A 45,386-nucleotide genomic window follows, 5' to 3' on the forward strand; every position below is an offset into this window, starting at 1 on the left:
CCGGGGCGTAGGCCTGGATCCAGCGGTAGAGCGTCGTGTGATCGACCGCCACGCCGCGGTCGGCCAGCATCCGTTCCAGATCGCGGTAGCTGATCGGGAACTGCAAGTACCAGCGCACCGCCCACAGGATCACCTCAGCCGTGAACTGTCGGCCCTTGAACGGGCTCTTCCCGCTGCGCATCACCGTGTCACCCCGGCCACCGAAAGAGCTGGGTTTTACCCGATCTCCGCCCGCCGGCAAACTTTGCAACGGAACCCGATGGACACGCTGGAGTCCCGAGCGATGCGGGTGGACGTGGAAAAGGCCCTGGCCATCGCCTTCGACAACCAGCCGGAGCATCTGGCCCAAATCCTTGCCATTGAACGGAGCAAAATCGCCCTGGCGGTCGCGCGGAACCAGCGCCAATGGGACCTCGCGGCCGTCGGGGGGCCAGTCTGGAACGGACACGCGCTCCGCTGGGCCGGGCGCGGGACAGCGGCGTCTATGGCGGGCTGCAATTCGTCGTGCCGCCGGGCGACCTGTCGCTGGAGCAGGCGGAGGTCGGGGCCAACGTGGCATGGTGCGAGGCCGAACTGCGGTTGGAGGCGCTTCGCCATCGGATCGAGAAGGAGGTCCGGGACGCCGTCCGCAACGCCCAGACCCGCTGGCGGCAGCTCGAACTGGCGCGCCGGTCCCGTGATCTGGCGCGCCGGAAGATCGACGTGGAGAATCAGAAACTGAAGGTGGGCCGTTTGTCGAACTTCCAGATGCTGAGCTTCGAAGCGGACCTCAGAAATGCCGAGAACGCCCTGCTGTCCGCGGTGATCGCTTACGCTGGTGCGCTGACGGCTGGACGTGCGGGCAATCGTGGGGGAACGCGGCGGCGTGTCGACTGGAGATGGTGTGTGGACGAGACCTACCCGAAGGTCGGCGAACGGTGGTGTTGGCCGTACCGGGGCATCGACAGTGATGGTGCCCAGGTCGACGTCCCTATCAGCGAACACCGCGACCGGCCACCGATGACGAAAACAATCCGTCGCTAACAATCCGTCGCTCATGGGAACACCGCCCAGGCTGCGAGGAACGTCGGTGCGGTAGCGGTAAGAGCCGGCCCGGGAGCCGGCTCAGCGGGCGGTGGCCGGCAGCGATCGTCCCGCCCCGTGCAGGAACAAGGCCCAGGCCTGATCGAAAAACCGGTCCCGGGCCTCTGAGGACGTGTAGGTCATGCGGCCCAGCATGGCATCGTTCGACGGTCCGAACACGATGGAGTGCAGCAGGTGGGCGGCAATCATGCGGGGGTCGTCGCCGCCCAGCCTGCCGTCCCACTGCGCGGCGGCGACCAAGGCGACCAACCGGTCGGTGATCGGGTCGCTTTCCCACTGGTCGCGCTGGTCTTCGCCGAGGAGGGGCGCCTCGCTCAAGGCGATCCGGTTCAGCGCGATCATGTCCGGTTCCAGGTTGACGTCGAGAAACCAGCGGGCAATGCGCTTCAACCGCGACAGCGCATCGCCGCCGCTGCCGCCGGCGGCGTCGATCTCGGCTTGGAGGCCGTTCAAGGTCCGCGTGCGCATCCGCTCAACCACCGCGGCGAAGAGCGCGGCCTTCGACGGAAAGCGCCGACAGATCGTGTCCTTCCCCGCACCGCAGGCGGACGCGACCTGCTCGATCACGGTCGCCGCGAAGCCCTGGGCCGTGAAAAGCTGCGCCGCGACGTCGATGATCCGGTTGGAGGTTTCGTCGGAGGTTTCGGCGTCCTCCTCCTCGGCTGGGCGGCCGACGCGTGCCCTGGTGGGCGACGATTCCTTCATCATTCCTCTGCCTGCACCAGCCAGCCATGGACAGGCCGCACATCAACGCAAGAAAGACGTCGGTTTTTCATGAGGTTGCCAGCGGACACGCGCTCCTCGCCCTTGGTATTCCCGTCACGCGCGACCGGCGGCCGCGCCCCCCTTCCTAGCAGACGGGCGGCGCACCGCCCACACCTAAAACGGGCAGGGCGAGCCGCCGCCGCGCAGCATGGGTCGCTGCACGACCCCCGCATGATAACTAACCGGGACCATCGCCCCGCATCCGCGCCTTCAGACGGACGAACGGGAGAGGCACAGACGCCTGATGTGCAAAAATCAGACGCTAGGGTAAATCGCGATACTCCACGGTAAAGGGTTTCCCCGCCAAACCTTCTAGGCTTCCCGCAATAGGAGGTCGGGAATGACGGCGATGCGAACTGTTGAAAGTGGGGCTGGCGGTCGGGCGGCGGTCGACCATCGGCCGGGCGTGGCGGTAACGGACGCTGAGCCCGCGGCGCAGCCTTTCGTCGGCCGTCCCATGCCGCGGGTGGAGGATGCCGCCCTGTTGACCGGCGTGGCCCGCTACGCCGACGATCTGCCGGCCAAGCCCGGCACGCTTCATGCGGCGATCCTCCGCTCCCCCCACGCCCACGCCGAGATCCTCGGGATCGACACCGCCGCTGCCCTGGCGACCTCCGGCGTGGCCGCGGTGGTGACCGGGGCCGACGCCAAACGCGTCGCCAGCCCGTTTCTCGTCGGCGTGCGGGCGCCGATGGAGCATTGGTGCCTGGCCGTCGACCGTGTCCGTCATGTCGGGGAACCCATCGCGGTGGTGCTGGCGGACAGCCGCTACCACGCGGAGGACGCGCTCGACCGCATCGAGGTGCGATACCGTCCTTTGCCGCCGGTCACGTCGATCGGACAGGCGCTGGACCCGGCGTCGACTCCGCTGCATCCGGGGCTCGCCTCCAACCTCGTCAACAGCCGCAGCTTCCGCTATGGCGACCCGGAAGGCGCCTTCGCGCGCGCCGCGCGCACGGTGTCCATCGAGGTGGAGTTCCCGCGCAATTCCTGCACGCCGATGGAGTGCTTCGTCGTGCTGGCCGAACACGACGCGGCCGAGGACGCCTACGAGATCCTGTCGAACTTCTCCGGCCCCTTCGCGGTCCATCCGGTGATGGCCAAGGCGCTGAACGTCCCGGGATCGCGCCTGCGGCTGAAGACGCCGCCCCATTCCGGCGGCAGCTTCGGCAACAAGCAGGCGGTCTTTCCCTACATCGTGCTGATGGGGCTGTGCGCCCGCGTCTCCGGCCGGCCGGTGAAATGGGTGGAGGACCGGCTGGAGCATCTGATGGCCGCCACCTCGGCCACGGCGCGGCGAATGCGCATCGATGCGGCGGTGGAGCCGGACGGCAAGGTCCTGGCGCTCCGCATGGAGCAGACGGAGGATTGTGGCGCCTATCTGCGCGCGCCGGAGCCGGCCTCCCTCTACCGCAACCACGGCAACCTGACCGGCGCCTACGACATCCCGCACCTTGCGGTGACCAACCGCATCGTCGTCACCAGCAAGACGCCAACCGGCCTCAACCGGGGCTTCGGCGGCGGGCAGCTCTATTACGGGCTGGAGCGGCTGATGAACCGCGTCGCGGCGGAGCTTGGGCTCGACCCGCTCGACGTGATCCGCCGCAATCTCGTGGCGGCCGACGCCATGCCCTACCGCACGGCGTCGGGCGGGTCGCTGGACTCCGGCGACTATCATGCCACGCTGGATGAGGCGGTGCGCGACGGCGCGCTGGACGCGCTGAAGGCCCGGCGCGACGCGCTGCGCGCCCAGGGGCGGCTCTACGGCATCGGCTACGCCGCGGTGGTCGAGCCGTCCATCTCCAATATGGGCTACATCACCACCGTCCTGACCGCCGAGGAACGGCGCAAGGCCGGGCCGAAGAACGGCGCGCAGGCGACGGCCAGCGTCGCGGTGGACCCCACCGGCGGCGTCTCGGTTCACGTCTCCTCCGCGCCGCAGGGGCAGGGACACCGCACAGTGCTGGCCCAGGTGGTGGCCGACGTGTTCGGCCTGGGCGTCGAGGACATCCGTGTCAACACCGACCTCGATACCGGCAAGGACGCCTGGTCGATCGCGTCGGGCAACTACTCCAGCCGCTTCGCCGGGGCGGTGGCCGGGGCGGCGCAGGTGGCCGCGACGCGGTTGCGCGACCGCATGGCGGCGCTGGTCGCCGGATCGCTCAACAGCCGGCCGGAGGAGGTGCGCTTCGCCGGGGGCAAGGTCTTCGCGGCGGGGAACCCGGACAACGCCCTGTCCTTCTCCCGCGTCGCCGCCGCCGGCCATTGGGCGCCGGGCACGCTGCCGGACGGGCGGGAGGCGGCGCTGCGCGAAACCGCCTTCTGGACGCCGGAGCCGCTGAAGGCGCCGACCGACGCCGACCACATCAACAGCTCGGCCTGCTACGGCTTCATCGTCGACTTCTGCGGGGTGGAGATCGACCGCGACACCGGGGCGGTGCGGATCGACCGCTACGTCACCATGCACGACGCCGGCCGGCTGCTGAATCCGCTGCTGGTGGAGGGCCAGATCCTGGGGGGCTTCGCCCACGCGGTGGGGGCGGCGCTCTACGAGGAATACGCCTACGGCGACGACGGTCGCTTCCTGTCGGGCACCTTCGCCGACTATCTGGTGCCGACCGCCTGCGAGGTGCCGGTGCCGGTCATCCTCCACCGCGAGAGCCCGTCGCCGGTCACGCCGCTGGGCGCCAAGGGGGTGGGGGAGGGCAATTGCATGAGCACGCCCGCCTGCCTCGCCAACGCCGTGGCCGACGCGCTCGGCGGGCCGGTGCCGTCGCTGCCCCTGACCCCGGCCAAGATCGCCGCGCTGATCCATCCGCCGGAGCCGCCGCGCCCGGCGGCGGCAGGGGCGGCAGGGGCAGTGGGCGCACCGGCGCCGTCGGCCTCCGGCGGGCGCGGCTTGACCGGGGAGGGCAGCCGCGAGGTTCCGGCGCCGCCGGAACAGGTCTGGGCGATCCTGCTCGATCCCAAGGAGCTGGCCGCCCTGCTGCCGGGCTGCGAGGCGCTGGACCACGCCGGTCCAGACGCCTATCGGGCGGAGGTGGTGGTCGGCATCGGGCCGGTGCGCGGTCGCTACACTGCGGAGGTCGCCCTGTCCGACCTCGACCCGCCCCGCTCGCTGACCCTGACCGGCAGCGGGGCGAGCGCGCTCGGCACCGGGCGGGGCACCGGCCACGTCACGCTGGAGCGCACGGCCGGGGGCACCCGCGTCACCTACCGCTATTCCGCCGAGGTCGGCGGCAAGGTCGCGGCGGTCGGCGGGCGCATGCTCGACAGCGCATCGCGCCTGCTGATCGGCCAGTTCTTCGAGAAGCTGGTTGCCCGCGCCGGGGGGGCGCCCGCGCCGGCCGAACGGCCGGGCCTTCTCACCCGCCTGCTGCGCTTTCTGGGGCTGAACCGATGAAACCCGCGTCCTTCGATTACCTGCGGCCGGCCACGGTCGCCGACGCCCTGGCGGCGCTGGCCGCGGGGGGCGACGACGCCCGCGTGATCGCCGGCGGCCAGTCGCTGATGCCGATGCTGAACATGCGGCTGGTGCAGCCGCGCCTGCTGATCGACCTCAGCCGCCTGGAGGAGCTGCGCACGCTCAAGGCCGACTCCGGCTGGCTGAGCGTGGGGGCGGCGGTGACCCAGACGGAGCTTCTGTCCCGCCCGACCCTGCGGGACGAGGTTCCGCTGCTGGCATCCGCGCTTCCCTGGGTCGGTCATTTCCAGACCCGCAACCGCGGCACCGTCTGCGGCTCCGTCGCCCACGCCGACCCCAGCGCCGAGGCGCCGCTCTGCCTCGTCGCCACTGGAGGCGAGGTGGTGCTGCGCAACGTCCGGCGCCGCCGCACCGTGAAGGCCGCGGACTTCTTCCTCGGCCCGCTGACCACGGTGAAGGCGGCGGACGAGATCGTCGAGAGCGTGCGCTTCCCGCTCGCCGCCGCCGGCAGCGGCCACGCCTTCCGCGAGGTCTCCATGCGGCACGGCGACTTCGCCATCGCCGCCTGCGCCGCGACGGTGGACGGGACGCAGGCGAGCCTCGCCGTCGGCGGTGTGGCCGACCGGCCGACGCTGCGCTCCTGGCCGCTCGCCGGCGGCGCGCTGCCGCCGGACCTCGATGCGGCGCTGAACGCCTTCGCCTGGGACCTCGGGGGCGACGACGACCAGCACGCCACCGCCCGCTACCGCCGCGACCTCGTGCGTCGCATCGGCCGCACCGTCCTCGAGGAGGCCCTGTCATGCCGCCGCTGAAGAGCGCTGTCACCTTAGCCGCCGACGCGCGCCACACCGTCACCATCGTCCTGAACGGCGCCCCCCGCACCGGCCAGGCCCATCCCCGCCTGCTGCTCAGCGACTTCCTGCGCCACGAGCTGGGCGCCCACGGCACCCGCGTCGGCTGCGAGCACGGGGTGTGCGGCGCCTGCACGGTGCGCATCGACGGCGTGGCGCAGCGCGCCTGCCTGACCCTGGCCGTGCAGGCCGACGGGCGGCGCATCGACACGGTCGAGGGGCTGTCCCAATCCAACGAGGGGCCCAACCAGGGGCCCAACGAGGGGCGCATGACCGCGCTCCAGGAGGCCTTCCGCCGGCACCACGCCCTGCAATGCGGCTTCTGCACGGCCGGCATCCTGATGTCGCTGTCCGATTACCTGGGCCGCAACCCGAAACCCACCGAGGAGGAGCTACGCGACATGTTGAGCGGCCATCTTTGCCGCTGCACCGGCTATGCCGGGATCGTCCGCGCCGTGATGGACGTGACCGGACAGACCCCGGAGCCGGGGGCCATGGGCGAGGCCGCCCATGTTTGACCTCGGCCGCAGCATTCTGGCCAGCGCGGAGCGCAGCCCCCGCGCCCTGGCCATCGTCGACGGCGATCTGCGCCTGACCTACGCGGAATGGCTGGACCGCATCCGCCGGCTGGTCGGCGCCTTCGACCGCTTCGGCCTGTGCCCCGGCGACCGCATCGCCACCGCCCTGCAGAACAGCTGGGAGATGGCAACCATCCACTGGGCCTGCCAACTGGCGGGCATCGCCGTGGTGCCGCTGAACTGGCGGGTGAAGGCGGACGAGCTGGATTACTGCCTGCCCAACGCCGAGGTGCGCGTCCTGTTCTTCCAGGATGTCTCGGCGGAGGCCACGGCCCAATCCGCCGTCGCGCAAGCGCTGCCGCGGATCGCCGTCGGTTCGGACGTTGACGGCGGCACCCACCGCTTCGCCGCGCTGCTCGACGCTGATCCGGTGGCGGCGGTTCCGTGCGCCTCGCCGGAACACGTCTCGCTGTTCCTCTATACCTCCGGCACCACCGGCAAGCCGAAGGGCGTGCCGCGCCGGCACCGGGCGGAGCGCGCCGCCGCCGTGGCCCATGTCGCCCAGAACTGCTACCGCCGCGGCGAGCGCACGCTGGGCGTCATGCCGCTCTACCACACCATGGGCGTGCGCTCCCTGCTGGCGATGGCGCTGGTGGATGGGACCTTCGTCTGCCTGCCCCGCTTCGACACCGCCCGCGCGCTGGAACTGATCGCGGCGGAGCGGCTGACCTGCCTCTACCTCGTGCCGACGCTCTATCACGACCTGCTGGCCGACCCGGGCTTTCCCGCCACCGACGTGTCGTCGGTGCGCAAGCTGGGCTTCGCCGGCGCGTCGATGACCGACGGCTTGCTGAAGCGGCTGGACGCCGCCTTCCGGCCGGAGCTGTTCGTGAACCACTATGGTTCGTCGGAGATTTACACCTTCACGCTCGACCAGAACGCGCCGGCCAAGCCCGGTTCCGCCGGCAAGGCGGCGCTGAACCAGCGCATCCGCGTCGTGACGCTCGGCTCCTACGACCCCGACGACGTGGCTCCGGCGGGCGAGGAGGGGCAGATCATCGCCGACCTGTCGGGTGACGAGGCCTTTGAAGGCTATTGGAAGCGCCCCGACGCCGACGCCAAGGCGCTGCACGCCGGCTGGTACTTCACCGGCGACATCGGCTTCTTCGACGCGGACGGCGACCTGTTCGTCACCGGGCGGGTGGACGACATGATCATCACCGGCGGCGAGAACGTCTCGCCCGTGGAGATCGAAAGCGTGCTGTCCCTGCACGACGGCGTGCTGGAGGTCGCCATTGCCGGCCTGCCCGACGAGCGCTGGGGCCAGCGCGTGGTCGCCTTCATCAGGCGAGTGCCCGGAGTGGAGGCCGCCGACCTGGACGCGCATTGCCGCACCTCCGGCCTCGCCAACTTCAAGCGCCCGCGCGAGTACGTCTTCCTGGACGAAATCCCCAAGTCGCCGGTCGGCAAGATCCTGCGGCGCAAGCTCCAGGCTGGCGAATACCAGCTCGAACACAGCCCCACCACGCTCTGAACACCCGACTTTTCTGGAGAGAACCCGTGAAGCCCTATTCGTTCGACAGCAGCAACCGCCTCCTTGCCGATCTCGACGGCTTCCGCGTCGAGATCGACGAAGCCAAGGAGCGCGCCGACATCGTCCTGCACCGCCCACCCTTCAACATCATCAGCATGCTCCAGCGTGACCAGTTCGGCGCGGTCTTCGCGGCGCTCGACCGCGATCCGAAGGTACGCGTCATCGTCCTGCGGGCGGAGGGCGAGAACTTCTCCTCCGGCGGCAAGATCGCCGGCTTCCTGGAACAGACCCCGGAGCATGTGTCCGAGCTGGCGATCAACGTCGCCGCCCCGGAACGCTGCCGCAAGCCGGTGATCGCCCAGGTCCGCGGCTATTGTTTCGGTGTCGGCTTCGAGCTGTCGCTGGCCTGCGATTTCCGCATCGCGTCGGAGACCGCGCAGTTCGCCCTGCCGGAAATGCGCATCGGCATGATCCCCGGTTCGGGCGGCTCGGCCCGCCTGCTGCACATGATCGGCATCGCCCGCACCAAGGACATGGTGATGCGCGCCAAGCGCGTTCCGGGGCGTCAGGCCGCCGACTGGGGTTTCGTCACCGAATGCGTCGCCGACGCCGAGCTGGAGGCGACCGTCGCCGCGCTGGTGGACGAGCTGCGCGGCTTCTCCCCGCTGGCCCAGCGCACCATCAAGGGCGTGCTGAACAGCGGTAACAACGTGTCGGTCAACGGCGCCATCGAGATCGAGGGCCAAGCCTACGGTCGCCTGCGCGGCTCCGAGGACTTCGCGGAAGGCGTCGCCTCCTTCCACGAGAAGCGCAAGCCGGTCTTCAAGGGCCTCTGAACGCCGGCGGCCGCAGACCGCCGGTCGGGCATCCTCACCTTCCTCCGGCTCCGCCGGGGGAGGGTGAGACCCGTAGCGGGCGGCGTTGGACCAGGGTGGTTTTTTCAACCCGTACAGCGTGGCGCGAAGCCCGTGTCGAGGAGCGTTGGATGAGAATCCGGGCGGTTTTCCTGTCGTGCGTCCTGGCCATGGCGACGGTGGCCGGGGCGGTGTCGGTCACCTTCGTGGCCGGTGAATGGGGCAACTACCGCCGCGCCGTTGACGCCCGCCTGCTTTCCAAGGCGATGGGCGCGGTGCTGCGTGTCACCGAGACGATCGTGTTGAGCCGCGGTGTGCAGAACGGCGCCCTGCTGGCGGACGCCCCGGCCGGTGAGGAGGCGCGCGCCAAGATCGCCGCCGCCCGGCGCGACATCGCCGATGCGCTGGTCGAGGCCGAACGCAAGGTGCAGGCCGCCCGCTACGCCGGCCAGCCGGCGGCTCTCGAGACGCTCGGCGCGCTCGGGCAGACCCTGGAGACTCTCCACGCCGAGGTCGATGCGGCCATCGCCCGGCCCAAGCCAGAGCGGGACCAAGCCTTCATCAAGGGTTTCGGTGAGCGCATCGTGGCCCGTGTCAAGGATCTGGGCGGCGTCGCCAACGGGCTTGAGCGCGCCGTGGCGCTCGCTGACCCCAACGTCGCCCGGCTCGCCGGCATCGCCCGCCTGTCCTGGGACATGCGCGAAGCCGGCGGACGCCGTGTCGCCATCTTCACCACCGTGGTCGGCGCCAAGCGCCCGCTGACCGTCGGCGAGATCGAACTGGCCGCCTTCCTGGCCGGCGAGACGCGTCACGCCTGGGCGCGCCTGCAGGCAACCGCTGCCCAACTCGGCGACGCCCCGGCCCTCGCTGCGGCGCTGCGCGGCACCGAGGCGACCTTCTTCGGCGCCACCGACGCCCTCATCGCCGAGCTGACCATCAGGGGACGCGCCGGCGGTGACTACGCGATCTCCTTCCAGGACGCCTGGTCCCGTCTGGTCGGCGGCGTGCAGTCGGCGCTCGCGGTGCGCGACGCCGCCGTCGCCGAGGCACTGACTCAGGCCGATGTGGCCCGCGGCGCGGCCTTCCTCCGCCTGATGCTCGCCGTCGGCGCGCTGGCGCTCGTGACGCTCACCGTGGTCGGCGTGGCCATGCTGATCGGCCGGCGCATCGTCGATCCGCTGGTTGGCATGACGGCGGTGCTGACCGAGCTGGCGCGCGGCGAGCGCGACGTGGCGGTGCCGGCGCGCGGGCGCGCCGACGAGATCGGCGAGATCGCCGCCGCGGTCGAGGCGCTGCGCGTCACCGCCAAGGAGGCTGACCGGCTGGCCGCCGAACAGGCCGCCGGGCACGTCCGGCGCCAGGAGCGCGCCCGCGTGGTGGAGGCTGCGGTCGCCGGCTTCGACCGTTCGATCACCCGCATCCTGTCCACGGTCAACGGCGCCGCGGGCGAGCTTGACGGTACGGCGCGCGGCATGACGGCGGTCGCCGGCGAGGCGAGCCGGCAGGCGACCACGACGGCCGCGGCCGCCGAGGAGACGGCGGTGACGGTGCAGACGATCGCCGCGGCGACCGAGGAGATGACCAGTTCGATCCAGGAGATCGGCCGGCAGGTCGCCAGCTCCAACGCGGTCGCCGCCCAGGCCCAGGCGCAGGCCCGGGACACCACCGGCTCGGTGTCCCACCTCACCGGGGCGGCGATGCGGATCGGCGAGGTGGTGAAGCTGATCCAGGACATCGCCAGCCAGACCAACCTGCTGGCGTTGAACGCCACCATCGAGGCGGCGCGGGCCGGCGAGGCCGGCAAGGGCTTCGCCGTGGTCGCCAGCGAGGTCAAGCAGCTGGCCACCCAGACCGCCAAGGCCACCGAGGACATCGCCGCGCAGATCGCCGCAGTGCAGGAGGCGACTCAGGGCACCAGCGCCGCCATCGACGGGATCGGCCGGACGATCGCCAGCATCAACGAGATCAGCGCGGCGATCGCCGCGGCGGTGGAGGAGCAGAGCGCCACCACCGGCGAGATCACCCGCAACGTCCAGCAGGCGGCCCACAGCACCACCGAGGTCAGCCGCAGCATCGCCGGCATGAACCAGACGGTCGCGCGCACCAGCAGCGCGGCCGCCGAGGTGAGCGGGGCGTCGAGCGCGCTGGCCGGTCAGGCCACGGAGCTGCGCCGGGAGATCGAAAGCTTCCTCGCCGGCATCCGCGCCGCCTGACGCCCCGCCGTCCCTGTTGCCGTCCCTGTGCCGTCCTCGCCGTCGCGCGGCGGGTCACGCCCCCGCGGCGGCGGGCTGGTTGTAAAGGGTGACGACGCGGCGGTACTCGGTCGGCGTCACGCCCTGGTGGCTCCGGAAGAAGCGGCTGAAATGGCTGGGGGCCGCGAAGCCGAGCCGGGCGGCGATCTCCGTGGCGCTCTCCCGCCCGGCGGCCATGGCGCCGATGGCCGCCTCCATCCGCAGCACGTTGAAATACATTGCGGGGGTGATCGACAAAGCTTGCCGGAACAGCCGGAACATGTGTGCCCGCGACAGGCCGGCGGCCGCGGCGACGCGCGCGGCGTCGAACTCCTCCCCCAGATTGCCGCTCATGAAGCGGACGGCCTGCCGGACGCGGAAGTCCGGAGCGGCCGTGGCGGCCGGCAGGGCGGTCCCGCGCAGGCTCCGCCAATCGGAGAAGCGGTCGACGATGGCGACCATCAGGTCGAACAGCGCCTCCTCCATCCGCTCGGCCGAGGGATCGCCGTACAGCAGCTCCGCGGTCATGCGGTCGGCGAGGAGCCGGATGTGCGGCGTCAGCGCACCACAGGGATGAGCGAAGAAGCCGGGGTTGCCGCTGGCCGTAAACTCCCGCTGCATGGCTCCGAGCCAGCCGGGTTCGATGTAGAGCGCCAGGATCACGGTGCCCGGCGCTCCCGGCTGGTGGGCGTAGGAATGCGCCTCCCAGCTGTTGACCAGGACGGCCGTGTCGTCGCGCAAGGGGTGGCATCGCTCGCGCACCGCGAACTGCGTGTCGGCGCCCGACGCCTTGATCAGCACATGGCAATGGGGGTGCGCGTGGTGGATCAGCGCGTGGTCCATGTCCAGCAGCGCGACGCGACCGAAGGCGCCCTGGTGAATCCGCATGGCCTTCGACATGATGCGCGATCCTCGTTCTGTTCGTCCCCCATGGTGCGGGAACGTCTGCCGATGGAAACAGTGTGACGGGCGGGGGCCCGGCAAAAAAAGCGGCCGATCCGGCCTTCTGGGACTCCGGATCGGCACGAGTTGGGACGTGACTCGGTGTGGCCGGCCGGAGCTAGCCGATCGCGGTGCGCCAGGACGCGCCGGGATCGACCAGCCGGTCCAGATCCACGCTGTCCTCGCCGGGCACGCGGATGCGCTTGAACTTCATCTCCGGCGCGTCGACCGGGATGGTCGCGTCGATGCCCCATTTGGCGCCCAGCCCGTCCGCCGTGGACGGGTCGAGCTTGGAGCACTGGCTGTCGCCGATGACCACGAGGTCCCGGTCGGCCTGGAAGCGCGTGGCAACGGCCCATTCGACTTCGCGCGTGTTGTGGATGTCCACGTCGGTGTCGACGACGACCACATGCTTGATGTCGTAATGGGCGGCGAAGGCGCCGAGCAGCACGTTTTTGGCTTCGCCGTCCTGCGTTTTCCTCAGCTTCACCACCAGATGGTAGCGTCCGACGCCGCCCAGCGACAGGTGCACGTCCTGCACGCCGGGGAAGTTGCGCTGGAGGGAGGCGAGGATGGTCGCCTCGCGCGGGATGGCGCCCAGCAGAAGATGCTCCAGCCCGCCGCCGACGATGGTGTGGAAGATCGGACGAACCCGGTGGGTCACCGCGTCCACCTGGATCACATGGCGGTCGGCACGCTCGCCGTAATACTGCGGAAACTCGCCGAACGGCCCCTCGGCCTCGCGGACGCGGGGCAGCAGGCGGCCCTCGATCACGATCTCCGCCTGGGCCGGCACGCGAACTCCGTTGGTCAGGCAGCGCACGACCTCCAGCGGCTCGCCGCGCAGCGCGCCGGCGATCTCCAGCTCGTCCTGGCCGACCGGCACGATCGCCTGGGAGGCCAGCAGCGTGGCCGGATCGACGCCGATGACCAGCGCGATCTCCAACGCCTCCCCCTTGGCCTCGGCCTTGCGGTAGAAATGGTCGGTGTGGCGCGGCAGCAGCAGGATGCCGATGCGGTCCGGCCCGTTGATCTGACAGCGGTGGATCGAGACGTTCTGGACGCCGGTCTCCGGATCGCGTGCGATGGTCAGGCCGGCGGAGATGTAGGGGCCGCTGTCGTGCTCGTTGTGGGTCGGGATGGGCAGCAGCCGGGTCAGGTCGATGGGGCCGCGATGGACGACCTCCTGCGCCGGGGCGTTCGTGATCTCGCGCCAGGGGAGCGGCGCGTCGGCGGCCTTGCGGACGTGGGCGATCAGCGCGTCCCCGGAGACGCCCAGTGCCTCGGCCATCCAGGCGCGGTCGGACACGAGGCCGGACACGACCGCCCCCGGATGACCGTCCGGATGGGGGAACATGGTGGCGGTGGAGCCGTCCAGGCGTTTGGCGGCGGCGGCCAGCTCATGGACCAGCCCGACACCGGGGCGCATCACCGTCAGGCGGTTGGTCTCCGCCAGCCGGTCGAGCCAGCCGCGCAGGCCGAAGGCCTTGCTGCGCGGCTCCTGGGAATGGATGCGTTCGATGATGTGCGCGCTCATGGCGTTTGTGCCCTGCTGGAAGAGTTTCAAGGACGCGGCGGGGCCACGCGGGGGGCCGGGGACCGTATGTTTTCCCCGGCCCGCACCGTCAGGCGGTGTCCCGCATGGCCCGGCCCGAGGTCATCAGGCGCGGCAGGTGGCTGATGCTCATCACGATCAGCGGGATGACCAGTGCGATGTAGGCGTTGTCGATGCCGTAGGGATCACCGGCCATGTACCAGCCGATGGTCAGGAACAGCGACAGCACGATGCTGGTCACCGCTCCCTTGGGGCTGCCGAAGGTCGGCGCGTAGAAGATGAAGAGGACCAGCACCGCCAGGGTCAGGCGCAGCGACTTGGCCAGGAAGGTCACCTTCAGGACGTCCGGCGCGAAGATGGCCAGCGGGATCGGCAGCAGGCCCACGACGATCGCGGCGATCCGAACGAACCGCAGGGACTGGCTGTCGCCCGTGTCCTTGCCGGTGATCGGCAGGTAGAAGTCCTTGTAGAGCAGCGTCGCCGTGCCGATGCTGATTGCGGAGATCGTGCCGAACAGCGAGGCGGCGAGGCCGGCGACGACGATCGCCGCCATCATGCTGTCCATCTGCGACACGATCATCGGGAAGGCTTGCAGCGAGTTGATCTTCGGGAACAGCACGGCCGCGCACATGCCGCAGATGGCCGCGGCGATGCCGAAGGGGATAAGCAGGATCGAGGTGTAGAAGCTGGCCCTCTGGGCCTTGCCGGAATCGCCGACCGTGCTGATCGCCTGGAGGACGTACTGGGTGGAGAAGACGGCGCCCGTTCCGGCCAGGACCCAGGCCAGGATCTGCGGCCAGCCGGCGTTGTCCACGGTGAACATGGCCGGCGGCAACTGGGCCCGAAGCTCCGACCAGCCGCCGACCTGGTTCAGCGCGAAGGCGGTGGCGACGATGATGCCGATGTACTTCACGACCGCGTGCATCACGTTCGTGTAGATGACCGAGCGCATCCCGCCCATGCCGACATAGAGCGCGGCGAACATACCGGTGAAGACGATGGCCAGCGACCGGTCGATCTTCAGCAGCCCGGCGAGTACCGCGCCGCCGCTGGCGTAGACCGACACGGCCACGATCTGCAGCGCGAAGATCATGATGATGCTGGTGGCGATCTTGGTGGGCGCGCCGTAGGTCCGGGACAGCGCGCCGGAGATAGTGTTCTCCCCCAGGTCCTTGAACTTCCGGGCGAACAGGAAGGCGTAGAGCACGAAGCCGATGCCCAGTGCCACGAGGTTCCACGCCGCCGAGATCCCCCATTTGTAGCTGGCCTGCGCGGTGCCGACGCTGGCGGTGGTCCCGATGAATTCCGACATCAGCAGGAATCCCACCAGGATGGCGGGATAGGTGGTGCCGCCGGACGTGAAGTTCTGGGCAGTGTTGGAGAAGCGGCGCGCGGCGTAGCTGACCACGCCCATCGCCACGATGTAGACGACAGCCAGGGACATGGCCGTCCAATTGGCTTCCATGCGGATACCCTCCCGGAGTTTGATGACGCCAGGCCCGTTGGTGAGGCTCTTGTTCAGGGCGTCGGTTGGTTATGGGTGATGATGGGGTGCGGCCGGTCCCCCGGCGGCGCCCGGAGCAGCGTCCAAGGCAGCGGCGCCCAGGGTGACACCCAGTGCGGCGCCGCCGCTCTGGGCGAGCGCCACCCGCAGTTCCTCGGTGAAGAGGCGCACGACATGGTCGACGCCATCCTCCCCGGCCGCGGCGTAGGCCATCAGGAAGGCGCGTCCCGCGAAGGCGGAGACGGCGCCCCGGCCAAGGACGCGCAGCAGGTCGAGGCCCGAGGAGATGGAGCCGTCGACGAGAACCGTGGCCCGTCCGCCGACCCGCTCGACGATCGCGGGCAAGGCGCTGGCGGTGGCCGGGGCGGCGTCGAACTGGCGTCCGCCATGGTTCGACACCAGGATTCCGTCGACGCCCAGCGCGACGGCCGTCTCGGCGTCGTCGGGATGCAGGATGCCCTTGACGATCAGCGGGCCGCTCCAGGCGTCGCGGAAGCGGGCCACCGACTCCCAGGTCAGCGGGCCGGTCATCTTCTGGAAGACGAAGCTCGCCAGATCGGCGGTGCTCGCGTCCGGCCCCAGATAGGCTTCGAAGTTGCGGAAGCGCGGCTGGCCCTTCCGCAGCATCGCCAGCGCCCAGCCGGGCGCCCGCGCCACGTCCCACGCGGTGCGCAGGGTGGGGCGGAAGGGCACGACCAGGCCGTTGCGCACGTCGCGCACCCGCTTGGAGCGCACCGGCACGTCCATGGTCAGGACCAGCGCGTGGGCGCCCGCGGCCTGGGCGCGCCGGATCAGGTCCAGCGACACCGCGTGGTCGTTCTCCGGCACGTTGTAGAGCTGGTACCAGAAGACGTCCGGAGCGATCGCCGCGATGCGCTCGATGGAGGTGTTGGCGACCGTGGACATCACGTAGGGGATGCGCGCCCGCTGCGCCGCCCGCGCGATGGACTCGTCGGCGTCCGGCCACAGCAGGCCGGCCAGCCCCATCGGGGCCACCCCGACCGGCAGCGCGTAGCTGCGGCCGAACAGCGCCGTTTCCGTCGTCACCGGGCGGACGTCCAGCCCGTAGCGCGGCACGATCTCGATGGCGTCCAGCGCCCGGCGGTTGCGCGCCAGCCCGAGGTCGTCGTTCACCCCGCCGGCCACGAAATCATAGGCGAAGCGCGGCGTCCGCCGCCGGGCCTGCGCCGCGAGGTCGGCGACCGTCGGGAAGCGGCGGCGCAGGCGCGCGGCCTCCGTCGACAGCCCGCCGGTCCCCCAGCCGCCCGCCGGCTTCGCGGCGCCTGCCGGGGTTGCGGGGCTTGCCGGGGCGGCGGCGACCATAGCCTGGTCCCGGGCCGACATCAGTAGTCGCACAGAACGTTGACCAGCGCCTGGCGACGCTCGCCGGTCACCACCGCGACCGCGCGGCGCAGCGTCTCGCGCAGGTCCTCCGGCCGCTCGACGCGGAAGCCGGCGCCGCCGCTCGCCTCCACCAGCTTTTCGTAGGCGGGCGCCGGGCTGAGGTCTGCCAGCATGCGGCCGCCGTTGCGCGCGGCGACGCCGGTCTTGTACATCGCCATGGTGGCGTTGCGCACCGCGCCGTAGAGCTGGTTGTTGAAGATGATGGTCAGGACCGGCAGGTCGTGCGCCTCCGCGACCCAGTGGGAGGCGGTGGGATTGGCGAACATGTAGGCACCGTCGCCGAGCGTCGCGACGACCAGCCGGTCCGGGTTCGCGAGCTTCGCGCCCAACGCCGCCCCCAGGCCCCAGCCGAGGCCGCCGGCGGCACTCAGCCCGAAATAGCTGCCGCTCATGGTCTGCGGGCAATGCTCCAGTCGCAGGGGGTATTCGTTGACGATCAGCGCGCCGGGACCGACCGCCTCGGCGATGCAGGCGCTCAGCCATTCCGGGCCGATGGCGGAGCCCGGCGGAACGGCGTCCGGCGTCAGACGCTTGGCGGCCAGAGCGCGCGACTGGGTACGCAGGACGGCCCCGCGGGCGGCGATCCGCCCCTCGTCGAGGGCGTCATGGCCGGTCAGGCGCCGTTCGACCGCGTCGAGGACCGTTGCGGCGTCGCCGGTGATGCCGAGATCCGTCGGGAAGCTGCGCATCGGGTAGCGGGTGAAGGACGGGTCTTCGCCGATCTGCACGATGCGGCAGCCGTCCGGCGGCGATTCGAGGTTCGGTATCCAGGGAACGTCGGCCTCCAGTGCGATGACGAGATCGGCCCTGGCGAGCAGTTCGCCCGGCTGGAAGCCAAGGTTCATCGGGTGGTCGGCCGCGATGTTCAGGAAGCGCGGATGGAAGGACACCACCGGGATCGCGAAGCGCTCCGCCACGCGGGCCAGCGCGTCGAAGCCCGCCTTGGTGCGCCCGGCGCCCTGGGTGATGATGAGCGGGCGTTCGGCCGTGGCGATCCAGTCGGCCAGTCGGCGGATGTCGTCCGGCTGCGGGTGGGGCACCGCCGGCGCCGGCCGGCGGCCGCTGTCAGGACGGGAGACGCGGATGGGGTCGGCCAGCACATCGCGCGGCAGGGTGGCGTAGACGGGGCCGCGCGGCGAGGTCATCGCCACCTGATAGGCCCGCGCGACCAGATCGGCGGCCTGCTCCGGCAGATGCAGCTCGTAATCCCACTTCACCGCTTCGCGCAGCATGCCGCCCTGGTCGAACATCTCCTGCGCCCAGTGGATGTAGCGGGTGCGCGTGCCGTGCCGGCCGGTCTCGCTGTAGGGGGAGCGGCCGGCGAACAGCAGGACCGGCGTCTCGTCGCGGCTGGCGTTGAGCACCGCGTTGACCGTGTTGGCCGTCCCGACATTCACGTGCACCATCACCGCCTGCGGCCGGCCTGTCGTCATGTAGACGCCGTGGGCCATTGAAACGGCGACGTTCTCGTGCGGGATCACCATGGGGCGGGGAACCTCCGCGCCGTGCTCCGCCGCGCGGGCAAAGGCCTCGGCGATCGGCGGAAAATCGGTTCCGCCATTCGCGAAAAAGTAGTCGACCCCACAGGCGGACAGTTGACGCAGGAATAGGTCCGAAGCGGACTCGTCATGACGTTCTTGTGCTTCGGTCGTCTGCTTCTGTTCGATCAACGTCGTCACTCCCTCGACTGCCGTGGTTCATCGACCGGCTTGGCTTAGTTCGTTCATAAAACGCTTGGTGGCGCCAATTAATCAAATAACTTCGAGTCATCGGAACGATCATGGAAATTGATGGAAGAGCCTTGGGATGCGCATGCCAGCCTCATGACCGGTCCGCCCACCGGCCGCCCGGTGTGAAGATCAGTTATGGAGGTGAAGCCAGCCATCAGTGATGGTGATTGCGGGCATTAGCAATCACTATTAGTGATCATTGCGCGGAGCTTCCATAATGGGTCTACGAGTGGTTTGCGTCGTGAGGAAAGTGACTGATGGATAGGGCTCCGAACGCCTCCGCCTGGAGGGAAGCCGGTGATGGGGACAGCGAGCGGCGGGCCGCCGCTCGGCAACGTCTGATCGTCGGAATTTCCGGCGCTTCGGGCGTGATCTACGGAATACGCATGCTGCAGACCCTACGGCTGCTGGAAGTGGAGACCCATCTCGTGATGTCGCGGTCGGCGGAGATCACCGCGGCGATGGAGACGGGCTGGAAGATCGCCGACATCCGGGCGCTGGCGTCCGTCGCCCACCCGATCGACGACATCGCGGCGTCGATCTCCTCGGGGTCTTTCCGCACCATGGGCATGGTGGTGGCTCCCTGCTCCATGCGCAGCATGTCGGAAATCGCTTGCGGCACCACGACGAGCCTGCTGAGCCGGGCCGCCGACGTCGTGCTGAAGGAACGGCGGCGGCTGGTCCTGATGGTGCGTGAGACGCCGCTGCATCTGGGACATCTGCGCACAATGACCACCCTGTCCGAGATGGGGGCGATCCTGGCCCCGCCGGTCCCGGCCTTCTACGCCAAGCCGGCGGATCTGGACGACATGATCGACCACACGGTCGGCCGGGTGCTGGACCTCTTCGACTTGGACAGCGGGAAGGTTCGCCGCTGGGGCGAAACGGCCCGGCGCTCCGGCCGCTCCCCCTCTGATCGCTCGCCGGAGCGGGCCCCCGAGCCGTCCGACAATTCCATGGTAGAAACCTGACGGAATCACGGCGCGGTGCCGCCTCGGCGCCCTTCGACCTTGCGAGATCGCCATGGACCTGCGGCAACTCCAGTATTTCGTCTGCCTGTTCGAGGAGGGGAACGTGACGCGCGCCGCCCGGCGATTGAACGTGGTGCAGCCGGCGCTCAGCATGCAAATCGCCAAGCTGGAGGCGGAGCTGAGCGAAAAGCTGTTCGAACGCAGTTCGCAGGGCATGATCCCGACCGCCGCCGGGCGGACCATGTACCGCCTGTTCCTGCCGATCCTGCGAGACATCGCCGCGGCGAAGCAGGAGATCAGCAACCTTTCGGGCCGGATTTCCGGTCAGGTCGCCATCGGGCTGATCGCGTCGGTCACCCAGTCGGCGCTGTCGCAGACGGTCGAGCGGTTCACAAGCCAGTACCCCAGCGTAGAGCTGAACGTGACCGAAGGCTACACCGCCAACTTCGTGGAGCAGGTCACCACCGGGCAGTTGGACATCGCGCTGATCAACCGTTCCCGCAAGAAGCTGGCGCTCGTCACCGAGGACATCCTGAACGAGGAGATGGTGCTGGTCAGCGGCACCGCCCAGGGCCCACCGATCGTCGAGCCGGTGCGGCTGGCCGACCTGTCCCGCTACCGCCTCGTGATCCCGTCCAAGCGCCACGGCCTGCGTGCCGTGCTGGAGCAGGAGATGGAAGCCCAGGGCATCGATCTGAAGCCGAAGCTGGAGATCGATTCGCTGATTTCCATCGCCGAACTGGTCGCGCGCACGGACTGGGTGACCGTTCTGCCCAGCATCGGCGTCCATCGCGGCTTGGCTGACGGCACCCTGCGGGCGCACCGGATCGTCGACCCGGCCATCGCGCGCACGCTCGCCTGGATACACAATCCGCGGCGCCCGCTCAGCCTCGCCGCCGTTCGCTTCATGGAGATCATGAATGAGCGGCTTCTGGAGGCCGCGCGATCGACCTCATCGGTGACGGCGGACCATCACGCCAAATGATCCCTTTGATTAGAATAGACTATTTGCCTGCCTGACCAGCCCCGGGATTAGCTGGCGGCCACGCCCGCCCGGTGCCGCGCCACGGCCGCCCAACGACAATGGAGGAAACAGACATGACCATTCCCGACAGCCATCGATCGACCGGCCGCCTCGTGACCGGACAATGGATCGGCGGCGTGTGGATTCCCGGCCAGCGGCAGGCGGCCAGCCTCAATCCCATGGACGGCAGCGCCGTCGGGACCTTCGCCGACGGTGGACGGGACGAGGCGGACGCCGCCATCGCCGCGGCCAGCACCGCCTTCGAGCGGACGGAGTGGGCGCAGAGTCCGCGCCTGCGCCAGACCGTCCTGCTGGACTGGGCGCGCAATCTGGAGGCGCAGGCCGAGGGTCTCGCCCGCCTGCTGACCCTGGAGAACGGCAAGGTCCTGGCCCAGTCGCGCGGCGAGATCGCCGGGGCCATTTCGGAGATCCGCTACTACGGCGGCCTCGCCCGGCACATCCCCGGCCATGTGCTGGAGGTCGAGCCCGGCGTGTTCTCCACCATGCTGCGCGAACCCGCCGGCGTGGCCGCGCTGATCATTCCCTGGAACGCGCCGGCCGTCCTGCTCGCCCGCGCCATCGGGCCGGCGCTCGCCTGCGGCTGCACCGTCGTGGTCAAGCCGGCGGCGCAAACGACGCTGTTGACCGCCGCCTTCCTGCGCGCCCTGTCCGAGGTGCCGGGGCTGCCGCCCGGCGTGTGCAACATGGTCAGCGAAACCGGCCATGCCGCGTCCGCCCGGCTGGTCGAGTCTCCCCTGGTGGACGTGCTGAGCTTCACCGGATCGACCGCGACCGGCAAGCGGATCATGGCCACCGCCGCCGAGACCATGAAGAAGCTGTCGCTGGAGTTGGGCGGAAAGAGCTGCTGCGTGGTCTTCCCCGACGCCGACATCGCCGACACGGCGGGGCGCATCGCCGCCGCCGCCACCATCATCTCCGGCCAGCAATGCACCGCCGCGCGCCGGGTGCTGGTCCACGGCTCCATCCATGACGCCATGAAGGAGCGGCTGCGCGCAGCGCTGGCCGCCATCGCCGTCGGCGACGGCATGAACCCGGCCATCGGCATGGGTCCGCTGATCGACACAGCGGCGCGCGCCCAGGTTCAGGGACAGGCGGAGCGCGCCTTCGACCTGTGCGACGAGGTGATCCTGCGCGGCGGAGTCCCGGACGACCTGCCGGCGGCGGGCGCCTTCTTCACCCCATCGCTGGTCGCGCATGGCGACGCCTCCGCCTTCTTCTGCCAGGAGGAAATCTTCGGCCCGTTCCTGGTGCTGGAACGTTTCGAGTCCGAGGCTGAGGCGGTGGCGAAGGCGAACCACACGGTGTTCGGGCTGTCGGCCAGCGTCTGGACGAGGGATGGCGCCCGCGCGTTGCGCATCGCCCGCGCGCTGCGCAACGGCACCGTCTGGATCAATGACCACAATCGGCTGTTCGCCGAAGCGGAGACCGGCGGCTACCGCCAGAGCGGACTGGGGCGGCTGCATGGCTATGACGCTTTTTCCGATTTCACCGAACTCAAGCACATTTGCCAGACCACCGGCCGTGTGGCGTAATGAACTGAGCAGATAGTCCCTGTTCTCACGACGCCATGTCCCCTTGATCGGTTCACCGCCCCTCCCATATACCATCTCACTGGATGGTAATGGGATGGCGCAGGGATGTCCAACAACGCACTCGATCCGAAGCCGAAGTCCGGCGACAGCGAAAAGATCACAATCAACCTGGGCTACATCGACCTCGGTCACATCGATCTGCTGGTGCAGGAAGGATTCTACGCGAATCGCACGGACCTCATCCGCACCGCCATCCGCAACCAGATCGACCGCCATGGAGACGCCTTGCGGCAGGCGGTGACGCGCAAGAGCGTTGACCTCGGCCTGCGTCACTACACCCGCGACGACCTTGAAGCGGCTCGGGAGGCCGGGCAGATGCTCGATATCCGCGTCCTCGGGCTGGCCACCATCGCCCAGGACGTCACCCCCGAACTCGCCCGCGCCACCATCGCCTCGGTCGCCGTGCTGGGGGCGCTGCATGCCAGCAGCGCCGTCAAGGCGGCTCTCGCGGACCGCATGCGCTAAGGGCGCATTCCTGAAAGACGACGGACCGGGCTTTTCTGCATGCCCTGTCCGAACCCAGAAAGCTCCCGACATGAACAACCGTGTCCCCGCCGGAATGGCCGAGGCGTTGCGCCTCACCCAGGCCGGCGACCTCACCGGGGCGACCGCTCACATCCAACGCCTCCTGCGGGGTGCCGCGCCGGTGCCGCCCGGCGCCGACCCAACCATCATCGATGTCGAGCCGGTCACGGTGAACGCCGCACCGGACACGCCGGACCCGGCGCCGGCGCACCGTAGCACGGCGTTCAAACCCGCCGGCGCGTTTGTCGGCCGCTTCCATCCCGGACCGCGGGCGGGCCTGGGCGAGACCCTGCGCGGCCTTGCCGCCCGTGCCATGCCGGCTGGCACCGGTTTTGGGGTGAACAGGGCCGCCCGTCCCGCCGCCGACCCATTGCCGGACGGCGCTGCGTTCACGACGGCGTCCTTCAGGAACAAGGCCGGCACGCGCTCCTACAAGCTCTATGTTCCCGCCAGCCACCATGATGGCCAGCCGCGTCCCCTGCTGGTAATGCTGCACGGCTGCACCCAGTCGCCGGACGATTTTGCCGCCGGCACCCGCATGAACGCGCTGGCGGAGGAGCATGGCTGTCTGGTCGTCTACCCGGCACAGCCTTCCTCGGCCAACGCCCAGAAGTGCTGGAACTGGTTCAACCCGGTCGACCAGCGGCGCGGCGAGGGAGAGCCCTCGCTGATCGCGGGAATCACCCGGCAGGTCATGCGCGACCACGCTGTCGACGCGGACCGCGTCTTTGTCGCGGGCCTCTCGGCCGGCGGGGCGGCGGCGGCCATCATGGGGGCCGCGTATCCCGATCTCTACGCCGCCGTCGGGGTGCATTCCGGCCTTCCCCGAGGTGCAGCCTCTGACCTTCCCTCCGCATTCATCGCCATGCGCCAGGGCGGGGGACCGGTGGAAGCGCAATCCGGCCCGGCCGTGCCGACGATCGTCTTTCACGGCGACCGGGATACCACGGTTCACCCACGCAACGGCGATGACGTCGCCGCGCAATCCAAGATGGGAGCGGTGGGCCTGCGGGCGGCGGTGGAAGACGGCCAAGTGCCAGGCGGGCACGGTTACAGCCGCCGCATCCACATTGATGCCTCCGGTCATGTGCTGTGCGAGCAGTGGACGATCCAAGGCGCAGGGCACGCCTGGGCGGGAGGCAGCCCAGCCGGTTCCTATACCGACCCGCGGGGGCCGGACGCCTCACGGGAGATGCTGCGCTTCTTCCTCGCCAACCCGCGGCGTCCTCGGTCCGCGCTGTAACGGCCGCCGGCAAAAACCTTCTATGGCATGCCGGGCTGCGGCAGGCGGTCGACCTGCTCGCGGAGACCGGCATCGAGCACGTGGCGGACCGGGTCCTCGACAAGCAGCCGGTGCCCATCCGCACCCGCTCCGGTCCGCTGGTCTCGATCCCCTACACGGTGGAGATCAACGACGTGGTCACGAGCGCCGTCCCGCAGCAACCGCCACTTCGTGCTGGCGGTGTTCCTGGTCGGCTTCGCGGTGGTCTGGCGCGGTGCATTCGCCCTTCGGCCAGGTGCTGAAGGCGATCCGCGAGAACGAGCCGCGCGCCGTGTCGCTCGGCTACCGGACGGAGCGCTACAAGCTGCTGGCCTTCGTGCTGTCGGCGAGCCTCGCCGGTCTGGACGGCGGGACCAAGGCGCTGGTCTTCCAACTCGCTTCGCTGACCGAGGTGACGTGGCAAATGTCCGGCGAGGTGGTGCTGATGACCCTGCTCGGCGGCATGGGCACGCTGCTCGGCCCGGTGGTGGGAGCGGCGCTGGTGGTGACGCTGGAAAGCCACCTCGCCTCGACCAGCCTGCCGGTGCCGGTGGTGAACGGTGCGATCTTCGTGGTCTGCGTGCTCGTCTTCCGTCGCGGCATCGTGGGGGAACTGCTGCACCGCCTGCCGGGGAAGGGGGAACGCTGATGTTCCGCCACAACTGACGGCAATTGCCGCCGTACCCACCAGATGCCTGACGCGCTGTTGGGTGCGGTGGCGTCGGCGGCTTCGGATAGACCCTCAGCCGGCGGCGTCGATCCGCTCCGCCAGCAGCGCGAGGTGTCCGACCACGGCCTCCTGAAAACGCAGGGATTCGGTCAGGACCAGCTCGTCGGTCGCCTGGGCCGCCACGTCGCCGAAGGCTTCGGCGAGCCGTTCGGAGGCGGCGACCGCCGCGCGCAGGCAGGCGGCTGCAGTGTCGGGATGGGCGGCCTGCGACGCCGCCGCGTCGGAGCCGGAGGGGATCAGCGACCGCTCCTCTCCGGCAATGCGGGTCAGCAGCGCGGCACCGTCCCCGTCGCCCAGGGCCAGCAGGCGCCCCGCCAGCGCGCCGTGCTCGGCGGCGGTGGCGGACAGCAGGGCGACGGCCAGCCGTTCCAGCTCCGCGGGCGTGTCCGCGCGGGTCGGTTTGTGCTCCGCCCGGCCCCGTTCGCGGCGATAGGCCTTGCGGCGCTCGCGGCGGAGCAGGGCGGCGTGGCGCAGCTCCTCGCGGGCCAGCGCCTCGGCGTGGGTGCGGATCGGCTCGTCCGGGGCGCTGGCGGCGATGTAGCTGTAGAAGGCGAAGGCGCGCTGCTCGTTGACCACCGCCAGCGACAGCGCCTGATAGGGCGTCAGCCGCGTGCGCTCGGTCAGCTCCTCCCAGGAGGCGGCAAGTTCCGGCGGCAGGCGCCAGAGGAAGGCCGGCGCGTCGGGGGCGGGGCGGCCGAGGCGGTGCGCCCAGCCGTCCACCGCCTGGACATGGTCCTGCTCCTCCGCGATCAGGGCGCGGAAGGTGAGGGCGGTGTCGGTCTCTCTGCGCCGGTCCATCAGGGCCGCCAACTGGGTGTAGCGGCGCACCGCCTCCTGCTCCAGCGCCAGCGCGATGCCCAGAAGCTCGTCCAGCGAGCGGACCCCACCCTGTGGTTCGTGGCGCAGCAACGGCATGGAAACCCCCGGTCGCGAGTGAACTTCGCCTAAAATGCAATCGATATTCCCGCCCGATCAGCAATCGTACGGACCCTGGGGAGGAGGATAACCCCGCTTCATTTTTCCGCGACTTGACGATGGTCAAGAACAGCGGCCCGAACCTGCGGTCTCATGGGCGCGTCACCGGGCCATGCGGCCCCTTGATCAAGATCAAGACTTCAAGGCAAGGGCGATGGTTGCGGACTTCTTGCGGAGAACACGCGCGCTGGTGGTGGGGCTGCTGATCCTGCTGGCCGGGTTCGGCACGGCGGACGCCGCCGAGACGCTGCTGGCGCGGTATCTCGGCGCGGTGCAGCCGGGCGATCTCGCCGCCGGGGCGGACCGCTTCGGCGCCCCCCTGCCGAACGCGCCGCTGGTTCCCGTCTACAAGGGCGACACGCTGGTCGGCCACGCCTTCCTGACCTCCGACTTCGTGAACACGACCGGCTATTCGGGCCGTCCGATCCATGTGATGGTCGGGCTGGCGCCGGACGGCACGGTGACCGGGGCGAAGCTGGTGGACCATCACGAGCCCATCGTCCTGATCGGCATCCCGCCCGCCAAGGTCAACGCCTTCATCGACGGCTACGTCGGCAAGAACGTGTTGACCCTGGCCTCGCAGAGCGCGTCCAGCCCGCCGGTGGACATCGTGTCCGGCGCCACCGTGACGGTGATGGTGATCGGCGATTCGATCATCCGTTCCGGCAAGAAGGTGTTGCAGGCGCTGGGCGCGCCGGGGGCGGCGGAGGCCGCGCCGACGGTGACCCGCAGCCTCGACCTGTCCAAGACCGGAGTTGAGGCCAAGGATCGGGAAGATTGGGCCACGCTGGTCGGCGACGGTTCCGTGCGCCGCCTGACGCTGACGGTGGGCGAGGTGAACGCCGCCTTCGAGCGCACCGGCAAGGCCGAGGCCGCCGCCCGTCCCGAGGCCGGCGACCCGAACGACAGCTTCATCGACCTCTACGCCGCCCTCGCCACCATTCCCGCCGTCGGCCGCTCCCTGCTGGGCGACGCGGAGTACGAGGCGCTGGTGCAGCGGCTGAAGCCGGGCCAGCACGCCATCGTCGTGGCGGGGCAGGGGCGCTATTCCTTCAAGGGCTCGGGCTATGTGCGCGGCGGCATCTTCGACCGGTTCGAGCTGGTCCAGCACGAGGGCGCCATCCGCTTCCGCGACCGTCTGCACAAGCGCCTGGGCTCCCTGGCCGCGGCGGGCGCGCCGAATTTCCCCGAGATCGGCCTGTTCGTCATCCCCGAAGAGGTCGGCTTCAACCCCGCCGATCCGTGGCGCCTGCAGCTGCTGGTCCAGCGCGCGACCGCGGCGCTCGACAAGGCCTTCGTCACCTTCGACCTCGGCTACCAGCCGCCGGAGAAGTTCCTGAAGGTCGAGCCGGTGGCCGCCGCTCCCGCCGCCGCCGCCGCGACCGTGGCGCCGGTTCCCGCCGCCCTGGCGGAACAGGACGCCGCCGAGGAGATCCCGCTGTGGCGGCGCATCTGGGAGAACCGGCTGTTCGACGTCGCAATTCTGGCAAGCGCGATCCTGCTGCTGACCGGCATCTTCTTCTTCCAGGACCAGCTCGTGAAGCGCCCAGCCCTCTACGAGCGGGTGCGCACCGGGTTCCTGGTCTTCACGCTGGTCTGGCTCGGCTGGTACGCGACGGCGCAGCTGTCGGTGGTCAACGTGCTGACCTTCGCCAACGCGCTGCGCACCGACTTCCGCTGGGACTATTTCCTGATGGACCCGCTGGTGTTCATCCTGTGGTTCTCGGTCGCCGCGTCGCTGCTGTTCTGGGGGCGGGGCGCCTTCTGCGGCTGGCTGTGCCCGTTCGGCGCGCTGCAGGAGCTGGCGTCCAAGGCGGCCAAGAAGCTGGGCGTCCGCCAGATCGCCGTTCCCTTCGGGCTGCACCAGCGGCTGTGGCCGATCAAGTACATGATCTTCCTGCTGCTGTTCGGCCTGTCGCTGACCTCGCTGGCGACGGCGGAGAAGGCGGCGGAGGTCGAACCCTTCAAGACCGCGATCATCCTGCATTTCGTCCGCGACTGGTGGTTCGTCCTGTTCGCCGTGGCCCTGATCGCCGCCGGCCTGTTCATCGAGCGCTTCTTCTGCCGCTACCTGTGCCCGCTGGGTGCTGCGCTCGCCATCCCCGGCCGGATGCGGATGTTCGACTGGCTGCGCCGCTACAAGGAATGCGGCAACCCGTGCCGGCGCTGCGCCAACGAGTGCCCGGTCCAGGCAATCCATCCCGACGGCTCGATCAACCCCAACGAATGCATCCAGTGCCTCCACTGCCAGGTGCTCTACCACCACGACCGCAAATGCCCGGTCATGATCCAGAAGCGCCTGAAGCGGGAGCGCCGCGACGCTTCCCAATCCACCGGCCAATCCACCGGCACGGTTGCCGAGGCCAAGCCCCGCGCCGCCGTGCTGACCACCGATCCCGCCACCGGGCACCTGTCCGCCCGGCCGGAAGGACTTTGACCCACCAGGTCGAAACAAGAGCCCCGTAAGGGGACATCGAAGGAGTTCATCCATGTCGGACACAAAAGCGTCGAACATCAAGGTTGAGCGGACGGGCGTGAACCGCCGCGATCTTCTCGGTGGCACCGCCAAGGCGGCGGCGCTGGCCGGAATCGCCGGCGCGGTGGCCGGCGGCACGGCGGGCGGTGCGCTGTTCGGCGCCGGACCGGCCGCAGCCGCGGGGTCGGGCAACCAGAAGTACGAGGTCAAGCCGGGCGATCTCGACGAATATTACGTCTTCCATTCCGGCGGCCAGTCGGGCGAGCTGCGCATCCTCGGCCTGCCCAGCATGCGCGAGCTGCACCGCATCCCGGTGTTCAACCGTTGCAGCGCCTCCGGCTGGGGCCTGACCAACGAGAGCCGGAAGATCCTGACCGAGGGTCTGACCGAGGAGAACCGGAAGTATCTGGCGAACCACGGCGGCACCTGGCTGAACGGCGATCTGCACCACCCGCACATGTCCTTCACCGATGGCACCTACGACGGGCGCTACATCTTCGTGAACGACAAGGCGAACACCCGCGTCGCCCGCATCCGCTGCGACATCATGAAGGTCGATAAGATCATCGACATTCCGAACGTCTCGGCGATCCACGGCCTGCGCCTGCAGAAGTACCCCCGCACCGGCTACGTCTTCGCGAACGCCGAGCAGCTCGTGCCGATGCCGAACGACGGCAAGAACCTCGACCCGAAGAACTACCGGACGCACTTCTCGGCCATCGACGGCGACAGCATGACGGTATCGTGGCAGGTCCGGGTGGACGGCAACCTCGACAACACCGAGGCGGACTACCAGGGCAAATACGCCTTCTCGACCTGCTACAACTCCGAAGGCGGCGTGACCACCGCGGAGATGACGGCGAACGAGCAGGATTGGATCGTCGTCTTCAACATCAAGCGCATCGAAGAGGCGGTGAAGGCCGGCAAGGTCGAGGTGATGCACGGCGTCCCGGTGGTGGATGGCCGTCACGGCTCGCCCTTTACCCGGTACATCCCGATTCCCAACAGCCCGCACGGCGTCAACGCCGCCCCCGACGGCATCCACGTCACCATCAACGGCAAGCTGTCGCCGACGGTGTCGGTGATGGACGTCCGCCTGCTCGACGACCTGTTCGAGGACAAGATCAAGCCGCGGGACGTCATCGTGGCAGAGCCGCAGCTGGGCCTCGGGCCTCTGCACACCGCCTATGACGGGCGCGGCAACGGCTACACCACGCTGTTCCTCGACAGCCAGATCGTGAAGTGGAACATCGACAAGGCCAAGCGCGCCTACAAGGGCGAGAAGGTCGATCCAATCATCCAGAAGCTGGACGTGCACTACCAGCCGGGCCACACCCACTCCTCCATGGGCCAGACCAAGGACGCCGATGGCAAGTGGCTGATGGTCCTGAACAAGTTCTCCAAGGACCGCTTCCTCAACGTCGGTCCGAGCAAGCCGGAGAACGACCAGCTCATCGACATCTCGGGCGACGAGATGAAGCTGGTGCACGACGGCCCGACCTACGCCGAGCCGCACGACACGCTGATCGTCCACCGTTCCAAGCTGAACCCGAAGAGCGTCTTCACCCGCGACGACCCGATGTGGGAGGAGGCCCGCCAGCAGGCGAAGAAGGACGGCGTCAACCTGGACGACGACGCCAAGGTCATTCGCGAGGGCAACAAGGTCCGCGTCTACATGTGGCAGCGCGCTCCGGCCTACGGGCTTGAGGAGTTCACGGTCAAGCAGGGCGACGAGGTGACGCTCTACATCTCCAACATGGACGATGTGGACGATCTGACCCACGGCTTCACCCTGTCCAACCACGGCATCGCCATGGAGATCGGGCCGCAGCAGACCAGCTCGGTCACCTTCATCGCCGAGCGTCCGGGCGTGCACTGGTACTATTGCCAGTGGTTCTGCCACGCCCTGCACATGGAGATGGGCGGCCGCATGATCGTCGAGCCGCGCGCCACCTGAGGCACCGATTGCCCCCACCCTGACCCTCCCCCGCTGACGCAGGGGAGGGGAATCTGGCCCTCCCCTGCGAAGCGGGGGAGGGAGGGACCCGCGAAGCGGGAGGGTGGGGGCAACAGCCCTGGACCAGGACTTATCCGATGCCCCATCACTCCCCATTCCCCCTCTTCGCCGCGGCGTTCGTCCTCGCCGCCGGGACGGCCTGCGCCGCCACGGTGACGGTGGCGCCGGGGGGGCTGGACGGCGCGCTCGCCGCGGCGGCGCCCGGCGACACGCTCGTCCTTGCCCCCGGCACGCACCCCGGTCCGGTCGTGGTCCGCAAGCCGGTCACGCTGCTCGGCGAGCCGGGCGCCGTCATCGACGGGGGCGGGGAGGGGAACGCCGTGACGGTCTTCGCTTCCGACGTGACCGTGCGCGGCATCGAGGTCCGCAATTCCGGCCTCAGCCTGTCCGAGCAGAACACCGGAATCTTCCTGGGCAAGGAGGCGCACCGCGGGGTGATCGAGGGCAACCGGCTGCGCGACAACCTGATCGGCGTCTATGTCTGGGGCGCCCACGATGTGATGGTCCAGCGCAACGACGTCATCGGGCGCACGGACCTGCGCCTGTCCGAACGCGGCAACGGCATCCAGCTGTGGAACGCGCCGGGCACGCAGGTGGTGGACAACCACGTCCAGGACGGGCGGGACGGCATCTTCACCACGACGTCGAAGAAGAACCTGTTCGCTCGCAACCGGTTCGAGCGGGTGCGCTTCGCCGTCCATTACATGTACACGAATGATTCCGAGGTGTCGGACAACCTGTCGGTCGGCAACCATGTCGGCTACGCGATCATGTATTCCAACAACCTCGTGATCCGGAACAACCGCTCGCAGGGCGACCGGGAGCACGGGCTGCTGCTGAACTACGCCAACAGCGCGCTCATCGAGGGCAACGTGATCGACGGCCACCTGTCGCCCGAGCAGGCGGCGCCGGTGGAAGTGGTGGCCGACAAGGACATGCCGGTGGCGACCGACGGCCCCGTGGAGGGCCAGCGCACCGGCACCTGGAAATGCGTCTTCATCTACAACGCCAACAAGAACCGCTTCACCGGCAACCGGTTCGAGGGCTGCGAGATCGGCGTGCACTTCACCGCCGGGTCCGAGCGCAACACGCTGACCGGCAACGCCTTCATCGGCAACCGCACCCAGGTCAAGTATGTCGGCACGCGCCACCTCGACTGGTCGGAGAAGGGGCGCGGCAACTACTGGTCCGACAACGCGGCGTTCGACCTGAACGGCGACGGCGTCGCCGACGAGGCCTACCGCCCCAACGACGTCGTCGACCGCGTGATGTGGGCCTATCCGGCGGCGAAGCTGCTGATGAACAGCCCCGGCGTGCAGGTGATCCGCTGGGCGCAGAAGCAGTTCCCGGCGCTGCACCCCGGCGGCGTGATCGACAGCGCCCCTCTGATGAGCCCGCCGCCGCCTCCGGCGCTGCGCCAAACGGCGGAAAGGAACGCCCAATGACCGACACACCGACCATCCGCGTGGAGGGAGTCTCCAAACGCTACGGCGACGCCTTCGCCGTGCGCGAGGTGGATCTGGACCTCGCCGCCGGAGAATGCGTGGCCATGGTCGGCCACAACGGCGCCGGCAAGAGCTCGCTGATCAAGCTGATGCTCGGGTTGACCACGCCGACCGCCGGCGGCATCCGCGTGCTGGGCGGCGACCCGGCGAGTGCGGCCGCCTCGCACATCCGCCGGCAGGTCGGCTTCCTGCCGGAAAGCGTCGCCTTCCACCCCAGCATGACGGGGCGGGAGACGCTGGACTTCTACGCCCGGCTGAAGCGCGTGCCGCGCGACGGCAACGACGCGCTGTTCGAGCGGGTGGGTCTGGAGCCCGACGCGGTGAAGCGCCGCGTCGGCACCTATTCGAAGGGCATGCGGCAGCGGCTGGCGCTGGCCCAGGCGCTGCTCGGCGGGCCGAAAGTGCTGTTCCTCGACGAGCCGACGACCGGCCTCGACCCGGCGCTGCGCCAGAGCTTCTACGAGATCGTGCGGGACCTGCGCGACGCCGGAACCACCGTCCTGCTGTGCAGCCACGCCCTGACCGAGCTGGAGGGGCAGGCCGACCGCGTCGTGGTGATGAACCGCGGCCGCAAGGTCGCCGACGGCTCGCTCGCCACGCTGCGCGGGCTGGCCCAGCTGCCGGTGCGCATCCGCCTAACCCTGCCGTCCGGGGAGGTCGTGGAGACGGCCTGCGCCAACGACGACAAGGTGGCGACGCTCCGCCAGATCGCCTGCGAAGGCCCGGAGCTCGCCGACATCGAGGTCGTCCAGCCGAGCCTGGACGAGATGTACGCCCACTTCCTGCGCCGGGAGGCTGCGGAATGAACACGCTTCTGACGATCGCCGCCAAGGAGGTGCGCGACGGCCTGCGCAACCGCTGGGTCGTCGCCACCACGCTGCTGATGGCGGCGCTGGCGCTGACGCTGAGCTTCCTGGGGGCCGCCCCGACCGGCACGGTCGGCGTCGGCCGGGTGGAGGTGACCATCGTCAGCCTGTCCAGCCTGACCATCTTCCTTCTGCCGCTGATCGCGCTGCTGCTGTCCTTCGACGCGGTGGTGGGCGAGATCGACCGCGGCACCATGACCCTGCTGCTGTCCTACCCGGTGGCGCGCTGGCAGGTGCTGATCGGCAAGTTCCTGGGCCACGCCGCGATCATCGCCTTCGCCACCGTGCTGGGCTACGGCGCCGCCGGGGTGGCGCTGGCGATGAGCGGAACCGAGATCGGGCCGGAGAGCTGGCGCGCCTTCGCCGCCATGATCGGATCGAGCGTCCTGCTGGGTGCCGCCTTCACGGCCATGGGCTATCTCGCCTCCACGCTGGTCCGCGACCGCGGCACGGCGGCGGGCATCGCCGTGGCGATTTGGCTGGTGCTGGTCCTGCTCTACGACATGGCGCTGCTGGGGCTGCTGGTGGCCGACGGCGGCAAGACGGTGAACGCCGGCCTGCTGAACGGGCTGCTGCTCGCCAACCCGGCGGACGCCTTCCGCCTCTTCAACCTGACCGGCTTCAAGAGCGTCAGCCAGTTCGCCGGCACCGCCGGGCTGGCCGCGCAGGTGCAGGTGTCGGCCTCCGTCCTGCTGGCCGTTCTGGCCGGCTGGGTCGCCGCACCGCTGGCGCTGGCCGCCGTCCTCTTTTCCAGAAGGCAAATCTGATGAACACCTCCCTGAGAGCCGCGCTGCTGGCGGCCTGCCTGCTGCTGCCGCTGTCCGCCTGCCAGCAGCAGAAGGCGGAGACCGCCCCGCCGCCGCCCGTCGCCATCACCGCCGACGCGATCGGCCATTACTGCGGGATGAACCTCGCCGACCACCCCGGCCCGAAGGGGCAGATCCTGGTCGGCGGGCGGGACCGCCCGGTCTGGCTGTCCTCGGTCCGCGACACCTTTGCCTTCACCATGCTGCCGGAGGAGGAGAAGGACGTCCGCGCCATCTACGTGACCGACGTCGGTCCGTCCGCCGATCCGCGCAAGCCCGATCTGACCGTCTGGATCGAGGCGCGCAAGGCTTGGTACGTGGTGGGCAGCCGCCAGCGCGGCGGCATGGGTGAGGCCGAGCCCTTCCCTTTCGGCGACGAGGCCGCCGCTCGCCGCTTCGCCGCCGAAAACGGCGGCAGGATCAAGCGCTTCGCCGAGGTGACCGAGGACGAGATCCTTCATCCCACGCTTCCCTCCGAGCAGACCGCCGCCGATGAACCGGCGGAGCAGGGCGGCAAGCATGGTGGCGGCCACGGCGCCGGGCATGGAGGCACGCCATGACCACCCGCCGCCGCTTTCTCGGCATCGCCGCGGTGGCCGCCGGACTGGCGCTGCTGCCCGGCGGCCTCCGGGCGGCCGGCGTGCCGGTGCGGACGTGGCGCGGCGTCGCGCTGGGCGCGGATTCGATGATCCAGCTGGCGCACCCGGACCCCGCCGAGGCCGACCGGCTGATCGCGCTCTGCCTGGAGGAGGTCGCGCGGCTGGAGTGGGTCTTCAGCCTCTACCGGGCGGATTCGGCGCTGGCCCGCCTGAACCGCGACGGCGTTCTGGAGGCGCCGCCCGCCGATCTCGTGCGGCTGCTGTCCGAAGCCGCGGCCTTCAGCCGCCGCACCGACGGCGCCTTCGACCCGACCGTGCAGCCGCTGTGGCAGCTCTACGCCGGCCATTTCGCTCGCCCCGGCGCCGATCCCGCCGGCCCGCCGGAGGCCGCCGTCCGCGCCGCCAGGGAACTGGTCGATCACCGCAAGCTCCGCGTCGAGCCGGGCCGCGTCGCCTTCGCCGGGCGCGGCATGGCGGTGACGCTGAACGGCATCGCCCAGGGCTACGTCACCGACCGCGTGTCCGAACGGCTGCGGGCGGAGGGCATGACCGACGTGCTGGTCGATCTGGGCGAAATCCGCGCGCTCGGCCATCACCCCTCGGGCCGCCCCTGGTCGGTCGGCCTCGCCGATCCGCTCGTGGAGGGACGCAACGCCGGCACGCTGGAGATCGCGGACCGGGCGGTGGCGACGTCGGGCGGCTACGGCACGCCCTTCGATCCCGCCGGGCGCTTCACCCACCTGTTCGACCCGGCGACGGGCGGCTGCGCGCGGGAGTGGCTGGCGGTCACGGTGCTCGCCCCCGACGCCACCACCGCCGACGCCCTGTCCACCGCCCTGTCGGTCGCGCCGGAAGCGCGGGCCGCCGTCCTCCTCGACCGTTTTCCGGGCACCGCCGCCCGTCTCACCCGCCGCGACGGCAGCGTCCTCGCGCTGCGCGCCTGACCGTCCTTCACCCAGGAGACCTTCGTCATGGGAAGTTTCAGCCTGATGCACTGGGCCATCGTCCTGCTGCTCGTCCTGTTGCTGTTCGGCGCGGGCAAGCTGCCCAAGGTCATGGGCGACCTCGCCAAGGGCGTGAAGTCCTTCAAGGCCGGCCTGAAGGACGACGAGTCCGATGCCGCCCCTGTCCTGGTTGAGGCGTCGCGCAAGCCCGCCTCCGAAGCCTGACCGCGACAGCAGAGCCGGGATGATGAAACAGGGCGCCCTGACGCTGATGCGCGACCTCCCGCTGTTCGAGGGAGTCGCCGACGAAACCTTGGAGGCGCTGACCTACGGGGCGCTTCTCCAGTGGTTTCCGCGCGAGACACGGCTGTTCGCGGAGGGCGAGATCCCCGACTTCCTGCACATCCTCGTCGAAGGCACGGCCATGCTGGCCGGCTGCGACGAGGCGGGGCAGGAGACGGTGATCGACATCGTGCGCCCCGGCGATTGCTTCGTGCCGGCGGCGGTGCTGGCCGACGCGCCGTACCTGATGTCGGCGCGGACGCTGGAATCGTCGCGGATTCTCATGCTGGCCGCTCCCGTCCTGCGCGCGCAGGTTGCGCGGGATCACGCGCTGGCGCTGCGTGTGATGAGCACGCTGGTCGGGCAGTGCCGCGGTCTGGTGCGCGAGGTCAAGAACCTGAAGCTGCGCACGACGACCCAGCGGCTCGCCGCCTTCATCCTGTCGCAGGTCGATCCATCGCCTCAGGACGAGCCGGAGGACGGCGCGACCGTGGAACTGCCGGTCAGCAAGCGCGTGCTCGCCAGCCGCCTCGGCATGACGCCCGAACAGCTGTCGCGCACCTTCACCAAGCTGACCCCGCACCAGCTCCACGTCACCGGCAACACCGTCCGGGTGCGGTCGGTCGAGCAACTGCGGCGGCACTGCAACGTCGGCCATCCCAACGGCGGCCCCACCGTATGATCGGGCCCAAGGCGGCGCGGAGCGCCGCGGTGGTGGTCATGGCGGCCCGACGCGACGCTGGCGCACGGCATGCCAAGCACCCGGCAGGCGGTGGCGACGTCCACCGCCGGAACCGCCTGTTCATTGACGCCCATCACCGGCTCTCGCCGCGGTCCGTCGAGACCGGCGGCATGCCCAGCAAATCTGAAACTTTCTTTGGAGATCAATGATCGCCCCGGCGCGGGTGAGGCGCTCACGCAAGCGTGCATTCTCCCGCTCCAGGCGCTCCACGTCGCTTTTCAGCGGATTGGCCAGCGGGCTCTTCGGGCCGGGCTTGACCGGCACCAGTCCACGCAGCATGCCGGCGCCATCGCCCGACATTGAACGAGGACAGCCCTTCACGGCGCAGGATGGCGCCAACATGCGTCGGCCGGACGCCTCCGCTCTCAAGCGGCAGCCAGTCGATCTGGCACTTCAGGACGCCGGTGATGGTTCGATAGCGGAGCCGGATCATCAGGCGCCGGCCCGCCCCTCATACCAGGGCCTGGTTGCTTTGACGATCTTCACCACCGACAGCATCACCGGCACCTCGACCAGCACGCCGACGACAGTCGCGAGCGCCGCCCCAGACCCCAGCCCGAACAGGCTGATGGCCGCCGCCACAGCCAGTTCGAAGAAGTTCGAGGCGCCGATCAGCGCCGCCGGAGCGGCGACGCACCAGGCCACGCCGAACCGGCGGGACAGCCAGTAGGCCAGCCCGGCGTTGAGGTAGACCTGGATCAGGATCGGCACCGCCAGCAGCAGGATGACCAGCGGCTGCGCCAGGATCTGCTCGCCCTGGAAGCCGAACAGCAGCACCAGCGTGGTCAGCAGCGCCACCAGCGACACCGGCTGCAGCACCGACAGGGTGCGGGCCAGGGCCGGCTCGCCTCCCGACGCCAGCAGCGCGCGGCGCCAGAGCTGGGCCGCGACCACCGGCAGCACGATGTAGAGCGCCACCGACAGCAGCAGTGTCCCCCAGGGCACGGTGATCGACGAGACGCCGAGCAGCAGGCCGACCAGCGGCGCGAAGGCGAAGACCATGATCAGGTCGTTCAGCGCCACCTGGCTCAGCGTGTAGTGCGGCTCGCCCTCGCACAGGTTGGACCAGACGAAGACCATGGCCGTGCAGGGAGCCGCCGCCAGCAGGATCAGCCCGCCGATGTAGGAGGAAATCTGCTCCGCCGGCAGCAGCGGAGCGAACAGGTGGCCGATGAACAGGGAGCCGAGCAGCGCCATCGAGAAGGGCTTGACCGCCCAGTTGATGATCAGCGTCACGCCGACGCCGCGCCAGTGCTCTTTGACCTGGCCCAACGCGCCGAGGTCGACCTTCAGCAGCATCGGCACGATCATCAGCCAGATCAGCACCGCCACCGGCAGGTTGACCTGGGCCAGCTCCGCTGCCGCGATGGCCTGGAACAGCCCAGGCGCCAGATGGCCGAAGGCGATGCCCGCGACGATGCACAGCGCCACCCAGACGCTGAGGTAGCGCTCGAAGAGACCCATGGCAGGGCGTTCCGCCGGGGCGGTGTGGATGTCAGCCGTCATGTTGGTGGTCCTGTCAGGTGTCGGGGCCGCAGCCTGCCGGGCCGCAGGCTCCTGCCTGGAGGAGGTCGGTGGAACACAGCTCGGGACGGCCCTGGCAGCAGTCCTCCATCAGGAAGGCGATCAACTGCCGGGTGCCCTCATAGTCGCATGCGTAGAAGATTTGCCGCTGGACCCGCCAGGAGCGCAGCAGCCCGGCGCGCTCCAGCGTCGCCAGATGGTGCGACAGGGTCGAGCCGGGCACACCGACCTGCTGGGCGACGTCCCCGGCGGTCAGCCCGTTGGGTCCGGCCTGGATGAGCAGGCGGAACACGGCCAAGCGGGTGTCCTGGGCCAGGGCGGCGAAGGCATCGATGGCGTTCTTCGTTTCCATATTTCTATGATGATCAAAATATCGATGTCAGGCAAGCGGTTTGCTTTTCCGTGCATCACCCCTCGCTCTCAGGCCAATCTGCTCAATGTGGCGGTTGCCGATCTGCGATGCCCGTGGCCACCTCCTCCAGCAGCATGAAGACGGAGAACGGCGCCACCACGGTCAACGCCTGGATCGTTTCGCCGATGATCAGCACGTCCGCCCTGATCATGCTGGTCAACACCCAGCCTGGCTGGCTTCAACGTGTTTTCCGGGACGGAGTGGGAACGCGGTGAGGAGCGGCATCAGCCATGTCGTGCCACGCCTCTTGATTCAAGCGTCACACCGCCGCCGCCGACCGCTCGCGCAGCACCGCATGAGGTTGGCGCGCTCGGAGCTTTCCGGTCGGCAAGGGGCCATGGGCGTCCAAGGCGAACTGGACGGCCTGCGTGATGTGATGGTGGATCACGGGCGCCATTGCCGGGTCGCTGCGTTCCTCCGGCGGCAGGGGCGCCGGTTCGCCGGCCTCGTTCCGAGTGAAGGTCACCAGAACCTGCGGCGCGCGGCCCTGCTTTTTCAGCAATTTGCGGAGCAGGCGCTTGGCCGCCTTGGCATCGCGCCGGCTCTGCACAGCACATTGGGCACGAACCCAACGCGGTCGACGGTCCGCCGGAGATACTGTCTCTTGCCAGCGATGTTCAGGACGACCTCACCGAGGTGCCAATTGTCGCCACGCTGGGGAGCACGCCGGCGCGGTTGGTCGGCGATGCCGCGGCCGAACGTCAGGCCCCGCTGCCGCACCGTCTCATGGCTGACAAGGATGCCGCGCGATGCCAGCATCTCCTCGACCATCCGCAGGCTGAGCGGAAAGCGGAAGTACAGCCAGGCCGCCGTCATCGCCACGCCTTTGCGGCGTTGCCGCCTGAAGTTGCTCAAGCTGGAGCAACTTTCATCCAACCTCGCAACAGAACCGGGGCAAGTGCCTATGCCACCGCCATCATTTCTTCACGAGGGGGCAATCGCTTTGCGAGAGCGGCCGAAAGGCCTCCTCCGCCGGGATCGTGGCGCGCAGGGTGTAGTAGTCCCAGGGGTATTTGGACTCCGAGGGCTTCTTCACCTGCATCAGATACATCTCGCGCATGAAGCGGCCGTCCTCGCGCACCCAGCCGTCCTTTACGAACGCGTCGTTGATCCGCGTGCTCTTCAGCTTTTCCATGACCGGGCCGGCTTCGTCGGTGCCGGCGGCCTCGATGGCCTTCAGGTAGGCGAGCGTCGAGGAATAGACGCCGGCCTGCCCCATGTTCGGCATGATCTTCACCCGCTCGTGGAAGCGCCGGGAGAAAGCGCGGGTCTCGTCGTCGCGGTCCCAGTAGAAGGCGGTGGTCAGGTACATCCCCTGCGTCGCCTCCAGCCCCAGGGCGTGGACGTCGGTGTCGAACAGCAGGAGGCCGGCGAGCTGCTGCCCGCTCTGGGTCAGGCCGAACTCGGCGGCGGCCTTGATGGCGTTGCGCGCGTCCATCCCGGTGGTGGCGAGGCCGACGATCTTGGCCCCGGACGCCTGCGCCTGCGTCACGTAGGATGCGAAATCGAGGTTGTTCAGCGGGAAGCGCACCGCGCCCAGGACCTTGCCGCCGTTGTCCTGGACGATCTTCGCCGTGTTCTCCTCCAGCCCGTGGCCGAAGGCGAAATCGACCGTGAGGAAATACCAGGTGTCGCCGCCCTGCTTGATCGTCTGCGCCCCGGTGCCCTTGGCCAGCGCATAGGCGTCGTAGGCGTAGTGGATGGTGTTGGGCGTGCATTTGTCGCCGGTCAGTCGGGTGACGGACGGGCCGTTGAAGATGGCGACGCGGTTCTTGTCGCGGACGATGTCCGCCACCGCCAGCGCCAGACCGGAGTTCGCCACGTCCTGGATGAGGTCGACGTTCTGCGCGTCGATCCACTCGCGCACGATGGCCGAGCCCACATCCACCTTGTTTTGGTGGTCGGCCGTCAGCACCTCGACGGGCTTGCCCAGCACCTTGCCGCCGAAGTCCTCCACCGCCATCTGCGCGGCGGCGATGGAGCCGCGGCCGCTCTGGTCGGAGAAGGCCCCGGACAGGTCGGTGATCACCCCGATCCGAACCACGTCGTTCGAGATCTTCGCACCCTGCTGCGCCGCCGCCGGCAGCATGGCGGCCAGCAGCAGCGCGGTCCCGGACAGCAGCGCGGTGCCCAACTGACGCTTCATCGTTTCCTCCCTGTTTTGCGCCGTCCCGGCGAGCCTTCACCGAAACCCGTTGCCATACCGTCTCGCCCCGTGGTCGATTCCACAACGGCGCGCGATCCGGGGCATGGGTAAAATGGGGAAAAACGGTCGGTTCGACGTACAAATCACCGCCGCGCTTCATTCCCCCGCCGAACAGGCGGACGGGACAGGGGAACGGCTGTTCTGTCCAGCTTTCGGCGGGCATCCGGTGGACCGCGCCGAGTATCTGGCCCTGCTTCCCGTCCAGGACAGCAACGGGCGGCTGCTCGCCGCCTTGGCCGAAATGCCAGATGGCGCGCCGGAGGGTGTGTGCGTCGGCGTGCTGGCCGTGGACCCCTTCCGGCCGGTGGGTCCGTTTCTGAAGGCCCTGAGCCGGTTCGGAGTGCGGGCGGTCGCCAATTTCCCCACGACCGCGCTGTTCGACGGGGAAACCGGCGAAACGCTGTGCGGCGTCGGGCTCGGTGCGGAGCGCGAGGTGTCGTTCCTGGAGCAGGCCGCCCGGGCGGGATTCGCCATCACCGGCTTCGCCGCCGACGCGGACATCGGCCGTCGCCTGCGGGCAGCGGGTGCGGGGCGCCTCGTCGTGCATCCGGGTGCCGCGACCGGCAATCCGTCGCGCGATGCCGAGGCGGTCGCGAGCGCCGCCGCGGTCGCCGCCGAACTGCGTGGAGAGGGCGGTGGCCCCGTCCTCCTCTATCGACCGGCCGGCTTCGAGGACCATCATGACCTCATGAGGCGGGCGGCCGACGGGTTGGTGCTTCCGCCCGGCGCCGGTCACTCCAACAAGCCGTAGTGGCGCATCTTGTTGTAGAGCGTCTTGCGCGACAGGCCGAGGAAGCGGGCCGTCTCCCCCCGGCGAAAGCGGTGCCGCCGCAGGCCGTCGAGAATCCAGTCCCGTTCCGACTGTTTGGGCGACCGGTCTCCGGATGTGTCCGGGCGTGGGCGGCCCGCGCGCTTGCCGTCCAGGGAGGGCAGGGCCTCCGCCTCGATGACGTCGCCGCTGCCGTCCAGCGCCTGCGCGACCACGGCGCGCAGTTCGCGGAGGTTGCCCGGCCAGTCATGGGCGATGAGCAGCCGGAACGCCCGCGGCGACAGGCGCACGGCCCCCGCCGCTGGGCGCAGCGCCGCCGCGAAATGCTCGACCAGCAGCGGAATGTCGTCCAGCCGTTCGCTCAGCGGCGGCAGGTCGATGTCCCGCCGGGCGAGGCGGCGGGCCAAGTCCGGCACGAGCGTCCCGGCGCCGGCCGCGGCTTCCAGGCTCTCCGTTCCGATCAGGATGATCCGCGCGTTGGAGCGCAGGCTGTCCTGGCCGCCTTGGCGGCGGAAGCTGCCGCGCTCCAGGAAGGCGGCAAGCTCGGCCTGCGTGCCGGGCTCCAGTCCTTCGGCGTTCTCGATCACCAACGTCGTCCCGTTGGCGGCCTCGACCCAGCCGAGGCGGCGGCGTCCACCGTCTGCCGGCTCCGCCCCGAACAGCCACCCGCCGTCCAGATGGCGGGCATCGACGGTCATCGGCGGACGTTGGCGCTGCGGACCGCGCCCGTGCAGCAGATTGGCCACCAGCGACCGCCCGCTGCCGTCCGGCCCGGCGACCCACACCGGCCCGCCGTCGGCGCCGAGATGCTCCAGCCGCGCCCGCGCCTCCACCAGCGCGTCGGTGCGGCCCACCAGCCCCATCCCCTGGCCGGTCTGGTCGAGGCGCCGTTCCAGCCGGTCGATGCGCCGTTGCAGGGTGGAGACCAGCTTGAAGGCGGCGGTCATCTCCTCCATCGAGCTTTCCGAGGGGAGGCGGTCGATGGTCGAGCCGCCGATGTAGCCGTCGGCCCGCGCCTCGCGGCAGGCCTCGTGCATCTCCTGCGGGGTGGTGATCGGCCCGCCCTCGATCACGCACAGCGCGCCGGGGTTGGCGGTGCGGATCGCCTTGATGTGGCCGCGGGCGCGGTTGCCGACCTGCAGCACCGACTCCCCGCTGGGCACGCCGACGGCGCCGCCGGCGTTCCAGCCGATGTTGAAGCAGTAGAGGTCAACCCCCGCCCGCGCGAGCGCCAGCGCCTCCTCCCGGCGGCGGAAATAGCCGACGGTTGCCAGCCCGGCCGCCCGCGCCGCCTCCAGCAGGCGGACCTCCCGCGCGAAGCCCAGGCCGGTGCGCTCCAGCGCCTCGCGGAAGCGCCCGTCGACGTGTGACACGGTCGGGAAATTCACCACCCCGGCGAAGCCCCAGCCGCGCAGCTTGTCCATGAAGGCGGGGAACTCCTCCTCCGCGAGACCCCAGGCGCAGGCGCCGAAGAAGGCCGGGATCGGTGTCGCGTCGACGATCTCCGAGCAGGCGAAGTCGGCGACGAAGGCGTTGCTGTCGCGCAGCGCCAGCATGGTGGCGATGGACGACGCCCCCATGGTGCGGAAGCGGCCCGCGGCCAGCGCCAGCAGGAAGTCGGCGCCGCCGCGCGCCGCCGCGCGGGCGGCGAGGCCGGTGCCGATGGCGGCGCCGACCAGCAGCGTGTGCCGGCCCGCGCAGGCCCGCCGCAGATCGTCCAACAACTGAGTCCGGTCATGGGTCATGCCAACCACTATACCCAATATTACCCGCGCCGCCGCAACGCTCCGGTTGGCACCCCCGGCGGGCGGCCTACACTTCCGGAAAAGACGAAGGGAGGAGGCCGGCCATGGCGGATGCGGAGCGAGGCGCAGCGACGGTCTATGTCGTCGGTTGCCACGACACCAAAGGAATCGAGTTGGACTATGTGCGGGGGCTGATCGCTGCGGAGGGGCTGCGCACGGTGACGGTCGATGTGGGCACCCGTCCGCCCGCCGTCCCGGCCGACGTCCCGGCGCGGGACGTCGCCTCCTGCCACCCCGGCGGGGCGGAAGCGGTGCTGGGCACCGACGACCGCGGGCTGGCCGTGTCGCGCATGGCCGACGCGTTCCGGCGCTTCGTCGAGCGGCGAACCGACGTCGCGGGCATGATCGGGCTGGGCGGTTCCGGCGGCACGGCGATCATCGCGCCGGGCATGCGGACGCTTCCCGTGGGAACGCCCAAGCTGATCGTCTCCACCGTCGCGTCGGGCAACGTCGCGTCCTACGTCGGCGAGACGGACCTCTGCATGATGGCCTCGGTCACCGACGTCGCCGGACTGAACCGGATTTCGCGCCGCGTGCTGGGCAACGCCGCCCACGCGGTGGCGGGCATGGTGGCGCGCACGATCCCCGAGACGGACACCAAGCCGGCGCTGGGCCTCACCATGTTCGGCGTGACGACCCCTTGCGTCACGCAGCTGTCCCAAGCGCTCGATCCCTCCTACGACTGCCTGGTCTTCCACGCCACCGGCACCGGTGGGCGGGCGATGGAGAAGCTCGTCGCCTCGGGCCTGCTGGCGGGCGTGCTGGACGTGACGACCACCGAGGTCTGCGACCTGCTGATGGGTGGCGTCTTCAGCGCCGGGGAGGAGCGGCTGGACGCCATCGCGCGGGCCGGCATCCCCTATGTGGGGTCCTGCGGGGCGCTGGACATGGTGAATTTCGGTCCGCGCGACAGCGTGCCCGAGCGCTACCGCGAGCGGTTGTTCTACGTGCACAACCCGCAGGTCACGCTGATGCGCACCACGGCGGAGGAGAACCGGGCGATGGGCGCCTGGATCGGCCGCAAGCTGAACGCCTTCACCGGGCCGGTGCGCTTCCTCATCCCCGAAGGGGGCGTGTCGGTTCTCGACGCGCCGGGCCAGCCCTTCCACGATCCCGAGGCGGACGCCGCGCTGTTCGATGCGCTGGAGCGCACCGTCGAGCAGACGGACGCGCGCCGGCTGATCCGCCTTCCCCACAACATCAACGACCCCGCCTTCGCCGCCGCGCTCGTCCGGGCCTTCCGGGACATCGCCGCGGCCGGCCACGGCACGACGCGATAAGGAGCCTTCGACGATGCCCCGCATTCCCCGTCAACAAATCCTCGACCGGTTCCGTGGCATGATGGCCCGCGGCGAACCCATCGTCGGCGGCGGCGCCGGAACCGGGCTGTCCGCCAAATGCGAGGAGGCGGGCGGGATCGACCTGATCGTCATCTACAACTCCGGCCGCTACCGCATGGCCGGGCGCGGCTCGCTGGCCGGGCTGCTCGCCTACGGCAACGCCAACGAGATTGTCGTCGACATGGCGCGCGAGGTCTTGCCGGTGGTCCGGAACACCCCCGTGCTGGCCGGCGTCAACGGCACCGATCCCTTCATGATCCGCGACCAGTTCCTGCGGCGGCTGGCCGATCTGGGCTTCTCCGGCGTGCAGAACTTCCCGACCGTCGGGCTGATCGACGGTGTTTTCCGGGCGAACCTGGAGGAGACGGGCATGGGCTACGGGCTGGAGGTGGACATGATCCGCGCCGCCCATGAACTGGACCTGCTGACCACGCCCTACGTCTTCTCGGAAGGGGAGGCCGTCGCGATGACCGAGGCCGGGGCCGACATCATCGTCTGCCACCTCGGCCTGACCACCGGCGGCAACATCGGGGCGGAGACGGCGCTGTCGCTGAAGGACTGCGTGCCGAAGATCGACGCCTGGGCGGAGGCGGCCCTGCGGGTGCGCAAGGACGTGATCGTGCTGTGCCACGGCGGCCCGATCGCCACGCCGGAGGACGCCTCCTTCGTCCTCGGCGCATGCGCCGTCTGCCACGGCTTCTACGGGGCATCCAGCATGGAGCGCCTGCCCACGGAAACCGCGCTGACCGAGCAGACGCGCCGCTTCAAGGCCATCACCAAGCAACGCTGAAGGGGGAACGCATGGCACGGGTCTATGTCAGCGCCGTCATCGACGCGCCCGTCGGGCAGGTCTGGGACAAGGCGCGGGATTTCAACGGTCACCACATCTGGCATCCCATCATCGCGGACAGCCACATCGAGGACGGGCTGCGCAGCGACACGGTCGGGTGCGTCCGCAACTTCGGTCTCAAGCCTGGCGGGCGGCTGCGCGAACAGCTGGTGTCCTTCAGCGACCGCGAGCGCTCCTACACCTACACGATCCTCGAATCCCCGCTGCCGCTCACCGACTACGTCGCGACCTTCCGCCTGCGCGAGGTGACGGAGGGAAACCGTACCTTCGGCGAATGGTGGGCCGATTTCGAGTGCCAGCCCGAGGACCTGCCCACGCTGCGCGAGCAGGTCGGCCGGAACACGTTCGCCGCAGGGTTCCAGGCGTTGGCGGCGCTTTGCGGCGCCGGTGTCACAGCGCCCGCTGCAACTCTGGCACCGCCTTGAACAGGTCGGCGACGAAGCCGCAATCGGCGGCCTGGAAGATCGGCGCCTCCACGTCCTTGATGCAGCAGGGCTGGATCGTGCTTTCGGTCGTCGCCGTGGAGGTGGCCTCGCCCCGGTGCCGGGAGGAAGGCAGGGCCCCATCCCCCACCTTCCCCGTCCGCATCCCACCGGGGTGGGGTCAATGCTTCATCTCGCCGAGCTGTTTGCGGGAGTCGCCGCTCTTGTCGACGATGACACTGTCGTCCGCCTTGCCATCGACTTCCAGAATGCCGATGAGCCCCTTGGTGGCGCGGCTCAGAGCGTGATCGACCAAGGCGTACTTGC

At 69.7% G+C, this 45,386-nt stretch carries 39 protein-coding genes and 4 pseudogenes; 26 read left to right on the plus strand and 17 right to left on the minus strand.

The window, feature by feature from the left end; translation table 11 throughout:
• Nucleotides 1-181 (minus strand): annotated as a pseudogene (locus FHW79_RS29985) (IS6 family transposase); the annotation flags it as partial.
• A gap of 224 nt (nt 182-405) precedes the next feature.
• On the opposite strand from FHW79_RS29985, the gene FHW79_RS29990 reads away from it, so the two are divergent.
• Nucleotides 406-1,023 (plus strand): DDE-type integrase/transposase/recombinase, encoded by a 618-nt coding sequence (locus FHW79_RS29990; RefSeq protein WP_183182305.1) that lies wholly within the window; start codon nt 406-408, stop codon nt 1,021-1,023.
• Nucleotides 1,024-1,104: 81 nt separating this feature from the next.
• Here FHW79_RS29990 and FHW79_RS29995 read toward each other — a convergent pair whose 3' ends face one another.
• The gene (locus FHW79_RS29995; RefSeq protein WP_247884680.1) at nt 1,105-1,791 is read right to left on the minus strand and encodes a TetR/AcrR family transcriptional regulator; all 687 of its coding nucleotides are present in this window, start codon (nt 1,789-1,791) and stop codon (nt 1,105-1,107) included.
• 397 nt (nt 1,792-2,188) lie between these two features.
• Here FHW79_RS29995 and FHW79_RS30000 point away from each other — a divergent pair, with 397 nt between their 5' ends.
• The 6 genes from FHW79_RS30000 to FHW79_RS30025 all read left to right on the plus strand — a co-directional run bounded on the left by FHW79_RS30000 (nt 2,189) and on the right by FHW79_RS30025 (nt 11,242).
• A complete protein-coding gene (locus tag FHW79_RS30000) occupies nt 2,189-5,251 on the plus strand; it encodes a molybdopterin cofactor-binding domain-containing protein (RefSeq protein WP_247884681.1) in 3,063 nt (1,020 codons plus the stop codon).
• A complete protein-coding gene (locus FHW79_RS30005) occupies nt 5,248-6,084 on the plus strand; it encodes an FAD binding domain-containing protein (RefSeq protein ID WP_183182306.1) in 837 nt (278 codons plus the stop codon). Before FHW79_RS30000 ends, FHW79_RS30005 begins: the two co-directional genes overlap by 4 nt.
• A complete protein-coding gene (locus FHW79_RS30010; RefSeq protein ID WP_183182307.1) occupies nt 6,072-6,641 on the plus strand; it encodes a (2Fe-2S)-binding protein in 570 nt (189 codons plus the stop codon). The genes FHW79_RS30005 and FHW79_RS30010 overlap by 13 nt, the downstream gene beginning before the upstream one ends.
• Nucleotides 6,634-8,175, plus strand: coding sequence for an AMP-binding protein (locus FHW79_RS30015; protein ID WP_183182308.1), 1,542 nt, complete (start codon nt 6,634-6,636; stop codon nt 8,173-8,175). The genes FHW79_RS30010 and FHW79_RS30015 overlap by 8 nt, the downstream gene beginning before the upstream one ends.
• Before the next feature lie 26 nt (nt 8,176-8,201).
• Complete coding sequence (locus FHW79_RS30020; protein WP_183182309.1) at nt 8,202-9,011, plus strand: enoyl-CoA hydratase-related protein; 810 nt, start codon at nt 8,202-8,204, stop codon at nt 9,009-9,011.
• Nucleotides 9,012-9,160: 149 nt separating this feature from the next.
• The gene (locus FHW79_RS30025; protein WP_183182310.1) at nt 9,161-11,242 is read left to right on the plus strand and encodes a methyl-accepting chemotaxis protein; all 2,082 of its coding nucleotides are present in this window, start codon (nt 9,161-9,163) and stop codon (nt 11,240-11,242) included.
• 54 nt (nt 11,243-11,296) lie between these two features.
• Here the strand turns inward: FHW79_RS30025 and FHW79_RS30030 are convergent, their stop codons facing one another.
• The 5 genes from FHW79_RS30030 to FHW79_RS30050 all read right to left on the minus strand — a co-directional run bounded on the left by FHW79_RS30030 (nt 11,297) and on the right by FHW79_RS30050 (nt 18,344).
• A complete protein-coding gene (locus FHW79_RS30030) occupies nt 11,297-12,160 on the minus strand; it encodes an AraC family transcriptional regulator (protein ID WP_183182311.1) in 864 nt (287 codons plus the stop codon).
• A 160-nt stretch (nt 12,161-12,320) separates the two neighbouring features.
• Nucleotides 12,321-13,739 carry a UbiD family decarboxylase gene (locus FHW79_RS30035; RefSeq protein WP_183182312.1) on the minus strand — a complete coding sequence of 473 codons (1,419 nt, stop codon included), beginning with the start codon at nt 13,737-13,739 and terminating at the stop codon, nt 12,321-12,323.
• 88 nt (nt 13,740-13,827) lie between these two features.
• Nucleotides 13,828-15,222, minus strand: a complete 1,395-nt coding sequence (locus tag FHW79_RS30040) for a sodium:solute symporter family protein (protein WP_183182313.1) — start codon at nt 15,220-15,222, stop codon at nt 13,828-13,830.
• Between the two features lie 69 nt (nt 15,223-15,291).
• A complete protein-coding gene (locus tag FHW79_RS30045; protein ID WP_247884682.1) occupies nt 15,292-16,605 on the minus strand; it encodes an alpha-hydroxy acid oxidase in 1,314 nt (437 codons plus the stop codon).
• Nucleotides 16,605-18,344, minus strand: a complete 1,740-nt coding sequence (locus FHW79_RS30050; protein WP_183182314.1) for a thiamine pyrophosphate-requiring protein — start codon at nt 18,342-18,344, stop codon at nt 16,605-16,607. Before FHW79_RS30050 ends, FHW79_RS30045 begins: the two co-directional genes overlap by 1 nt.
• A 389-nt stretch (nt 18,345-18,733) precedes the next feature.
• Between FHW79_RS30050 and FHW79_RS30055 the strand changes: the two genes are divergently transcribed.
• The 6 genes and pseudogenes from FHW79_RS30055 to FHW79_RS30080 form a co-directional block, all read left to right on the plus strand.
• A complete protein-coding gene (locus FHW79_RS30055) occupies nt 18,734-19,366 on the plus strand; it encodes a UbiX family flavin prenyltransferase (RefSeq protein ID WP_282184051.1) in 633 nt (210 codons plus the stop codon).
• 52 nt (nt 19,367-19,418) lie between these two features.
• Entirely contained in the window at nt 19,419-20,351 is a 933-nt protein-coding gene (locus tag FHW79_RS30060) for a LysR family transcriptional regulator (protein WP_183182316.1), read from the plus strand.
• Between the two features lie 113 nt (nt 20,352-20,464).
• Entirely contained in the window at nt 20,465-21,943 is a 1,479-nt protein-coding gene (locus tag FHW79_RS30065; protein WP_183182317.1) for an aldehyde dehydrogenase family protein, read from the plus strand.
• A 105-nt stretch (nt 21,944-22,048) separates the two neighbouring features.
• On the plus strand, nt 22,049-22,468 hold the full coding sequence (locus tag FHW79_RS30070; protein WP_183182318.1) for a CopG family transcriptional regulator: 420 nt from the start codon (nt 22,049-22,051) through the stop codon (nt 22,466-22,468).
• A 70-nt stretch (nt 22,469-22,538) separates the two neighbouring features.
• Entirely contained in the window at nt 22,539-23,771 is a 1,233-nt protein-coding gene (locus tag FHW79_RS30075; RefSeq protein ID WP_183182319.1) for a PHB depolymerase family esterase, read from the plus strand.
• A gap of 210 nt (nt 23,772-23,981) precedes the next feature.
• Nucleotides 23,982-24,438, plus strand: a pseudogene (locus tag FHW79_RS30080) (branched-chain amino acid ABC transporter permease); the annotation flags it as partial.
• 93 nt (nt 24,439-24,531) lie between these two features.
• Here the strand turns inward: FHW79_RS30080 and FHW79_RS30085 are convergent.
• The gene (locus FHW79_RS30085; protein ID WP_183182320.1) at nt 24,532-25,434 is read right to left on the minus strand and encodes a ferritin family protein; all 903 of its coding nucleotides are present in this window, start codon (nt 25,432-25,434) and stop codon (nt 24,532-24,534) included.
• Nucleotides 25,435-25,663: 229 nt separating this feature from the next.
• On the opposite strand from FHW79_RS30085, the gene FHW79_RS30090 reads away from it, so the two are divergent.
• The 9 genes from FHW79_RS30090 (at nt 25,664) to FHW79_RS30130 (ending at nt 35,671) form a co-directional block, all read left to right on the plus strand.
• Nucleotides 25,664-27,931: a NosR/NirI family protein gene (locus tag FHW79_RS30090; RefSeq protein ID WP_247884684.1), complete on the plus strand. Its 2,268-nt coding sequence runs from the start codon at nt 25,664-25,666 to the stop codon at nt 27,929-27,931.
• Nucleotides 27,932-27,983: 52 nt separating this feature from the next.
• Nucleotides 27,984-29,927 (plus strand): TAT-dependent nitrous-oxide reductase, encoded by a 1,944-nt coding sequence (gene nosZ, locus FHW79_RS30095; protein WP_183182322.1) that lies wholly within the window; start codon nt 27,984-27,986, stop codon nt 29,925-29,927.
• 137 nt (nt 29,928-30,064) lie between these two features.
• Nucleotides 30,065-31,432, plus strand: a complete 1,368-nt coding sequence (locus FHW79_RS30100) for a nitrous oxide reductase family maturation protein NosD (protein ID WP_183182323.1) — start codon at nt 30,065-30,067, stop codon at nt 31,430-31,432.
• On the plus strand, nt 31,429-32,298 hold the full coding sequence (locus FHW79_RS30105; RefSeq protein ID WP_183182324.1) for an ABC transporter ATP-binding protein: 870 nt from the start codon (nt 31,429-31,431) through the stop codon (nt 32,296-32,298). The genes FHW79_RS30100 and FHW79_RS30105 overlap by 4 nt, the downstream gene beginning before the upstream one ends.
• Nucleotides 32,295-33,125: an ABC transporter permease subunit gene (locus FHW79_RS30110; protein WP_040137444.1), complete on the plus strand. Its 831-nt coding sequence runs from the start codon at nt 32,295-32,297 to the stop codon at nt 33,123-33,125. Before FHW79_RS30105 ends, FHW79_RS30110 begins: the two co-directional genes overlap by 4 nt.
• Nucleotides 33,125-33,724 carry a nitrous oxide reductase accessory protein NosL gene (locus FHW79_RS30115; protein WP_183182325.1) on the plus strand — a complete coding sequence of 200 codons (600 nt, stop codon included), beginning with the start codon at nt 33,125-33,127 and terminating at the stop codon, nt 33,722-33,724. The genes FHW79_RS30110 and FHW79_RS30115 overlap by 1 nt, the downstream gene beginning before the upstream one ends.
• Nucleotides 33,721-34,707, plus strand: coding sequence for an FAD:protein FMN transferase (locus FHW79_RS30120; protein WP_183182326.1), 987 nt, complete (start codon nt 33,721-33,723; stop codon nt 34,705-34,707). Before FHW79_RS30115 ends, FHW79_RS30120 begins: the two co-directional genes overlap by 4 nt.
• Before the next feature lie 27 nt (nt 34,708-34,734).
• Nucleotides 34,735-34,932 (plus strand): twin-arginine translocase TatA/TatE family subunit, encoded by a 198-nt coding sequence (locus tag FHW79_RS30125; RefSeq protein WP_183182327.1) that lies wholly within the window; start codon nt 34,735-34,737, stop codon nt 34,930-34,932.
• 19 nt (nt 34,933-34,951) lie between these two features.
• Entirely contained in the window at nt 34,952-35,671 is a 720-nt protein-coding gene (locus tag FHW79_RS30130) for a cyclic nucleotide-binding domain-containing protein (RefSeq protein ID WP_247884685.1), read from the plus strand.
• 120 nt (nt 35,672-35,791) lie between these two features.
• Here the strand turns inward: FHW79_RS30130 and FHW79_RS30135 are convergent, their stop codons facing one another.
• The 7 genes and pseudogenes from FHW79_RS30135 to FHW79_RS30165 form a co-directional block, all read right to left on the minus strand.
• A complete protein-coding gene (locus FHW79_RS30135; protein ID WP_183182328.1) occupies nt 35,792-36,010 on the minus strand; it encodes a hypothetical protein in 219 nt (72 codons plus the stop codon).
• 153 nt (nt 36,011-36,163) lie between these two features.
• Complete coding sequence (gene arsB, locus FHW79_RS30140) at nt 36,164-37,237, minus strand: ACR3 family arsenite efflux transporter (RefSeq protein ID WP_247884686.1); 1,074 nt, start codon at nt 37,235-37,237, stop codon at nt 36,164-36,166.
• Nucleotides 37,238-37,250: 13 nt separating this feature from the next.
• Entirely contained in the window at nt 37,251-37,607 is a 357-nt protein-coding gene (locus FHW79_RS30145) for a metalloregulator ArsR/SmtB family transcription factor (protein WP_183182329.1), read from the minus strand.
• Between the two features lie 82 nt (nt 37,608-37,689).
• Nucleotides 37,690-37,827, minus strand: a complete 138-nt coding sequence (locus FHW79_RS30150; protein WP_183182330.1) for a hypothetical protein — start codon at nt 37,825-37,827, stop codon at nt 37,690-37,692.
• Nucleotides 37,828-37,926: 99 nt separating this feature from the next.
• The gene (locus FHW79_RS30155) at nt 37,927-38,133 is read right to left on the minus strand and encodes a hypothetical protein (RefSeq protein ID WP_183182331.1); all 207 of its coding nucleotides are present in this window, start codon (nt 38,131-38,133) and stop codon (nt 37,927-37,929) included.
• A pseudogene (locus FHW79_RS30160) lies at nt 38,128-38,477 on the minus strand (DDE-type integrase/transposase/recombinase); the annotation flags it as partial. The pseudogene FHW79_RS30160 and the gene FHW79_RS30155, both read right to left, overlap by 6 nt.
• Nucleotides 38,478-38,583: 106 nt before the next feature.
• Entirely contained in the window at nt 38,584-39,813 is a 1,230-nt protein-coding gene (locus FHW79_RS30165) for an ABC transporter substrate-binding protein (protein WP_183182333.1), read from the minus strand.
• 112 nt (nt 39,814-39,925) lie between these two features.
• Here FHW79_RS30165 and FHW79_RS30170 point away from each other — a divergent pair, with 112 nt between their 5' ends.
• Nucleotides 39,926-40,624: a phosphoenolpyruvate hydrolase family protein gene (locus FHW79_RS30170; RefSeq protein WP_183182334.1), complete on the plus strand. Its 699-nt coding sequence runs from the start codon at nt 39,926-39,928 to the stop codon at nt 40,622-40,624.
• On the opposite strand, the gene FHW79_RS30175 is transcribed toward FHW79_RS30170, so the two are convergent.
• The gene (locus FHW79_RS30175; protein WP_183182335.1) at nt 40,606-42,387 is read right to left on the minus strand and encodes a phosphoenolpyruvate hydrolase family protein; all 1,782 of its coding nucleotides are present in this window, start codon (nt 42,385-42,387) and stop codon (nt 40,606-40,608) included. The two genes, FHW79_RS30170 and FHW79_RS30175, sit on opposite strands and share 19 nt — an antisense overlap.
• Before the next feature lie 104 nt (nt 42,388-42,491).
• Here FHW79_RS30175 and FHW79_RS30180 point away from each other — a divergent pair, with 104 nt between their 5' ends.
• The 3 genes from FHW79_RS30180 to FHW79_RS30190 are packed head-to-tail and all read left to right on the plus strand — an operon-like array spanning nt 42,492 to nt 45,062.
• Complete coding sequence (locus tag FHW79_RS30180) at nt 42,492-43,727, plus strand: Tm-1-like ATP-binding domain-containing protein (protein WP_183182336.1); 1,236 nt, start codon at nt 42,492-42,494, stop codon at nt 43,725-43,727.
• Between the two features lie 13 nt (nt 43,728-43,740).
• Nucleotides 43,741-44,577: a phosphoenolpyruvate hydrolase family protein gene (locus tag FHW79_RS30185; RefSeq protein WP_183182337.1), complete on the plus strand. Its 837-nt coding sequence runs from the start codon at nt 43,741-43,743 to the stop codon at nt 44,575-44,577.
• Nucleotides 44,578-44,588: 11 nt separating this feature from the next.
• Nucleotides 44,589-45,062: an SRPBCC family protein gene (locus FHW79_RS30190; protein ID WP_183182338.1), complete on the plus strand. Its 474-nt coding sequence runs from the start codon at nt 44,589-44,591 to the stop codon at nt 45,060-45,062.
• On the opposite strand, the pseudogene FHW79_RS30195 reads toward FHW79_RS30190, so the two are convergent.
• Nucleotides 45,028-45,120: pseudogene (locus FHW79_RS30195) on the minus strand (electron transfer flavoprotein subunit alpha); the annotation flags it as partial. The gene FHW79_RS30190 and the pseudogene FHW79_RS30195 overlap by 35 nt on opposite strands.
• Nucleotides 45,121-45,386 lie beyond the last annotated feature (266 nt).

Source organism: Azospirillum sp. OGB3 (genome assembly GCF_014192915.1).
GTDB lineage: Bacteria > Pseudomonadota > Alphaproteobacteria > Azospirillales > Azospirillaceae > Azospirillum.

Coding starts and splice junctions, on each gene's coding strand:
- FHW79_RS29990 (WP_183182305.1), top strand. CDS start 406: ATGGGACCTCGCGGCCGTCGGGGGGCCAGTCTGGAACGGACACGCGCT.
- FHW79_RS29995 (WP_247884680.1), bottom strand. CDS start 1,791: ATGATGAAGGAATCGTCGCCCACCAGGGCACGCGTCGGCCGCCCAGCC.
- FHW79_RS30000 (WP_247884681.1), top strand. CDS start 2,189: ATGACGGCGATGCGAACTGTTGAAAGTGGGGCTGGCGGTCGGGCGGCG.
- FHW79_RS30005 (WP_183182306.1), top strand. CDS start 5,248: ATGAAACCCGCGTCCTTCGATTACCTGCGGCCGGCCACGGTCGCCGAC.
- FHW79_RS30010 (WP_183182307.1), top strand. CDS start 6,072: ATGCCGCCGCTGAAGAGCGCTGTCACCTTAGCCGCCGACGCGCGCCAC.
- FHW79_RS30015 (WP_183182308.1), top strand. CDS start 6,634: ATGTTTGACCTCGGCCGCAGCATTCTGGCCAGCGCGGAGCGCAGCCCC.
- FHW79_RS30025 (WP_183182310.1), top strand. CDS start 9,161: ATGAGAATCCGGGCGGTTTTCCTGTCGTGCGTCCTGGCCATGGCGACG.
- FHW79_RS30030 (WP_183182311.1), bottom strand. CDS start 12,160: ATGTCGAAGGCCATGCGGATTCACCAGGGCGCCTTCGGTCGCGTCGCG.
- FHW79_RS30035 (WP_183182312.1), bottom strand. CDS start 13,739: ATGAGCGCGCACATCATCGAACGCATCCATTCCCAGGAGCCGCGCAGC.
- FHW79_RS30040 (WP_183182313.1), bottom strand. CDS start 15,222: ATGGAAGCCAATTGGACGGCCATGTCCCTGGCTGTCGTCTACATCGTG.
- FHW79_RS30045 (WP_247884682.1), bottom strand. CDS start 16,605: ATGTCGGCCCGGGACCAGGCTATGGTCGCCGCCGCCCCGGCAAGCCCC.
- FHW79_RS30060 (WP_183182316.1), top strand. CDS start 19,419: ATGGACCTGCGGCAACTCCAGTATTTCGTCTGCCTGTTCGAGGAGGGG.
- FHW79_RS30065 (WP_183182317.1), top strand. CDS start 20,465: ATGACCATTCCCGACAGCCATCGATCGACCGGCCGCCTCGTGACCGGA.
- FHW79_RS30070 (WP_183182318.1), top strand. CDS start 22,049: ATGTCCAACAACGCACTCGATCCGAAGCCGAAGTCCGGCGACAGCGAA.
- FHW79_RS30075 (WP_183182319.1), top strand. CDS start 22,539: ATGAACAACCGTGTCCCCGCCGGAATGGCCGAGGCGTTGCGCCTCACC.
- FHW79_RS30085 (WP_183182320.1), bottom strand. CDS start 25,434: ATGCCGTTGCTGCGCCACGAACCACAGGGTGGGGTCCGCTCGCTGGAC.
- nosZ (WP_183182322.1), top strand. CDS start 27,984: ATGTCGGACACAAAAGCGTCGAACATCAAGGTTGAGCGGACGGGCGTG.
- FHW79_RS30100 (WP_183182323.1), top strand. CDS start 30,065: ATGCCCCATCACTCCCCATTCCCCCTCTTCGCCGCGGCGTTCGTCCTC.
- FHW79_RS30105 (WP_183182324.1), top strand. CDS start 31,429: ATGACCGACACACCGACCATCCGCGTGGAGGGAGTCTCCAAACGCTAC.
- FHW79_RS30110 (WP_040137444.1), top strand. CDS start 32,295: ATGAACACGCTTCTGACGATCGCCGCCAAGGAGGTGCGCGACGGCCTG.
- FHW79_RS30115 (WP_183182325.1), top strand. CDS start 33,125: ATGAACACCTCCCTGAGAGCCGCGCTGCTGGCGGCCTGCCTGCTGCTG.
- FHW79_RS30120 (WP_183182326.1), top strand. CDS start 33,721: ATGACCACCCGCCGCCGCTTTCTCGGCATCGCCGCGGTGGCCGCCGGA.
- FHW79_RS30125 (WP_183182327.1), top strand. CDS start 34,735: ATGGGAAGTTTCAGCCTGATGCACTGGGCCATCGTCCTGCTGCTCGTC.
- FHW79_RS30130 (WP_247884685.1), top strand. CDS start 34,952: ATGATGAAACAGGGCGCCCTGACGCTGATGCGCGACCTCCCGCTGTTC.
- FHW79_RS30135 (WP_183182328.1), bottom strand. CDS start 36,010: ATGCTGCGTGGACTGGTGCCGGTCAAGCCCGGCCCGAAGAGCCCGCTG.
- arsB (WP_247884686.1), bottom strand. CDS start 37,237: ATGACGGCTGACATCCACACCGCCCCGGCGGAACGCCCTGCCATGGGT.
- FHW79_RS30145 (WP_183182329.1), bottom strand. CDS start 37,607: ATGGAAACGAAGAACGCCATCGATGCCTTCGCCGCCCTGGCCCAGGAC.
- FHW79_RS30165 (WP_183182333.1), bottom strand. CDS start 39,813: ATGAAGCGTCAGTTGGGCACCGCGCTGCTGTCCGGGACCGCGCTGCTG.
- FHW79_RS30170 (WP_183182334.1), top strand. CDS start 39,926: ATGGGGAAAAACGGTCGGTTCGACGTACAAATCACCGCCGCGCTTCAT.
- FHW79_RS30175 (WP_183182335.1), bottom strand. CDS start 42,387: ATGACCCATGACCGGACTCAGTTGTTGGACGATCTGCGGCGGGCCTGC.
- FHW79_RS30180 (WP_183182336.1), top strand. CDS start 42,492: ATGGCGGATGCGGAGCGAGGCGCAGCGACGGTCTATGTCGTCGGTTGC.
- FHW79_RS30185 (WP_183182337.1), top strand. CDS start 43,741: ATGCCCCGCATTCCCCGTCAACAAATCCTCGACCGGTTCCGTGGCATG.
- FHW79_RS30190 (WP_183182338.1), top strand. CDS start 44,589: ATGGCACGGGTCTATGTCAGCGCCGTCATCGACGCGCCCGTCGGGCAG.